Origin of the sequence: Rhizobium sp. BK529, from assembly GCF_014194105.1 — a bacterium.
Lineage (GTDB): Bacteria > Pseudomonadota > Alphaproteobacteria > Rhizobiales > Rhizobiaceae > Rhizobium.
Window position 1 is genome coordinate 56,773 of record NZ_JACIAU010000004.1, and the last position, 54,112, is coordinate 110,884.

Annotated in this window: 64 protein-coding genes, 1 tRNA gene and 1 pseudogene (2 of these 66 running past the window's edge); 27 read left to right on the plus strand and 39 right to left on the minus strand. The window is 58.8% G+C overall.

What is annotated here, in order from left to right; all coding sequences use genetic code 11:
* Both FHX08_RS23005 and FHX08_RS23010 read left to right on the plus strand, forming a co-directional pair.
* On the plus strand, positions 1-86 hold the final stretch of the coding sequence (locus tag FHX08_RS23005; RefSeq protein WP_184327654.1) for a YdcF family protein. 628 nt of this gene lie to the left of the window's left edge; only the last 86 of its 714 coding nucleotides appear in the window; its start codon lies off the left edge, out of view; its stop codon occupies positions 84-86.
* Positions 87-284: 198 nt separating this feature from the next.
* A complete protein-coding gene (locus tag FHX08_RS23010) occupies positions 285-1,082 on the plus strand; it encodes a lysophospholipid acyltransferase family protein (protein ID WP_132655572.1) in 798 nt (265 codons plus the stop codon).
* Here the strand turns inward: FHX08_RS23010 and FHX08_RS23015 are convergent.
* Complete coding sequence (locus FHX08_RS23015; RefSeq protein ID WP_132655574.1) at positions 1,079-1,612, minus strand: gamma-glutamylcyclotransferase; 534 nt, start codon at positions 1,610-1,612, stop codon at positions 1,079-1,081. The genes FHX08_RS23010 and FHX08_RS23015 overlap by 4 nt on opposite strands.
* A gap of 50 nt (positions 1,613-1,662) precedes the next feature.
* Between FHX08_RS23015 and FHX08_RS23020 the strand changes: the two genes are divergently transcribed.
* On the plus strand, positions 1,663-2,679 hold the full coding sequence (locus FHX08_RS23020) for a DUF2125 domain-containing protein (RefSeq protein ID WP_132655576.1): 1,017 nt from the start codon (positions 1,663-1,665) through the stop codon (positions 2,677-2,679).
* On the opposite strand, the gene FHX08_RS23025 is transcribed toward FHX08_RS23020, so the two are convergent.
* The 4 genes from FHX08_RS23025 to FHX08_RS23040 all read right to left on the minus strand — a co-directional run bounded on the left by FHX08_RS23025 (position 2,676) and on the right by FHX08_RS23040 (position 6,041).
* Complete coding sequence (locus FHX08_RS23025; protein WP_132655578.1) at positions 2,676-3,095, minus strand: GNAT family N-acetyltransferase; 420 nt, start codon at positions 3,093-3,095, stop codon at positions 2,676-2,678. The genes FHX08_RS23020 and FHX08_RS23025 overlap by 4 nt on opposite strands.
* Positions 3,096-3,097: 2 nt before the next feature.
* Complete coding sequence (locus FHX08_RS23030) at positions 3,098-4,024, minus strand: prephenate/arogenate dehydrogenase family protein (protein WP_132655580.1); 927 nt, start codon at positions 4,022-4,024, stop codon at positions 3,098-3,100.
* Positions 4,021-5,118 (minus strand): histidinol-phosphate transaminase, encoded by a 1,098-nt coding sequence (hisC, locus tag FHX08_RS23035; protein ID WP_184327655.1) that lies wholly within the window; start codon positions 5,116-5,118, stop codon positions 4,021-4,023. The genes FHX08_RS23030 and hisC overlap by 4 nt, the downstream gene beginning before the upstream one ends.
* 146 nt (positions 5,119-5,264) lie before the next feature.
* The gene (locus FHX08_RS23040; RefSeq protein ID WP_132655584.1) at positions 5,265-6,041 is read right to left on the minus strand and encodes a class I SAM-dependent methyltransferase; all 777 of its coding nucleotides are present in this window, start codon (positions 6,039-6,041) and stop codon (positions 5,265-5,267) included.
* Positions 6,042-6,094: 53 nt separating this feature from the next.
* On the opposite strand from FHX08_RS23040, the gene gloB reads away from it, so the two are divergent.
* Positions 6,095-6,865 (plus strand): hydroxyacylglutathione hydrolase, encoded by a 771-nt coding sequence (gene gloB, locus FHX08_RS23045; protein WP_132655586.1) that lies wholly within the window; start codon positions 6,095-6,097, stop codon positions 6,863-6,865.
* 18 nt (positions 6,866-6,883) lie between these two features.
* On the plus strand, positions 6,884-7,306 hold the full coding sequence (locus FHX08_RS23050; protein ID WP_132656279.1) for a cupin domain-containing protein: 423 nt from the start codon (positions 6,884-6,886) through the stop codon (positions 7,304-7,306).
* Here FHX08_RS23050 and FHX08_RS23055 read toward each other — a convergent pair.
* Positions 7,303-8,194: pseudogene (locus FHX08_RS23055) on the minus strand (DMT family transporter). The gene FHX08_RS23050 and the pseudogene FHX08_RS23055 sit on opposite strands and share 4 nt — an antisense overlap.
* A 32-nt stretch (positions 8,195-8,226) precedes the next feature.
* Positions 8,227-9,009: a DUF3108 domain-containing protein gene (locus tag FHX08_RS23060; RefSeq protein ID WP_132655588.1), complete on the minus strand. Its 783-nt coding sequence runs from the start codon at positions 9,007-9,009 to the stop codon at positions 8,227-8,229.
* A 242-nt stretch (positions 9,010-9,251) separates the two neighbouring features.
* On the opposite strand from FHX08_RS23060, the gene rpmB reads away from it, so the two are divergent.
* Positions 9,252-9,554, plus strand: a complete 303-nt coding sequence (gene rpmB, locus FHX08_RS23065; protein WP_112545549.1) for a 50S ribosomal protein L28 — start codon at positions 9,252-9,254, stop codon at positions 9,552-9,554.
* A 125-nt stretch (positions 9,555-9,679) separates the two neighbouring features.
* Complete coding sequence (locus FHX08_RS23070) at positions 9,680-10,315, plus strand: VUT family protein (protein WP_132655590.1); 636 nt, start codon at positions 9,680-9,682, stop codon at positions 10,313-10,315.
* 182 nt (positions 10,316-10,497) lie between these two features.
* Here the strand turns inward: FHX08_RS23070 and FHX08_RS23075 are convergent, their stop codons facing one another.
* From FHX08_RS23075 to FHX08_RS23095, 5 genes are all read right to left on the minus strand, one after another.
* A complete protein-coding gene (locus FHX08_RS23075; RefSeq protein ID WP_184327741.1) occupies positions 10,498-11,061 on the minus strand; it encodes an AAA family ATPase in 564 nt (187 codons plus the stop codon).
* Between the two features lie 75 nt (positions 11,062-11,136).
* Positions 11,137-12,135 (minus strand): esterase-like activity of phytase family protein, encoded by a 999-nt coding sequence (locus FHX08_RS23080; protein ID WP_132655594.1) that lies wholly within the window; start codon positions 12,133-12,135, stop codon positions 11,137-11,139.
* A gap of 24 nt (positions 12,136-12,159) precedes the next feature.
* Complete coding sequence (gene cobT, locus FHX08_RS23085; RefSeq protein WP_132655596.1) at positions 12,160-14,061, minus strand: cobaltochelatase subunit CobT; 1,902 nt, start codon at positions 14,059-14,061, stop codon at positions 12,160-12,162.
* A 12-nt stretch (positions 14,062-14,073) separates the two neighbouring features.
* Positions 14,074-15,066: a cobaltochelatase subunit CobS gene (gene cobS, locus FHX08_RS23090; RefSeq protein ID WP_112571788.1), complete on the minus strand. Its 993-nt coding sequence runs from the start codon at positions 15,064-15,066 to the stop codon at positions 14,074-14,076.
* Between the two features lie 312 nt (positions 15,067-15,378).
* Entirely contained in the window at positions 15,379-15,999 is a 621-nt protein-coding gene (locus FHX08_RS23095) for a J domain-containing protein (protein ID WP_132655598.1), read from the minus strand.
* Between the two features lie 105 nt (positions 16,000-16,104).
* Here FHX08_RS23095 and FHX08_RS23100 point away from each other — a divergent pair, with 105 nt between their 5' ends.
* A complete protein-coding gene (locus FHX08_RS23100; protein ID WP_132656281.1) occupies positions 16,105-16,386 on the plus strand; it encodes a BolA family transcriptional regulator in 282 nt (93 codons plus the stop codon).
* Positions 16,387-16,389: 3 nt separating this feature from the next.
* On the opposite strand, the gene FHX08_RS23105 is transcribed toward FHX08_RS23100, so the two are convergent.
* From FHX08_RS23105 to FHX08_RS23120, 4 genes are all read right to left on the minus strand, one after another.
* Complete coding sequence (locus FHX08_RS23105; RefSeq protein WP_132655600.1) at positions 16,390-16,869, minus strand: DUF2938 domain-containing protein; 480 nt, start codon at positions 16,867-16,869, stop codon at positions 16,390-16,392.
* Between the two features lie 61 nt (positions 16,870-16,930).
* The gene (locus FHX08_RS23110; RefSeq protein WP_184327656.1) at positions 16,931-18,241 is read right to left on the minus strand and encodes an HlyC/CorC family transporter; all 1,311 of its coding nucleotides are present in this window, start codon (positions 18,239-18,241) and stop codon (positions 16,931-16,933) included.
* A complete protein-coding gene (aroB, locus tag FHX08_RS23115) occupies positions 18,241-19,371 on the minus strand; it encodes a 3-dehydroquinate synthase (protein WP_132655604.1) in 1,131 nt (376 codons plus the stop codon). Before aroB ends, FHX08_RS23110 begins: the two co-directional genes overlap by 1 nt.
* Complete coding sequence (locus FHX08_RS23120; RefSeq protein WP_132655606.1) at positions 19,368-19,958, minus strand: shikimate kinase; 591 nt, start codon at positions 19,956-19,958, stop codon at positions 19,368-19,370. The genes aroB and FHX08_RS23120 overlap by 4 nt, the downstream gene beginning before the upstream one ends.
* Before the next feature lie 148 nt (positions 19,959-20,106).
* Between FHX08_RS23120 and FHX08_RS23125 the strand changes: the two genes are divergently transcribed.
* The 5 genes from FHX08_RS23125 (at position 20,107) to FHX08_RS23145 (ending at position 23,906) form a co-directional block, all read left to right on the plus strand.
* Positions 20,107-20,283: a hypothetical protein gene (locus FHX08_RS23125; RefSeq protein ID WP_165911935.1), complete on the plus strand. Its 177-nt coding sequence runs from the start codon at positions 20,107-20,109 to the stop codon at positions 20,281-20,283.
* A 4-nt stretch (positions 20,284-20,287) separates the two neighbouring features.
* Positions 20,288-21,241 (plus strand): site-specific tyrosine recombinase XerD, encoded by a 954-nt coding sequence (gene xerD, locus FHX08_RS23130; RefSeq protein WP_132655608.1) that lies wholly within the window; start codon positions 20,288-20,290, stop codon positions 21,239-21,241.
* 61 nt (positions 21,242-21,302) lie between these two features.
* Complete coding sequence (locus tag FHX08_RS23135) at positions 21,303-22,256, plus strand: acetyl-CoA carboxylase carboxyltransferase subunit alpha (protein ID WP_132655610.1); 954 nt, start codon at positions 21,303-21,305, stop codon at positions 22,254-22,256.
* Positions 22,257-22,449: 193 nt separating this feature from the next.
* Positions 22,450-23,676 carry a murein L,D-transpeptidase family protein gene (locus FHX08_RS23140; protein WP_132655612.1) on the plus strand — a complete coding sequence of 409 codons (1,227 nt, stop codon included), beginning with the start codon at positions 22,450-22,452 and terminating at the stop codon, positions 23,674-23,676.
* A 5-nt stretch (positions 23,677-23,681) separates the two neighbouring features.
* The gene (locus FHX08_RS23145) at positions 23,682-23,906 is read left to right on the plus strand and encodes a sulfurtransferase TusA family protein (RefSeq protein WP_132655614.1); all 225 of its coding nucleotides are present in this window, start codon (positions 23,682-23,684) and stop codon (positions 23,904-23,906) included.
* Positions 23,907-23,918: 12 nt separating this feature from the next.
* On the opposite strand, the gene FHX08_RS23150 is transcribed toward FHX08_RS23145, so the two are convergent.
* Together FHX08_RS23150 and FHX08_RS23155 are read right to left on the minus strand one after the other, a co-directional pair.
* The gene (locus tag FHX08_RS23150; protein WP_132655616.1) at positions 23,919-25,070 is read right to left on the minus strand and encodes a GTP-binding protein; all 1,152 of its coding nucleotides are present in this window, start codon (positions 25,068-25,070) and stop codon (positions 23,919-23,921) included.
* 9 nt (positions 25,071-25,079) lie between these two features.
* Entirely contained in the window at positions 25,080-26,213 is a 1,134-nt protein-coding gene (locus FHX08_RS23155) for a D-alanyl-D-alanine carboxypeptidase family protein (protein ID WP_132655618.1), read from the minus strand.
* A 156-nt stretch (positions 26,214-26,369) separates the two neighbouring features.
* Here FHX08_RS23155 and FHX08_RS23160 point away from each other — a divergent pair, with 156 nt between their 5' ends.
* Together FHX08_RS23160 and FHX08_RS23165 are read left to right on the plus strand one after the other, a co-directional pair.
* A complete protein-coding gene (locus FHX08_RS23160; protein ID WP_132655620.1) occupies positions 26,370-27,533 on the plus strand; it encodes a M20 aminoacylase family protein in 1,164 nt (387 codons plus the stop codon).
* A 72-nt stretch (positions 27,534-27,605) separates the two neighbouring features.
* Positions 27,606-27,682 (plus strand) — tRNA-Arg (locus tag FHX08_RS23165).
* A gap of 333 nt (positions 27,683-28,015) precedes the next feature.
* Here FHX08_RS23165 and FHX08_RS23170 read toward each other — a convergent pair.
* Complete coding sequence (locus tag FHX08_RS23170; RefSeq protein ID WP_184327657.1) at positions 28,016-28,870, minus strand: DUF6551 family protein; 855 nt, start codon at positions 28,868-28,870, stop codon at positions 28,016-28,018.
* Between the two features lie 470 nt (positions 28,871-29,340).
* Between FHX08_RS23170 and FHX08_RS23175 the strand changes: the two genes are divergently transcribed.
* The 3 genes from FHX08_RS23175 to FHX08_RS23185 are packed head-to-tail and all read left to right on the plus strand — an operon-like array spanning position 29,341 to position 31,333.
* Positions 29,341-30,138, plus strand: a complete 798-nt coding sequence (locus tag FHX08_RS23175) for a TIGR04255 family protein (protein ID WP_184327658.1) — start codon at positions 29,341-29,343, stop codon at positions 30,136-30,138.
* Positions 30,135-30,764: a hypothetical protein gene (locus FHX08_RS23180; protein WP_184327659.1), complete on the plus strand. Its 630-nt coding sequence runs from the start codon at positions 30,135-30,137 to the stop codon at positions 30,762-30,764. Before FHX08_RS23175 ends, FHX08_RS23180 begins: the two co-directional genes overlap by 4 nt.
* Positions 30,761-31,333: a hypothetical protein gene (locus FHX08_RS23185; protein WP_184327660.1), complete on the plus strand. Its 573-nt coding sequence runs from the start codon at positions 30,761-30,763 to the stop codon at positions 31,331-31,333. The genes FHX08_RS23180 and FHX08_RS23185 overlap by 4 nt, the downstream gene beginning before the upstream one ends.
* Here the strand turns inward: FHX08_RS23185 and ligD are convergent.
* A complete protein-coding gene (ligD, locus tag FHX08_RS23190; protein WP_184327661.1) occupies positions 31,330-32,370 on the minus strand; it encodes a non-homologous end-joining DNA ligase in 1,041 nt (346 codons plus the stop codon). The genes FHX08_RS23185 and ligD overlap by 4 nt on opposite strands.
* Positions 32,371-32,570: 200 nt before the next feature.
* Here ligD and FHX08_RS23195 point away from each other — a divergent pair, with 200 nt between their 5' ends.
* From FHX08_RS23195 to FHX08_RS23205, 3 genes are all read left to right on the plus strand, one after another.
* Positions 32,571-32,813: a hypothetical protein gene (locus tag FHX08_RS23195; RefSeq protein WP_184327662.1), complete on the plus strand. Its 243-nt coding sequence runs from the start codon at positions 32,571-32,573 to the stop codon at positions 32,811-32,813.
* Positions 32,814-32,987: 174 nt separating this feature from the next.
* Positions 32,988-33,284 (plus strand): hypothetical protein, encoded by a 297-nt coding sequence (locus tag FHX08_RS23200; protein ID WP_184327663.1) that lies wholly within the window; start codon positions 32,988-32,990, stop codon positions 33,282-33,284.
* A 210-nt stretch (positions 33,285-33,494) separates the two neighbouring features.
* Positions 33,495-33,869: a thermonuclease family protein gene (locus tag FHX08_RS23205; RefSeq protein ID WP_184327664.1), complete on the plus strand. Its 375-nt coding sequence runs from the start codon at positions 33,495-33,497 to the stop codon at positions 33,867-33,869.
* Here FHX08_RS23205 and FHX08_RS23210 read toward each other — a convergent pair.
* On the minus strand, positions 33,866-34,189 hold the full coding sequence (locus FHX08_RS23210; RefSeq protein ID WP_184327665.1) for a DUF1515 family protein: 324 nt from the start codon (positions 34,187-34,189) through the stop codon (positions 33,866-33,868). The two genes, FHX08_RS23205 and FHX08_RS23210, sit on opposite strands and share 4 nt — an antisense overlap.
* A gap of 128 nt (positions 34,190-34,317) precedes the next feature.
* Here FHX08_RS23210 and FHX08_RS23215 point away from each other — a divergent pair, with 128 nt between their 5' ends.
* The 5 genes from FHX08_RS23215 to FHX08_RS23235 all read left to right on the plus strand — a co-directional run bounded on the left by FHX08_RS23215 (position 34,318) and on the right by FHX08_RS23235 (position 37,215).
* Complete coding sequence (locus FHX08_RS23215) at positions 34,318-34,581, plus strand: DUF982 domain-containing protein (RefSeq protein WP_184327666.1); 264 nt, start codon at positions 34,318-34,320, stop codon at positions 34,579-34,581.
* A gap of 77 nt (positions 34,582-34,658) precedes the next feature.
* Positions 34,659-34,985 carry a DUF982 domain-containing protein gene (locus FHX08_RS23220; RefSeq protein WP_184327667.1) on the plus strand — a complete coding sequence of 109 codons (327 nt, stop codon included), beginning with the start codon at positions 34,659-34,661 and terminating at the stop codon, positions 34,983-34,985.
* Positions 34,986-35,117: 132 nt separating this feature from the next.
* On the plus strand, positions 35,118-35,264 hold the full coding sequence (locus tag FHX08_RS23225) for a hypothetical protein (RefSeq protein ID WP_184327668.1): 147 nt from the start codon (positions 35,118-35,120) through the stop codon (positions 35,262-35,264).
* Between the two features lie 1,250 nt (positions 35,265-36,514).
* Positions 36,515-36,790, plus strand: coding sequence for a hypothetical protein (locus FHX08_RS23230; protein WP_184327669.1), 276 nt, complete (start codon positions 36,515-36,517; stop codon positions 36,788-36,790).
* 224 nt (positions 36,791-37,014) lie between these two features.
* Entirely contained in the window at positions 37,015-37,215 is a 201-nt protein-coding gene (locus FHX08_RS23235) for a hypothetical protein (protein ID WP_184327670.1), read from the plus strand.
* A gap of 31 nt (positions 37,216-37,246) precedes the next feature.
* On the opposite strand, the gene FHX08_RS23240 is transcribed toward FHX08_RS23235, so the two are convergent.
* From FHX08_RS23240 to FHX08_RS23260, 5 genes are all read right to left on the minus strand, one after another.
* Positions 37,247-38,863 carry a hypothetical protein gene (locus FHX08_RS23240; RefSeq protein WP_184327671.1) on the minus strand — a complete coding sequence of 539 codons (1,617 nt, stop codon included), beginning with the start codon at positions 38,861-38,863 and terminating at the stop codon, positions 37,247-37,249.
* A gap of 131 nt (positions 38,864-38,994) precedes the next feature.
* Complete coding sequence (locus tag FHX08_RS23245; protein ID WP_184327672.1) at positions 38,995-39,267, minus strand: hypothetical protein; 273 nt, start codon at positions 39,265-39,267, stop codon at positions 38,995-38,997.
* Positions 39,248-40,138 carry a glycoside hydrolase family 108 protein gene (locus FHX08_RS23250; RefSeq protein WP_184327673.1) on the minus strand — a complete coding sequence of 297 codons (891 nt, stop codon included), beginning with the start codon at positions 40,136-40,138 and terminating at the stop codon, positions 39,248-39,250. The genes FHX08_RS23245 and FHX08_RS23250 overlap by 20 nt, the downstream gene beginning before the upstream one ends.
* A 28-nt stretch (positions 40,139-40,166) precedes the next feature.
* Positions 40,167-40,529, minus strand: a complete 363-nt coding sequence (locus tag FHX08_RS23255) for a hypothetical protein (RefSeq protein WP_184327674.1) — start codon at positions 40,527-40,529, stop codon at positions 40,167-40,169.
* A gap of 4 nt (positions 40,530-40,533) precedes the next feature.
* Positions 40,534-41,754 carry a hypothetical protein gene (locus FHX08_RS23260; RefSeq protein WP_184327675.1) on the minus strand — a complete coding sequence of 407 codons (1,221 nt, stop codon included), beginning with the start codon at positions 41,752-41,754 and terminating at the stop codon, positions 40,534-40,536.
* A 96-nt stretch (positions 41,755-41,850) separates the two neighbouring features.
* On the opposite strand from FHX08_RS23260, the gene FHX08_RS23265 reads away from it, so the two are divergent.
* Positions 41,851-42,087 carry a hypothetical protein gene (locus FHX08_RS23265; RefSeq protein WP_184327676.1) on the plus strand — a complete coding sequence of 79 codons (237 nt, stop codon included), beginning with the start codon at positions 41,851-41,853 and terminating at the stop codon, positions 42,085-42,087.
* On the opposite strand, the gene FHX08_RS23270 is transcribed toward FHX08_RS23265, so the two are convergent.
* The 13 genes from FHX08_RS23270 to FHX08_RS23330 form a co-directional block, all read right to left on the minus strand.
* Positions 42,028-44,001 (minus strand): hypothetical protein, encoded by a 1,974-nt coding sequence (locus tag FHX08_RS23270; RefSeq protein ID WP_184327677.1) that lies wholly within the window; start codon positions 43,999-44,001, stop codon positions 42,028-42,030. The two genes, FHX08_RS23265 and FHX08_RS23270, sit on opposite strands and share 60 nt — an antisense overlap.
* Positions 44,001-46,025: a hypothetical protein gene (locus FHX08_RS23275; RefSeq protein ID WP_184327678.1), complete on the minus strand. Its 2,025-nt coding sequence runs from the start codon at positions 46,023-46,025 to the stop codon at positions 44,001-44,003. Before FHX08_RS23275 ends, FHX08_RS23270 begins: the two co-directional genes overlap by 1 nt.
* A complete protein-coding gene (locus tag FHX08_RS23280) occupies positions 46,025-47,059 on the minus strand; it encodes a tail fiber domain-containing protein (RefSeq protein ID WP_184327679.1) in 1,035 nt (344 codons plus the stop codon). The genes FHX08_RS23275 and FHX08_RS23280 overlap by 1 nt, the downstream gene beginning before the upstream one ends.
* On the minus strand, positions 47,059-47,514 hold the full coding sequence (locus tag FHX08_RS23285) for an N-acetyltransferase (protein ID WP_184327680.1): 456 nt from the start codon (positions 47,512-47,514) through the stop codon (positions 47,059-47,061). The genes FHX08_RS23280 and FHX08_RS23285 overlap by 1 nt, the downstream gene beginning before the upstream one ends.
* The gene (locus FHX08_RS23290; protein ID WP_184327681.1) at positions 47,511-49,103 is read right to left on the minus strand and encodes a hypothetical protein; all 1,593 of its coding nucleotides are present in this window, start codon (positions 49,101-49,103) and stop codon (positions 47,511-47,513) included. Before FHX08_RS23290 ends, FHX08_RS23285 begins: the two co-directional genes overlap by 4 nt.
* Positions 49,103-49,804: a hypothetical protein gene (locus FHX08_RS23295; RefSeq protein WP_184327682.1), complete on the minus strand. Its 702-nt coding sequence runs from the start codon at positions 49,802-49,804 to the stop codon at positions 49,103-49,105. The genes FHX08_RS23290 and FHX08_RS23295 overlap by 1 nt, the downstream gene beginning before the upstream one ends.
* Positions 49,804-50,580, minus strand: coding sequence for a hypothetical protein (locus tag FHX08_RS23300; protein WP_184327683.1), 777 nt, complete (start codon positions 50,578-50,580; stop codon positions 49,804-49,806). The genes FHX08_RS23295 and FHX08_RS23300 overlap by 1 nt, the downstream gene beginning before the upstream one ends.
* Before the next feature lie 85 nt (positions 50,581-50,665).
* Entirely contained in the window at positions 50,666-51,157 is a 492-nt protein-coding gene (locus FHX08_RS23305; protein ID WP_184327684.1) for a hypothetical protein, read from the minus strand.
* A 12-nt stretch (positions 51,158-51,169) separates the two neighbouring features.
* Entirely contained in the window at positions 51,170-52,135 is a 966-nt protein-coding gene (locus tag FHX08_RS23310) for a phage major capsid protein (protein WP_184327685.1), read from the minus strand.
* Between the two features lie 6 nt (positions 52,136-52,141).
* Positions 52,142-53,227: a hypothetical protein gene (locus FHX08_RS23315; RefSeq protein WP_184327686.1), complete on the minus strand. Its 1,086-nt coding sequence runs from the start codon at positions 53,225-53,227 to the stop codon at positions 52,142-52,144.
* Positions 53,228-53,256: 29 nt separating this feature from the next.
* Positions 53,257-53,553, minus strand: a complete 297-nt coding sequence (locus tag FHX08_RS23320; RefSeq protein WP_184327687.1) for a hypothetical protein — start codon at positions 53,551-53,553, stop codon at positions 53,257-53,259.
* The gene (locus FHX08_RS23325; RefSeq protein ID WP_184327688.1) at positions 53,553-53,810 is read right to left on the minus strand and encodes a hypothetical protein; all 258 of its coding nucleotides are present in this window, start codon (positions 53,808-53,810) and stop codon (positions 53,553-53,555) included. The genes FHX08_RS23320 and FHX08_RS23325 overlap by 1 nt, the downstream gene beginning before the upstream one ends.
* Positions 53,810-54,112: the 3' end of a hypothetical protein gene (locus FHX08_RS23330; protein WP_184327689.1), read on the minus strand. Its footprint extends 1,857 nt past the window's final position; 303 of the gene's 2,160 nt are visible here — the last part of the coding sequence; its start codon lies off the right edge, out of view; the stop codon is at positions 53,810-53,812. Before FHX08_RS23330 ends, FHX08_RS23325 begins: the two co-directional genes overlap by 1 nt.

Sequence of the window (54,112 nt, forward strand, 5' to 3'; positions counted from 1 at the left end):
CCAAGGTGCTGCTGGCAAGTGCGCGCAACATCGTTGGCCTGCGCCATACCGGCCTGCGTTCCGCCAGCCTGGCCAGCCAGAGCTGAGGCTTTTGGGCACTACAGCATCGGCCTGAAAATCAGAATCGATTTTCAGAAAGCCTGATGCGTAGATTCAAAGAGTTTAGAGCGTCCTTTGTGCGTCCGAATGGACGCACAAAGGACGCTCTAGCGGCAATCAGGCGCTTTTTATGACGGACAATATCGTGTAGGTCGGTCGACGTGACCGTGCCTCGGGAAAGTTTCATGATCGCCCTGCGTTCCGTTCTGTTCAATACGATCTTCTACGCCAACCTGATCGTCAGGATGATCGTGCTCTCCCCCATCTACTTCATCATTCCGCGCAAACTCGCCTACAGCGTTCCCAAGAACTGGGCGCGCTCGAACCACTGGCTGATGCGGGTGATCGTCGGAACGACCTTTGAGATCGAGGGGCTCGAGAACCTGCCGCATGGCAGCTACATCATTTCACCGAAGCATCAGTCCTTCTGGGATACTTATGCGCTGCTGCCCAACCTCGACGATCCGGTCTACATCCTGAAGCGCGAGCTCATGTGGATCCCGCTCTTCGGCTGGTACGCCAAGAAGCAGCGCATGATCCCCGTCGACCGCGGCGCCCGCGGCAAGGTGATGGTCGAAGTGCTGAAGCGCACCAAGGAAGAGCTTGCCACCGGCCGTCAGCTCATCATCTATCCCGAGGGCACACGGCGCCCGCCAGGAGCCGAACCGGTCTACAAATACGGCATCGCCCGCATGTATCGCGACCTGCAGCTCCCGGTCGTACCCGTCGTCATGCATCCCGGCCTGTTCTGGCCGCGCCGCAGCGCCATGCGCTATCCCGGTCATTTCAAAGTGCAGATCCTGCCGCCGATCATGCCTGGCATGGATCCCGACGCCTTCTTCGCCCACCTGATCGACGTGACGGAACGCGCCAGCGATCAACTGCTGATCGATACGGTGGAGCGCAATCCGCATGTGCCGTTGCCACCGACCGCTATGGAGAGGCTGGCTGAACTGCGGAAGGTGAAGGCTGCCACTGCCTAAGCTGCCGCGCGCAGCCGCGTCACTTCCTCGACCACCTGTTCCAGCCACTGGTCGCGAATGCCCATTTCCTTGAGATGCGCGAGTGTATTAAAAACATACGCATCGTTCGGACCGGACTGGCCAACCGAGACGTTGACGACCCGCGCCGCGGCAAACGCATCCAACGCGCCGGCATATTGTTCATGGGCACGGTCGACGACATAGGCGACGGCCCGCGCGCTGCGGCCATCGGCAAGCTGCAGCGACAGGTGCCGTTCGAGATAGACATTGGTAACGAGTTCGCGGGCGCGCAGATACTCAATCACCTCATCCCATTTTTCCGATGCCACTCGAAATGCCACGCCGCGGCAGGCCCCGCCCCTGTCCAGGCCAAGAACCAGACCGGGATTTTCACGGCTGCCGCGGTGGACGAAAGAACGGACACAGAGCGAGCGCCTGTAGCCGTAAACCAGGGCCTGCGATCGCTCGACGAATTCGAAGCCCGGATTCCACATCAACGAGCCGTAGCCAAATACCCAAAATTCGTCCATATCGCACGCCAGATCAAAATCAGATTTCGCTCTCACCATTGGAGAACATCATGGCAGCGTCAAGCCAATCCGGCAGCGGCCAATACAGCAGCGGTAGGAAATTCTGGTTGCTGGGCGGCGCGATCCTCCTGGTGATTGCTCTTTATGCAGGCGGCTGGTTCTATGCCGCCTCCGCATTGAAACAGACGGTGCTGACAGCGATCGCGCCGCGCGCAGATGCAGCCGTCAGCGGCGAATGCTCCGATATCGAATTCCGCGGCTTCCCCTTCCGCATCGGCTTGTTCTGCTCGAAGGTGGATGTGGATGACAATGTCAACGGTATCTCCGCGACCTTCGGCGCGCTCCGCTCCGCCGCTCAGGTCTACGCCCCAGGCCATATCGTCTGGGAACTCGACGCACCGGCCGAGATCCGCACGGCGCAAGGTCTGACGGTCAATGCCCAATGGGACAATATGCAATCGAGCCTCGTCACCAAGGCGCATGGGATCGATCGCACCTCGACCGTCATTGATGGGCTGAAGGCCGTGGCTATTTCCTCATTTACCGGGCAGACGGTCAATTTCGATGCTGAACGCACCGAAATTCAGCTTCGGCAGAACGGGGCGGACCTCGACGGCGTTATCTCCGTCGAAAACTCCAACGCCGTGGTCAAGAATTGGCCGCAAGTCTTCCCAAAATTCTCCGCCAGCGCCGACCTCACGCTGACTGGCAAGGCGGGGATGATCGACGGCACCGACAAGCAGGGCATCCACGGCTCGCAGGGTGAGCTTCGCCGCATTGTCGCCGATATTGGCGATGGCAAGGTGATGACCGTTTCCGGCCCCTTCGCCTTCGACGAAAACGGCTTCCTCTCGGGCAAATTCAAGCTGGAGATCGAGCAGCTCGGCCCCTGGGGCAAAAGCCTCAAGGAGACTTTCCCCAATATGGCTTCGACCGTCGACACCGCAACCAAGATGTTGAAAGCCCTTGCGGGCGGCGGCGACAAGGTTTCGGTTGATCTCGTCGTCGATCACGGCAATGCGACGGTTAGCGGCTTCATTCCGCTCGGCAAGATTCCGCCAATCTAAACGAGCTTTTTAAGGAAGAAGACTTCCGGCACCGTCTGGATGCCCGGCAGCTCGATAGAACCGGTTTCGGAAAAGCCATTGCGGCGATGCCAGTCCTGCGGCCGGCTTTCGTCGCATTCACTCGACGTCATCAGGAGACGTGCGCCGCGCTCGCGCATCTCCTTTTCCCAAGCAAGAAACAGCGCCGTCCCGACTCCGGATCGGCGATGGCCATCCAGCACACAGATCATTTCCATATACGGAATCCTGCCCCAGAAGCGGGAAAAGCGCAGGAAGCCGATGATCTCGCCCCACTCACGGGCAACAAGATATTCGCCGAGATCGATGCAGCGAGAAACCCATTCCTCGCCGACATGATTGTCTTCGCGAAGCAGCCATTCCATGTCCGTCCGGCCTGGCTTCGCGATCTCCACCATGACTATTTCTTTTCCAGCGGATGCGGGCGGCCGAAATCCGGTGCATCCACGTCCTGCCCTGCCTGAACGATCGAACGACGAATGGCGCGGGTGCGGGTAAAGAGTTCGAAGATCTTGTCGCCTTCACCCCAACGGATTGCCCGCTGCAGATAGGCAAGGTCTTCCGAGAAGCGCGCCAGCATTTCCAGGATAGCATCGCGGTTATGCAGGCAGACGTCGCGCCACATCGTTGGATCGGACGCCGCAAGGCGCGTGAAGTCGCGGAAACCAGAGGCCGAATATTTGATGACTTCCGATTCCGTCACTGTCTCCAGATCGTCTGCCGTGCCGACAATATTGTAAGCGATGAGATGCGGCAGATGAGAGACGATCGCCAGCACCCGGTCGTGATGCTGCGCATCCATTTCATCGACCTTGGAGCCGAGCGCTTCCCAGAAGCTGCGAAGCGTCTTCAGCGCCACCGGATCGGTGCCTTCGATCGGCGTTAGAATGCACCAGCGTCCCTGAAACAGCCCGGGGAAACCGGCATCCGGCCCCGATTTCTCCGTACCTGCGAGCGGATGGCCGGCAATGAAGTGCACGTTGTCAGGCATGTGCGGCTGCATCTGCGCGATAACGGAAGCCTTGGTGGAGCCGACGTCAGTGACGATCGCACCGGGTTTCAAGGTTCCGGAAATCTCTTTCGCCACGCTTTCGGAGGCGCCGACCGGCACCGACACGATAACGAGATCGGCATCCTTTACCGCCTCGGCCGAGGAGGTCGTATAACGATCGCCAAGTTCCAGCTCTTCGGCGCGCTTCAGCGTCTCGGCGCTGCGCGTGGCGACCACGACTTCTTTAGCAAGATTCAATCGCTTGATGTCGTGAGCCAACGAGGAGCCGATCAGGCCGATACCGATCAGGGTGATGCGGTTGAACTGCACTGTCATGCCTTGTGTCCCATGAACTCGGTGAGCGCCTCGATAACGCCGCGATTAGCCTCTTCCGGGCCGATGCTCATGCGCAATGAATTCGGAAAGCCATAGCCGCGAACCGCACGCAGGATGTAGCCGCGGCTCGTCAGGAACTCATCTGCATCCGTCGCCCGCCTGCCGTCGGCCTCGGGAAAATGGATGAGAACGAAGTTGGCGACGGACGGCGTGACCTTCAGGCCGATCGCCTCGAATGCGCTCGTCAGCTTCTCGATCCACAGGTGATTATAGGAAACGGCCTCCTGAACAAAGGACTGGTCTCGGATCGCCGCGGCACCTGCCGCGATTGCCGGCGCATTCATGTTGAAAGGTCCGCGCACACGGTTCAGCGCGTCGATAATCTCGGCCGGCGCATACATCCAGCCGACACGCAGTGCCGCAAGGCCATAGACCTTTGAAAAGGTGCGGGTCATGACGACGTTGGCATTCGAGGAAACCACTTCTATGCCCGCTTCGTAATCGTTGCGGCGAACATATTCCGCGTAGGCCGCATCGAGCACGAGGATGACATGCTTCGGCAGGCCAGCCTGCAGGCGGCGGATTTCGCTGACCGGAATATAAGTACCAGTGGGATTGCCCGGATTGGCAATGAAGACGATCTTCGTCTTGTCTGTCACCGCAGCAAGGATCGCATCGACATCGACCGTATGGTCCTTTTCCTTGGCCACGACGGGTGTGGCGCCGGCACCCATGATCTGAATCTTATAGACGAGGAAGCCGTGCTCAGTGATGATGCCTTCGTCGCCGGCACCAAGATAAACGTGGCAGAGCAGTCCGAGCAACTCGTCGGAGCCGTTGCCGCACAGGATGTTTGCCGGGTTGAGGCCGTGCACTGAGGCGATCGCCTCGCGCAGTTCAAGCGCCTGTCCATCAGGATAACGCTCGAGATTGCCTGCGGCCGCCTTGAAGGCCTCGATCGCCTTGGGGCTTGGGCCGAGGGGCGTCTCGTTAGAGGAGAGCTTGTAGACGCGAGCGACACCCGGCGCATGTTCCTTGCCCGGTACATAGGCTGCGATATCCAGAATACCGGGACGCGGAACGGGCTTGCTCATCTCAACGCTCATGGATCAACCTCGGAAATCGCCGAAAAGCCGGCGAAAGACTTGAGTGGCATTAAAGCCGAATGGCGTTTTTGTCGAGGGCTGCAGCGCCTAGAGCATTTTCTGGTCAGGTTACAGCATTCTAACCAGGAAATGCTCTAGAGACTGCGTGTTGTCGGCACCCCGTGCGGTGCAAGCACAGGCACGAAGACGCGGCGGGAGGCGCGGGCGGCTACCGGCAGGCCCTGGTAGAGCCGCTTCTGTGCCTCGACGATGATGACGCCGGAAAAAGCCGGCCACAGGGTTCGGCCAATCCGCTCGAAGCCGCTGCGCAAGCGCAGCACAGCTCGCAGCTTCGATGGCGGGAAGAACAACGCTTCGGCTGTGGCGCCCGGCGTAAAGTTGGTCTCACGCAAGAGATGGGTGAGCTGGCCGCGAGAATACGGTCGGCCGGAGCCAAAGGGCGTATGCTCCATGCGCGCCCAGACACCGCGCCGGTTCGGCACGACGATAACGAGCCGTCCGCCCGGAGCCAGCACCCGCCAGAGTTCCTTCAGCGTCTCGCGCGGACTTTCGGCAAATTCCAGGGAATGCACCATCAGCACGCGGTCGATCGAGGAATCCGGCAGCGGCAATTCTTCGTCGAAGATGAGTGCCGTGGAAGAGAGCGAGCCAACAGGCCAGTTCACAGCCCCCTGCCCCGCCGGCATGAAGGCGAAAGTGCGTTCCGTATCGGCCTGGAAACGGTCGAGAAACGGCACGGCATAACCGATGCCGACAAGTCGCTCCTGGGGCAGCCGGACCCAGAGCGACGATAGCGCCATGGCGATCGAATGCTCGGCCATGCGCCCAAGCTCGGAATGATAGAATTGACGAAGATCGACGATATCGGCGTGCATTATCTCAAATGTTATCAATGACCGGTTGGACTTCAAGGCCGGAACCTCTACATTCCCGGTCAGTTCGAGGATAAGGGATTATTTGAGCAATGAAACCTTTGGAGTTAGAAGTTTTTCTCTGCCGCAGCGACAATTTCGGCGTTCTGGTCCATGATCCGGAGACAGGTCAGACTGCCTCGATCGACGCCCCCGATGCGGCCGCCGTCGAAGCTGCTGCCGTACGTCGCGGCTGGAACATCACCCATATCTTCACGACCCACCACCACATCGACCACGTGGAAGGCAATCTCGCCTTGAAGGAACAATACGGCCTCGAGATCATCGGCCCAGTCAACGAGGCGGTTGTCATCCCCGGCCTCGACAAGACGATGGGGGACGGCGACAGCTTCCTCTTCGGCGACCATACGGTCAACGTCATCGAAACGCCCGGCCATACGGCAGGCCATATCTGCTACCATTTCGTCGACGACAAATTACTCTTTGCTGCCGACACGCTCTTCGCACTCGGCTGCGGGCGCCTGTTCGAACGTCCGGCCGCAGACATGTGGCATTCGCTGCAGAAGCTTGCCGTCCTGCCGGACGAAACCGCGGTCTATTTCGGCCACGAATATACGCTCTCCAATGCCCGCTTCGCGGTCACCATCGATCCTGACAACCAGCGTCTCAAAGACCGCACGGCGGAAATCGAGGCGCTGTGCGCCGAAGGCAAATTCACCATTCCGACCACGCTGGCGCTCGAAAAGGAAACCAATCCCTTCCTGCGCGCGGCCGATCCCGCCATCCGCCGCAACCTGCTGATGGAAGGCAAGACGAACGAAGAGGTTTTCGCCGAGATCCGCAAGCGCAAGGACAATTTCTAAAGCATGGCCGCCAGCAACCTGTCTCCCGAGGAGATCATCCGCGAACTTGGCATGCAGCCGCATCCGGAGGGCGGCTGGTATATCCAGACCTTCCGCGACGAGAATGGCGGCGAGCGCGGCCATTCGACGGCGATCTATTACTTGCTAACCAAGGGGCAGCGCTCGCACTGGCACCGTGTCCACGACGCGGCGGAAGTCTGGCACTACTATGCCGGCGCGCCGCTCGCACTGCACTGCTCCGAAGACGGCAGCCATAGCGAAACGCTGACACTTGGCACGAACATTGCCGGCGGCGAGCGACCGCAGGCGATCATTCCAGCCAACTGGTGGCAATCGGCCGAAACGCTGGGTGACTACACCCTGGTCGGCTGCACAGTGGCGCCAGGCTTCGAATTCTCGAAATTCGAAATGGCGCCGCCGGGTTGGGAACCGGGCGCTTAAATCTGCTCCGCCACCGGCTGCATTTGCGGCTTGCGGCGGAACATTTCCTGCGCGGCCAGCACCGCGCCGCCGGTAATCAGCAGGCAGGCAAGCGCAATGCGCCAGCTCGGCTCGGCAATTCCGAAGACAGTCAGGATCAGCGTTGATAGCAGCGGCGCGGCATAGCTTGCTGAGCCGAGAATCTGGATATCGCCGTTCTTGACCCCATAATCCCAGGCATAGAAGGCCGCACCGACCGGCAACAGACCGAGGCCAACCACCGCAATCCATTCGAAACCTGTTTCCGGCCAGACCGTCGTCTCAAGCCCCAGATGGCAAAACAGCGAAAGCACTGACGTTGCGAGGCAAAAGCCGGTGACGACGTCGGTCGACACGGCATCGAAACGCCGCGTCAGCAGCGAATAGCCGGACCATGTGAAGGCGCAGAGAAAGGCCGCGCCATAACCGATCGCATAGGCGCCATCGAAATCGATGCCGTTGCGCCCAACGATCAGGAGGTGCCGCAAAGCCCAGCCAAAGCGCCGACGACGTGATACCAGCGCAGCCTCTCGCCCGGCAGCAGTGCCGAACCGACGACGATCAGCAGTGGCCAGAGATAGGCGATAAGCCCCGCTTCAACCGCTGGCGCGTTTCTGAGTGCCGTGAAATAGAGGAAATGATAGCCAAACAGGCCCGCAATGCCTGTGATCCAGACCTTCGCCGGCTGCTTCAGCAGCGCGATCCGTGATGGGTTTAAGACGAGCACGAGAATGCCGGGAACGCTGCCGATGGCAAAGCAGATGGCCGAAGTTGGAACGGCGGCACCTTGCCCGACGCGGCAGTAAAAAGCGCCAGAAACGACCACATGAGAATGGCCGTAAAACCGATCAACGTTGCTCGAAGCCTCACCCGTCCCCCTCGCGGAGACTGCAAAGGCTCCGTCAGCTATTCACGCTGCTATATTTCACAGCTGTGATCGTCACAGTTCCGTATTCCGTGGGAATGCGGACATAGACTGGTGCATATACATTTGCCGCCTCAGCTTTGGCAAACCAGATTTCCATACGATTGCTCTTGCTGAGGTAGACGAGATCCTTGCGGCCTTTCTTATAGCCGGAGCGCGGAATGAAGCGCACGCCGCAGACAGTCGCCTTGCCCTTGAAGCCATCGGTCGAGAAATCTTCGTCGCCCTTCGGCGAAAGCACGAGATCCATCCGCGTCTCGCCATCAAAGATCGGCAGCTTCTGCGAGCAGACATCGGTATCGCCGGTGAAGATGAGGCCCGAGATCGGATCAAGCACGGAGCGCATATCGCTCTGTGTTACCGGGATCCATTCCTTCGGCCGGCGTGGCTCAGGTGTCGTGGTGGCCGAAACGATATTGCCGTTGCGGTAACTGACTTCGTACGTCCGCGCCTTCTTGCCGGTCTTGTAATAGAGAACGTATTTCGCCGCTTGCAGTCGGTCGTTGCGCACAACACCAGTGACGCTGGTCTTGGCCAGGATGTCGGTCACGAGATCGGCAAGACCGGCCGACTTGATATCACCGTTGATATTGTAGCTGTGATCGTCTTCGATCTTTGTCAGGAAGGCCGCCCGCGCAATCGTCAAGCCAGCCAGAGCCACTTTGTATTCCGTACGGTGCTGAATTTCGTTTGCACCAGCCGGCAAGGCCAGGAGCGCCGCAAATGTCGAGACTAGTATCCGTCTACCAAAATGAGCCATAGTGAGAGCCTTGTCTTGCCGGGGCCGCTTGCGCCCTTGCACTGCGGTCTATACTCCTGCCGCATCACGAAGAAAACAGCAGCTTTTTGACAGAATTGCGGGAAAGGCCAAGGTTTGGCTTGACGGGCGCGGCCTGTCTGACTATAGAACCGCAACTTTCCAATCATGGCCTGATGGATTGCGCAGCTGGTTGTTGCCGGATTGTCATCCAATGGCCCGAGAAAAACAAGAATAGGTGTTCCATGTCCCGCATGTGCGAATTGACCGGCAAGGCAGTCCTGACTGGTAACAATGTCAGCCATGCCAACAACAAGACCAAGCGCCGGTTCCTCCCGAACCTGTGCCAGGTTACGCTGATCTCCGACGCGCTCGGTCAGCGTTACCGTCTTCGCGTTTCGGCTGCTGCTCTTCGTTCCGTCGAGCACCGTGGCGGCCTCGATGCCTTCCTGCTGAAGGCTAGCGAAAACGAACTTTCGATGCGCGCTCGTCTGCTGCGCCGTCAGATTGTCAAGAAGACCGCTGAAGCCGCTGCTGTAGCAGCCTAAGCTTCGACGACGTCTTTCGAAAGCTTCAAAAGGCTTGCACGGATAACATCCGGACAGGCCTTTTGCTTTGCCAGCCTTTAGGCCTAAATTTTACTCCAACTGGTGGCATCACCCAGGATAAAAAAATGCTGAAGACCCGCTATACGTTGGCCTATGTCGCCCTGATGACGCTCGTCGTCGTCGCCTCCAATTTCCTCGTCCAGTTTCCGCTGAACGCTACGATTGCCGGCATCAATCTCGCCGACATTCTGACCTGGGGCGCCTTCTCTTATCCGATCGCCTTCTTGATCACAGATCTGACGAACCGCCAGTTCGGCCCGCAGGCTGCCCGCAAGGTGGTTTTTGCCGGTTTTGTCGTCGGTGTGGCGCTGTCCTTCTTCTCCTCGGTGCCGCGCATCGCGATCGCTTCCGGCTCTGCCTATCTCGGCGGCCAGCTTCTCGATATCGCCGTCTTCAATCGCCTCCGCCGCCAGACGTGGTGGCGCGCGCCGCTCATCGGCTCGCTGATCGGCTCGGCACTGGATACGGTAATGTTCTTCTCGCTGTCATTCGCAGCCTTATTCGTCTTCCTCGGCCCGAATGAGCCCTTCGCACTGGAAATCGCACCGATCCTTGGAGTTCTCTCGACAGAAGCTCCGCGCTGGATCTCCTGGGCACTTGGCGACTTCGTGGTGAAGATGCTGGTCGGCCTTATTATGCTGCTGCCCTATGGCGCGCTCATGAACGTTCTGCGCCCCATGCAGCCGGTTGCGGCACGGTAAAGTCGCCCAGCGACCCTTGAACGGACCGAAATCGCCAAGTCCCCGGATCTTACGCCGTTGGCGGGCATCATTTTTGGCCGAGCGATCCAGGAAAACGCTCTGGCCATGAATGCTGGTGAACTGACTGCAGACCTTTCTGCAGTCAGTTCATGCAGGTTTATCGGCGATCGCAACCGGAGGAATCACAACCTGCGCGCCCGCCCTGCAATGACGGCCGGGTGGCGAAGCACTTCCGCAACAAGTTCTCCAACAGGCCGCGAGGAATCGAGCCGCAGGATCGGTTTCGCCACTACCTTCAGCCACTCCTTATGCGCAATAAGGCTGCGGCGCTCCGGTCCCGCCGTATCGTAGCTCTCCGCCCATTCCATAAATTCGCGGCTTTTGACCTCCATGTCGCCGCCGGGTCCGATCCGTTCGCCGTAGCGCTCCTCCTCACGCCTGCGGATACGTTCCATACGTGCGATGGGATCGATTGTCAGGAAGACGACCAGATCGTAAAGCGGCTCGAATTCCGTGCCCCAGCTCAGCGCCGAGCCTGACAGCACCCAGTCGGCGTCAGGCTGCGCCTCTTGCCGGAGCATCGCGACGCGAGCCCCGGCCTCGCGCTTCGTCGTGAAGGGTGGATCGGTCGGCATCCAGAAGAAATGGTCGGTGTCGAAATGACGGATACCGAGCGTTTCGGCCACCGCCAGGCCAAGCGTGGACGTGCCGGAGCCCGAGGCTCCTGTGATATGGATGTGCATGATACGCTCTCTGAAAGGGTGACATCCGCGAAGGGACGGACGGATAGCGCAGAGTTATGACAGTCGTTCGACGGCCGCTCAATCGACCAGCCGGAATTCCAGCATCAGATTGCGCTGAAGGATGGAGTGATTGTCGTCGGACACCAGAATGATATGCGTCGTACCATCCGCAGCCTGGAAGGCATCGAGTCCTTCCATATTGTCGATATTGTAATTGAAGTTACCCTCGACCAGCAGGTCGCCGCTTACGACGGCACCGGGCTTGATGTCCCGACCCTTGATACGACGAATGCGCATGCCGATGCCTTCGGACATATTGAAGCGCCGCTCCAGCAGCAGAAGGTCGCCGCCGGGCACGAAAGCACCATCGGTCACATCGAAACTGCCATCCCTTGCTACGGCGAATTGACCTTTCAACGGCCCGGCAAGAATGGCCGCAAGGCGGTTGCCGTCTTCATTGAGGCTGCGTTCAGTCACTATCACGGGGGCGCCTTTGAGCGGGCTGGATCGGGGCGCGACGACCATGGTTTCGATACCGCGATTGGCCCTCATCTCATCTTGGGGAATAAGTATGTCGATTGTCGCAACCGAGGGCGAAACGAGAAAGCCAGGGTCCGGATAGACGTCGACACGATGGTCCTGCTCGAAGGAAACAAGAATCCGGTCGCCATCCAGGGCGAGGCCTTCGGCGTCCATCTGCCCCTTGCCCTCATGGAGCCGGCCGACGCGATCCCGCATAGGCGTGATCTCGACTCCCGAAAGGCCCAACAATCTGCCCTTGGCATCGCGCTCGATGCTGCCGGTCAGCCAGTGCCCGGTATCGAGCACACCGATAAAACTCTTGCCGTCAGGGCGCATGCGAATGGAAGAGAGCGAGCCGAAGAGCGAATTGCTCGACACCATCTCCAGGCCGCCGACAAACTCCAGCGGGCCGAACCTGGTCTCATTGCGACCAATATGGAAATCCGAAATCTGGCGGCTGATGATCTTCGCAGCCTCGCCTGCAGAAGCGTTCGACATTCCCGTCGCGAGGCTAAGCACAACCAAAGCCGCGCGAGACAGGTTTTCGAATGCCATACGGATCGTTTCTCCGAGGTTGTATCAGCCGGCGCGGCGCAGACGGCTACCGCGCGGCTGAGCGGCATGGTCTTCGAACAGTTCGGCTAGCTGTTCGGTCATCGCACCCGCAAGTTCGTCAGCATCGACGATCGTCACGGCACGGCGATAGTAACGCGTCACGTCATGCCCGATACCGATTGCCAGAAGCTCAACCGGGGACCGTGTCTCGATCTGTTCGATCACAGCACGCAGATGCCGCTCCAGATAATTGCCCGGATTGACCGACAGCGTGGAATCGTCGACCGGCGCACCATCCGAGATCATCATCAGGATGCGGCGCTGTTCGCGCCGTGCCAGCAGACGGTTATGCGCCCAGATCAGCGCCTCGCCGTCGATATTTTCCTTGAGCAGGCCTTCGCGCATCATCAGGCCGAGATTGGTGCGTGCCCGACGCCACGGCGCATCGGCCGACTTGTAGATGATGTGGCGCAGGTCGTTGAGGCGACCGGGCGTCTGCGGTTTGCCGTTCGCAAGCCAGTTCTCACGCGCCTGACCACCCTTCCAGGCCTTGGTCGTGAAGCCGAGGATCTCGACCTTGACGCCGCAACGCTCTAGCGTGCGCGCCAGAATATCCGCGCAGGTGGCGGCAACCGTGATCGGGCGGCCACGCATGGAGCCGGAATTGTCGATCAGCAGCGTCACGACCGTATCGCGGAACTGCGTATCGCGTTCCATCTTGAAAGAGAGCGGCTGTGTCGGATCGATGATGATGCGCTGCAGACGCGCCGTATCGAGGTAGCCTTCCTCGAGATCGAAATCCCAGGAGCGGTTCTGTTGCGCCATCAGTTTGCGCTGCAGACGATTGGCAAGACGGCCGACCGCACCCTGAAGATGCGCCAGCTGCTTGTCGAGGAAGGCGCGTAGGCGCTCCAGCTCGGCGGCATCGCACAGCTCTTCGGCCGTGATGATCTCGTCGAATTCCTCCGTATAGACGTGGTAATCGACTTTTTCATTGAAATCGGCAAAGGGTGTATTAGGACGGCGGGTTTCGCCCGGCGTCTCGGAATCGTCATCACCCTCTTCCATCATGTCGTCGTCGGAGATTTCGGCGCCTTCCGTCTCGCCGTCCTCCAGCTGCTCGTCGGCAACTTCGCTGTCCTCGACAGGGGCGGCATCACTGCCGGCATCCTCGTCGACCTCGTCCTCGTTCTGCTCGTCGCCTGTCGGCTGATCGTCCTCATTGGACTGATCGTCAGCATCCGGATCGCTGTCATCGTCGCCATATTCTTCAGCCATTTCCATGGCCGAGAGCATATTGCGGATGACTTTCGAGAAGGCCTGCTGGTCGTTGATGACGCCGGAGAGATTGTCGAGCTCGCTGCCCGCCTTTTCCTCGATGAAGGAACGCCAGAGATCGAGAACCTTTCCAGCCGAAGCCGGTGGCCTCTGGCCGGTGAGCTTCTCGCGCACCATCATGGCGACAGCTTCGCCGATCGGCGCGTCTTCCTGCCGTTCGATACCGGTGAAATTCGCCTTGGCGTATTTCTCCTCGGTCATCGAGCGCAGGTTGGCGGCCATGCCTTCCATGCGGAGCGAACCGATCGATTCTACGCGCGCCTGCTCGACGGCATCGAAGATCGCGCGGGCATCGGAGCCCTGCGGCGCCATGCTGGAATGGACCCTCTCGTCGTGACAGGCGATACGCAGAGCCATGGAATCGCCAAGACCACGCGTCACCGCGAGCTCATGCGCCGTCGGCCGCTTGGAAAGCTCCGGCAGGCGGATACGCTCGCCCGTCATGCCGGGACGCTCATTGGCGAAGGCCACTTCGACCTGGTCATCGCCCGCGATGGCGCGCACGCAGCCAGTTATGGCCCGCCGCAACGGCTCGACATCGACAGGCGCGCCGGGCTTTGCTTTCGAATTGTCACCACGAGATGCCATGATCGACTGGCCTTAAGCCCCCAGAACGATGTTGGCAGCACTTTCCTTCAGTTCCACGCCAAAGGCGCGCTGATAGTGCTCGGCCACCAGCGGACGCTCCAGCTCGTCACACTTGTTCAGGAAGGTGACACGGAAGGCGAAGGCGATATCGCCGAAGATTTCGGCATTCTCGGCCCAGGTGATGACGGTACGCGGGCTCATGACGGTCGAGAGATCGCCGTTCATGAACGAAGCGCGCGTCAGATCGGCAACACGAACCATCTTGGAAACCGTCTCGCGGCCTTCCTTATCCTTGCCGAAGCTCTTCACCTTGGCGGCAATGATATTCACTTCGTGATCATGCGGCAGATAGTTCAGCGTCGAGACGATCGACCACCGGTCCATCTGCGCCTGGTTGATCTGCTGCGTGCCGTGATAGAGGCCGGTCGTGTCGCCGAGACCGATTGTATTGGCGGTCGCAAACAGACGGAAAGCCGGGTGAGGACGGATAACGCGGCTCTGGTCGAGCAGTGTCAGACGGCCCGACGATTCGAGCACGCGCTGAATGACGAACATGACATCCGGGCGGCCGGCATCATATTCGTCGAAGACGAGCGCGACATTATGCTGGTAGGCCCAGGGCAGGATGCCATCCTTGAATTCGGTGACCTGCAGCCCGTCCTTCACGACGATCGCATCCTTACCGACGAGATCGATACGGCTGACATGGCTGTCGAGGTTGATACGCACGCAAGGCCAGTTGAGGCGGGCGGCGACCTGCTCGATATGCGAAGACTTACCCGTACCGTGGTAGCCGGAAATCATCACGCGTCGGTTGTGGGCAAAGCCCGCAAGGATCGCGAGCGTCGTCTCGCGGTCAAAGAGATAGTCGGGATCGAGATCCGGAACATAGGCATCGCCCTTGCTATAAGCGGGAACGCGAATGTCGGAATCGATGCCGAAAACCTCCCGGACCGAAACGGTGGTGTCGGGCAGTTCGGAAATATCAAGGTCAATCTTGCTCATCATGTCTCCAAGGCGGGTGACGGCCACCCGGCCACACTATCTCAGCCATTAAGCAACCATGGTGCCGCAGTCTCTTCTTCCGCGTTCGTCCAGGGTCGGAACGTCGGCGATACTTCTCCGGGACTGAAACGAAACCTCGGCGGGATAATGACCGCTGACGAGCATTCTTGAAAGAGTCCCGGACAAGAAACGCCACGTCCGGAAGGTTGGCCGGGGCGGTGTCAGGAAAACACGAAAAACCATGCCGCGGTTGCCTGCGGCCTCAGCCGATTTGGACCATACCCGATTGAAGCTCAAGAGCAAGGACGGGAACTAACAAAAACCGTTCTGCTTCAATAATTGGTACGCCTGGATGACGGCGCGGAACCGCTCTTCCGAGCCGCGGTCGCCGCCATTCGCATCAGGATGATGTTTCTTGACCAATTCCTTGTACTTGCTCTTGATCTCTGCGGAAGTGGCGTTCGCGGCAAGTCCCATCGTATCGAAAGCCTTGGCTTCCAGCGATTTCAGCTTGCGGGCCTGCGGAAAGCGTGGGCCGCTGCCTTTGCCGCCATTCTCCTTCACGAAGCCGAAGGGATCGCGCACGCGCGTATAAGCACCCGAGCGGACTTCCGAATGCAACGGGCTGTTCTTGGCATCCTTGTTGACGCCGACCGTCCAGGTAGGGCGATGACCGGTGATCGCCTCCTTTTGATAACGCGCGATCTCGCCGTCCGATAGGCCGGAGAAATAGTTGTATCCCTTGTTGTAGTCCTTGACGTGTTCGAAACAGAACAAAAAGAACTGGCCTTCCGCATTGCGTCCCACGGGAGCGCGATGCGTGCCTTTTTTGTCGCAGCCGTCCCACTGGCAGGTTGGAGGTGCCTGCTCGGCCTCCTGCTCCCGCTTGCGGCGTGTTCGGATGCGATCGAAATATTTGGAATCAAGTCTCATGACGGCGCTAATTATGGGGCTGCTGATTGATGACAACAAGAATTGACAAACGGGAATGTTGCTGGCTTGGTGGGAACCTTTTTCTTGAACTCGAAAGACCCGGCGATGACACTCCAGACCAGCATCGAAGAGAAGCTCAAGGCGGCATTTGCGCCCGAGCGTCTCGCCGTCATTAACGAAAGCCATCTGCATGCCGGCCACCAGCCAGGCATGACGGGCATGGGCGAGACGCATATGCGCATTCGCATCGTCTCGGAAAAGTTCGCCGGCATGTCTCGCCTGCAACGGCATCGGGCGATCACCGACCTGCTGAAGCCCGAACTGGACGCCGGGCTTCACGCACTGGCCGTAGAGCCGGCAGCACCGGGCGAACCGACGCGTTGGTAGACCTTACCGAATGATCAGGGCCGTTGCGTAGAGCCCGAAGCCGAAAACGGTGTGAGCAAGCAGGTTCAGCACGCGGGCCTTCGTGGGGTTAGACGTCTTCGAGGCCGCCCAGCCGAGGCCGAGGCCCGGCTGCATCAGAAACCACCCGGCGCCGACGGTAACGATCCCGAGAATCCAGGCCGGCAGAAAGGTCGGCGCGGCAAACCAGGCAGGACCTACGAAAATTGCCAGCAGGATGCCGTAGAGAATTCCGACTGCGTAGTGACCGATCCAGCCGAGCGCCAATTCATTGGCATAGGGTTTGGCGTCGCCGATATTGTCGTGAAAGACCTTGCCCTTACCGAGATGCCAGAACCAGCGACCGGCCGGCGCCCAGTTCGGCCATGGCGTCACGCCGATCATTGCGAGCACGATCGCCCAGATATCCATGAGGATAGTTGCCCCGATGCCGATGGCGACGGAGCGCCAGAGAATGTCGAACATGTCAGATCCTGTGGAGTGAACCGGCATCGGGATTCCGAGCCGCCGGCAATGGAAATCCTGATCAGGCGGGTTTCGTCTCGTCTTCTTCGGCGGGACGGATGCGCAGTTTCGTGATGCGGTTCTTCTCCCGCTTCATGACGACGAAGCGCTTGCCGTAGAAGGTGAAGGCCTGCCGCTCTTCGGGAATGGTCATTGATTCATGGATGACGAGACCGGCAATTGTCGTCGCTTCCTCGTCCGGCAGGTTCCAGTCCAGCGCACGATTGAGATCGCGGATCGGCACCCCACCATCGACAACGATGGAACCGTCCGCCTCCTGTCGTACTCCCTGCATGTCGATATCATGCTCGTCCGAGATATCGCCGACGATTTCTTCCAGAATATCCTCAAGCGTCACAATGCCCTGAACCTCGCCATACTCGTCGACGACGACGGCAAAATGCTGCTTGCGGCGCAGGAAAGCATTGAGCTGGTCTTCGAGATTGGTGCTATCAGGCACGAACCAGGGCTTCTGGGCGATCTTTACGATATCGAGCTGCTGCGGCTCCATATTCGGCTCGGCAAGCGCTCGCAGCAGATCCTTGGCGTGCACGACGCCGATGATATTGTCGATCGTGCCGCGCCACAGCGGCATGCGCGTATAGGGGCTTTCCAGAATCGCCCGAACGACGGATTCCGGCGGATCGTCCGCATTGATCGCCCGCATCGCGGTACGGTGGACCATAATGTCGGAAAGCTCGAGTTCGCCGAGGTCAAGCACGCCACCAAGGCGGTCGCGGTCGGCCTTCACGACAGAGCCTTCGCGGTGAAGCAGATTGACGGCGCCGCGCAGCTCTTCGTGCGCCGACAGCATCGAGACTTCGCGTGACAGGTTGATGCCGAAGAGGCCTAGAATCCGTCGAACGATCGCGTTGACGAAAGACGATATCGGGCCGACGACGGCGACGAAAAGCCGGGTCGGAATTGCGACATTGAGCGCAAAACGCTCCGGTGTCGAAATCGCCCAGCTCTTCGGAAGGACTTCCGCAAAAATGACCAGGATGATGGTCATCGCAAGCGTCGCAAGCGCCACGCCGGAATTGCCGAAGATCCCAAGGAACACGCTCGTCGCCAGTGATGAGGAGAGAATATTGGCGAGGTTGTTGCCGATCAGCAGCGCCCCGATCAGCCGGTCACGACGCTCGATGAGTGTTCTGACAAGGCCGGCGCGCTCATCGCCATTGGCCTCCAGCGTGTGAATCCGGCTTCGCGAAACAGCGGTCAACGCCGTCTCGGATCCCGAAAAGAAGGCAGACATCAACACCAGGGCCACGATCGAAACGATCTCCGGCCAGTAGACCGACAAAAACGCCAGGGTGCCCTCGACTGACATCAGGGATGTTTTTCCTTAAGAAAGCTGATCACTTCGGAAGCCGGTACGTCATCGGCGACGAAGGACTGACCGATACCACGCGTCAAAATGAAGGTGAGCCTGCCGCCCTTAACCTTCTTATCCTGGGCAATCGCATCCATCAGCACTTCGGCGGGCGGGAGGGTGCCGGGAATTTCCGACATGCGGGTTGGCAGACCGACCGCCTTCAGATGCGCTTCGACGCGGCGCGCGTCATCGGGGCTCGCAAGGTTTACGCGTGCTGAAAATTCATGCGCGAGCACCATGCCGATAGAAACGCCCTCGCCGTGAACAAGCCGGCTGCTGTCATAGCCGGTGGCAGCCTCCAGCGCATGCCCAAAGGTGTGGCCGAGATTGAGCAGCGCCCGCTGGCCGTTTTCGCGCTCGTCAGCAACGACGACATCCGCCTTCGCCTGGCAGCTCACCGCAATGGCCTCGATACGGGCCGAGCCCCCGGCAAAGACCGCCTGCCAGTTACTCTCCAGCCAAGCAAAGAAATCCGGCTTGTCAATCAGACCATATTTGGCAACCTCGGCATAACCGGCGCGGAATTCACGCTCGCTTAGCGAATTCAACGCATCCGTATCGGCAAGCACGAGATCCGGCTGATGGAAAACACCGACAAGGTTCTTGCCGTGACGGCTGTTGATGCCGGTCTTGCCGCCGACAGACGAATCCACCTGGGCGAGCAGCGAGGTCGGCACCTGCACGAAACGCACGCCACGCCGCACGATGCCGGCTGCGAAGCCCGAAAGGTCACCGATAACGCCGCCGCCAAGAGCAATGACATAGTCATTGCGTTCGACGCGGGCTTCCAGAACCTTGTCGCAGACATTGATCAGATGTTCGAAGCTCTTAGTCTTCTCGCCGGCCGGTAGCACGACCGCTGCCGAGGCGATGCCGGCGGCATCGAGACTTGCCTTCAAAGCGTCGAGATAACGCGGCGCGACATTCTCGTCGGTGATGACAGCTGCCTTGCGGCCGTTCAGGCGCGAGCCGATTTCGCCGCCGGCGCTGGCGATCAGCCCTTGCCCGATCAGAATGTCATAGGCACGCTGGCCAAGCGGTACATGTACCTTGCGGATGGCGGAAGCTGATGTGATCGCATTCATGATACTGCACTTTCCTTCTGGGCCGCGACGACGGCCTGCAGCACTTCATCGGCCATGATTTCCTTGCGCACATCGCGCGAAAGGACCGTGAGATCGGCCTCGGCATAAACGGGGTAGCGGGCATTCATCAGGTTTTCGAGCGTCTGCTTCGGGTTCTCGGTCTTCAACAGCGGACGCGTGTCGCGCTTGTTGACCCGATCCCAGAGCACGTCGAGATCGGCCTTCAGCCAGATCGAAAGACCGCCCTTCTTGATATGCCTGCGGGTGCGGTCATTGATGAAGGCGCCGCCGCCGGTGGAGACGACCCGCGGACCGCCCTTCAGGAGCCGCTTCATCACCCGCGCTTCGAGTGCCCGGAATTCTTCTTCCCCATAGGCCGCGAAAAGCTCCGTGATCGTCATGCGGGAAACGCGCTCGATCTCAACATCGCTATCGACGAAAGGAATGCCGAGCTGATGAGCGACGAGGCGGCCGACCGAGGATTTTCCCGCCCCCATAAGACCAACCAGAATGAGATTGCGTGAACCGAGCGCGGCGCGAGCTCTGTCTCTCAGGCTGTCTGCAACGGAAACTGGGGGTTCACTCATCGGTCCATTCACACTTTGTTTGCAAACGGTATCGACAAATGCGGGTGTAGCGTCAAGTCGCGGGCAAGGGAATCGTGGCACCAATGCCGCTTCTTGCACTTGCAAACATGCTTCTTATAACAGAAGCAGAGTTCTAAGGAGTAGTCGGATGCCGACCCTGATCCGTTTCCTGTCCGTCCTGGCGGTCATCGCCGGACTGATCTATGGAGCGATGTGGGCCCTTGTTAGCTTCGTCGAGCCGCAGGAACGCGACGTGACTATCCGCATTCCTTCCGAGCGGGTAAACCCGCCTTCGACCGGCACGATCAACACCACGAAGAAGTGACGCAATGACGGATCTCGGCCGTGTCCATGTAGAGTCATTTCTCGAAATGATGAGCGCCGAGCGCGGCGCCGCAGTCAACACATTGCAATCCTACGAGCGCGATCTGGGCGATCTGCGTTCATTTCTGCATGGCCGGAGCGTCCGTCTGACCGAGGCGGCATCGGCTGATCTCGGCGCCTATCTTGTCTCGCTCTCCGTGCAGGGCTTCAAGCCCTCCTCGCAAGCGCGCCGGCTTGCCGCCATGCGCCAGTTCTACAAATTCCTCTATGCCGAAGGGCTGCGCACCGACGATCCGACCGGCGTTCTCGATGCGCCCAAGAAGGGCCGCGCTCTTCCGAAGACAATGGGCGTCGAGGAAGTAACGAAGCTGCTCACTCAGGCGGAAACAGAAGCCGCAGACCCTGCGCCCGGCCAGCTTCATCGCCTGCGCATGCTGGCACTGCTGGAATTGCTCTATGCCACCGGCATGCGCGTGAGCGAGCTCGTCTCGCTTCCGGCCCGCGTGCTCGATCAGGAGGGCCGCTTCCTCATGATCCGTGGCAAAGGCAACAAGGAACGCTTGGTACCGCTCTCGCAATCGGCAATCGCCGCATTGAAATCCTATGGCCGCATGCTGGCCACGGAAAACGCGGCGTCAAAAGAGCCCGAAGACAGCCCGTGGCTCTTTCCGGCCGCCTCGAAAGAAGGTTACCTGCCCCGTCAGGTCTTTGCCCGCGATCTCAAGAATCTCGCAATCCGCGCCGGCCTGACGCCTTCAATGATTTCGCCGCATGTGATGCGGCATGCCTTCGCCAGCCACCTTCTGGCCAATGGCGCGGACCTGCGCGTGGTGCAGGAACTCCTCGGCCATTCAGACATTTCGACCACACAAATCTATACACATGTTCTGGAAGAACGGCTCCAGCAGCTCGTCCACACGCACCACCCCCTTGCAAAACAGGCGAAAAAGCACGAATAGGACCGGCGACAAGGGCTGAACCAGGAAACTGTCCCGCGCACAAGGAACGGAAACGCACCTCATGCACAATTATCTCGACTTCGAAAAGCCGATCTCGGACCTCGAAGGTAAGATCATCGAGCTTAAGAAGCTGGCGACGGAAGATGAAAGCATCGACACCTCCGACGAGATTGGCAGGCTCGAAGTCCGCGTCCGCGAGGCGATCGTCGAGATCTATTCGAAGCTCAACGCCTGGCAGAAGACGCAGGTCGCGCGGCATCCGCAGCGTCCGCATTTCGTCGATTACGCCAAGACGCTCTTCCAGGAATTCACGCCGCTCGCCGGCGACCGCAAGTTTTCCGAGGATGCCGCCATCCAGGCCGGTCTTGCCCGCTTCCGCGGCCAGCCGGTTGCCGTTATCGGCCAGGAAAAGGGCAACGACACCAAGAGCCGCCTGAAGCACAATTTCGGCAGCGCCCGTCCGGAAGGTTACCGCAAGGCGATCCGTATCCTCGAAATGGCGGATCGGTTCCAGCTTCCGGTCATCACCCTCGTCGATACCGCAGGTGCCTATCCGGGCGTCGGCGCCGAGGAGCGCGGTCAGGCCGAAGCCATCGCCCGATCGACGGAGATGTGCCTTGGCGTCAAGGTGCCGCTGATCTCGATCGTCATCGGCGAAGGTGGCTCGGGCGGCGCGATCGCGATTGCCACCGGCAACCGCGTCTACATGCTCGAACATTCGATCTATAGCGTCATCTCGCCGGAAGGTGCCGCATCGATCCTATGGCGCGATTCCACCCGCGCCAAGGAAGCCGCGACTAACATGAAAATCACCGCCGAAGACCTGAAAGGGCTCGGCGTCATCGACGGCATCATCCCCGAACCGCTCGGCGGTGCGCATCGCGATCCCGACAGCGTCATCGCCGCAACCGGGGACGTCATCGCCAATGCGCTTGCCGAAATGGCCTCGCGCTCTGGCGAGCAGCTGCGCAACGATCGTCGCCAGAAATTCCTGGCCATGGGCCGAAATCTGTAAAATCCACAGGTCGGCTCGGCAGATTGAGGCCAAATCTTGGCCACAATATTGTTATCTGTAACATTGCGCTTGCAGGACACGTCCGCGCAAGTCATAGGCTGGTAAGGATTTATCAAGTATAAGCCGCCTATGATTCCGCGCTATGCCCGGTTTCCGTAAGCGGGTTGGGTCGCATTGTTGATGGGCTGATTGAATGCGCATACGTCATTTTGCCTATGTTTCACTCATGGCGCTGGCTCTGACCGGCTGCAACGACGCATTGGAATCCGCCCAAGGCATCGACCTCTCCACCGTCAAGAACAAGGTAGAGCAGCCGCTTCCCGCTCATATCCTTGCCGATATGTCGGCCAAGGGCATGGATCGCAACTCGCCGATCATGATCCGCATTTTCAAGGAAGAAGGTGCGCTGGAGATCTGGAAGGCAAAGACGGACAACCGCTTCGACAAGATCGCCGACTACAAGATCTGTGCCTGGTCCGGCAAGCTCGGCCCGAAGGTGAAGACTGGCGATCGTCAGGCTCCAGAAGGTTTTTACAACCTCACCCGCGCCAACCTGAATCCAAATTCGAAATATTATCTGGCGATCAACACCGGCTTTCCGAACCGCTATGATGCCGTCAACGGCCGCACTGGCAGCGACCTGATGATTCACGGCGCCTGCTCGTCGTCAGGCTGCTATTCAATGACCGACCAGCAGGTCTTGGAAATCTATGCCTTCGCCCGCGATGCGCTCAAGGGTGGTCAGGAAACGGTGCAGCTTCAGGCCTTCCCCTTCCGCATGACGGCCGAGAATATGGTCAAGCACCGCCTCGACCCGAACTATGATTTCTGGAAGATGCTGAAGGTTGGCTACGACAACTTCGAAGTCACCAAACGCCCGCCCGAAGTGAATGTCTGTGAAAAGAAGTATGTCTTCAATCAGCAGGTAAGCGATGGCGGCAGCTTCAATCCTGCCGGCAAGTGCCCGGCCATGTCGACTCCGCCAGCGCTGACGGCAGCCCTTGCCGCCTATGGCAAGACCTATGATGCCGATTACCAGAGAGCGTTGAAGAAGTACGATGGCCTTGCCTGGTACGACCCGACGGAAGCCGAACGCAAGGCCGTCGTCGCCAAGCTTCGCAAGGGTCGCGAACTCGCCTATGCCCCGACCGGCACCTCGCTCGAAGCGGGCCGCATGGTCAAGGTCGCCGAACTCGAAGACTTGATGGCCAAGCAGTCCGCCCAGAGCGTTGCTGCCAAGACCGCAAACGGCGCAACACCTGCGACGCAGGCTCAAGTGACTGCCGTTGCCGCAGCGTTGCCGGCAAATATTCCGGTGCCGATGCAAAACCCCCTGGCCTATGCGGCACCGGAGCTCGCACCGCAAGAAACTGCTGACGCCACCAAGAAGCCATTCTGGAAGTTCTGGGCGAGGAACTGATCGGCTTGGACGCCGTTCTCTACGATCTGCGCGGGCTGAAGTGCCCGCTCCCCGTCATCAGAACACGCAAAAAGCTGACGGCCATGCCGAGCGGCGCACTGATCCTCGTCGATACCAGCGATCCACTCGCCATCATCGATATCCCGCATTTCTGCAATGAAGACGGCCACGAACTGGTCAGCACGGAAAAGACCGAGCGCGGCCATCGCTTTCTGATCCGGAAAGGGTAGAGCTCTTTCCGGTTAGATTGTCATGCCTGGAATGGCGAGCGGATTGTCGCTGAGGACAGCACGATCCGGCGTATCGATCCGCGGCTTGCCGAGGAAGGCATCGAAGAGATCTTTCACGAAAGCCTCCGGCAGATCCTTGGTGATCAGCACCATGCGCGTGCGCCGGTCCTCAGGATCCGGCCAGGCCGCAAGCCGCACCGGCGGGTGAAAGATACTTTGGACGCCGTGCAGCACCAGGGGCCGCTCCGGCCGGTCTGATGTGGCGATGATCGCCTTCATGCGCAGAAGCTTTTCGCCATGCGCCGAGCGCAGGAGATCGATGAACATTTCAAGCGCCATCGGATCGATCGCCGTCTCCTCGATGATCGAGAAGGAGCGGATCGACGCATCGTGACGGTTGACGTCGTGCGGATCCTGATGATCGTGACCATGATGATGGTGGTGATGCCCATGGTCATGGTGATGATCGTGATGATGTGCCTCATGCTCATCCTCATCACGCAGCCACCGGCGGACATCAGCGATCTTTGTGCCGGGATCATAGAGTCCGTTGACCAGGACACGCGCAGAGCCAGCCTCTTCGCCGTCGGCATCCATGAGAGCTGCACGCGGATTGAGGCCACGCAGACGTGTGGTCAGCGCCTCCGTATCCGTATCGCTTGCTATGCTCTGCTTTGAAACGATCAAACGATCAGCAACCGCTGCCTGCTTGCGCGCTTCCTCATGATTGCCGAGGGTCTGCAGGCCATTCACCGCATCGACGACAGTCACGACACCATCGAGCTCGAAATTCTGCGCAATGATCGGATTGCCCATGATTGCCTGCATGACGGGCGCCGGATCGGCAAGGCCTGTGGTTTCGATGACCACGCGGCGAACTGGCTTCACGCGTCCGGTCTGCACCGCATCCATGAGATTCGCCAGTGTGTCGACCAGTTCTCCGCGCACGGTGCAGCAGAGGCAGCCATCGGAAAGCTCGATGATGGAATCGCCGGAGCTTTCGACGAGCAGATGATCGATGCCGACATCGCCGAATTCATTGATGATGACGGCCGCATCCTTCATGTCGGGATCTTTGAGGATGCGGTTCAGAAGCGTCGATTTACCGGCGCCGAGAAAGCCGGTCAGGATGGTGACCGGAATCTTGTCGCTAAACGTGCTCATGATTGTTCCTTAGAAGGATGTCGGTCGCGGAAGCGGCACCGGCACATTGGCGAGTGCTTCCACCGCGTCGCCCTTAGCCGACTTGTCATTCTGGGCGACCGGCTGCGGATCCTGGCCCGGAATGAGGCCGGCGAATACGAATTGCGGCTCGTGATCCATCTCGTGGATGTAGGGCGACTGCACTTTCATGCGTCCGACCTCGTCGCGCGTCTCACTGCGCACCTTGGCGCCCTTGGCGCTGCAGATATCGGCAGTGATATCGCTCACCTGATCCTGACCAGGTCCATAGGGCCTGAGTGAGCCCAGCGTATCATTTGCCGTAAATTGTGTCGTAAAACCTTTCTGCAGAAGGTTCGCCGTGGCATCGGCGCGCGCCGCCAGGCTGTCGGTGCCGAGAACGACGGAAACCAACGTGCGGCCGTTACGCGTTGCAGAACCGATCTGGTTGAAACCGGAAGCGCAGATGAAGCCGGTCTTCATACCGTCGGCACCGGCAAAGCGGCCGATCAGCATATTGATATTGGGCACGTTTTGCTTGCCGGTCGTAAAGCCCTCGAGCGAGAAGTAGCCCGCATATTGCGGGAAGTCGCGGCGCAGCGCGACAGTCAGGATCGCAAGGTCGCGGGCGGTCGTGTACTGACCCTTGCCCGGCAGGCCGTTCGGGTTCACGAAATGTGAATCAGTCATACCAAGCTTCGCCGCCTCGGCGTTCATGCGCACGACGAAACCTTCCTGAGTGCCGCCAACCGCTTCTGCAACCGCAACGGCGATATCGTTGGCCGACTTCACCATCAGTATTTTCAATGCGCTGTCGAGCGTGAATTTCTGACCTGGCTTGAAACCCATTTTGGCTGGCGGCTCTGAGGCTGCGCGCTTGCTCATGACGATGGGCGTATCGAGGCTGATCTGGCCGGAGCGAATTGCATCGAAAACCGTATAGACCGTCATCAGCTTGGTCAGCGAAGCCGGGTACCATTTGCGGAAGGCTTCTTCATGCTCCAGTACGCGGCCGGTCTGCACGTCGACGAGAATATGCGGATTGGCGTGAGCAAGTGTAACGGACGAGACAAAAACCGCTGTTGCTGTCGCTATAAAAGAAAAGGGCCGCAAAGCGGCGAACAAACGATCGTGGCGCGTCGACAAGTGCTCGTCCTTCAGGGAATTATCTCGAAACCTTCCCCTATTTACCCTATATGGCTATGACATGGCAAAGGTCATTGACTAAGTTATTTCCAAGGCATCACGCCCTTGTGATGCTTCCAGACAGGCCCCACGCATTTCATTTACAGGAAGCCAAGAATGCCGATTCTGAATAGAGCCGCCGAACTTCAGGATGAAGTTGCAGAGTGGCGGCGTCACATCCATGCCCGGCCAGAACTTCTCTTCGCAGTCGAAAACACGGCCGCCTTCGTCGCTGAAAAGCTTAAGGAATTCGGTGTCGACGAAATCGTCACCGGCATCGGCCGCACCGGCGTTGTGGGCCTCATCAAAGGCAAGGGCGAAGGCAGCCGCACGGTGGGTTTGCGCGCCGATATGGACGCTCTGCCGCTAACCGAAATCACCGGCAAGCCCTGGGCATCGAAAATATCAGGAAAAATGCACGCCTGCGGCCATGATGGCCACACAGCCATGTTGCTTGGCGCTGCGAAGTATCTCGCCGAGACACGCAACTTCAACGGCAATGTCGCTGTGATCTTCCAGCCGGCAGAAGAAGGCGGCGGCGGCGGCAACCTGATGGTCAAGGACGGCATGATGGAGCGGTTCGGCATAGAAGAGGTCTATGGCATGCACAATCTGCCGGGCCTGCCCGTCGGCCAGTTCGCCACCCGTAAGGGGCCTATCATGGCGGCAACCGACGAATTCACCGTCACCATCAAGGGCCGCGGCGGCCATGCGGCACAGCCGCACCGTACGATCGACCCGATCGCGATCGGCGCCCAGATCGTCACGAACCTGCAAATGATCGCCTCTCGCAACGTCGACCCGCTGCGCTCGGTTGTCGTCTCCGTCACGAAGTTCAATGCTGGCTTCGCCCACAACGTCATTCCCAATGACGCCACCTTCGCCGGCACGATCCGCACCCTGGACGAGGAAGTGCGCGCCCAGGCCGAAGCACGCCTCCGCGAAGTCGTGGCAGGCATCTGCGCTGCCCACGCAGCGGAAGCCGATATCAACTTCCACCGCAATTATCCCGTCACCTTCAACCACGCGGATGAAACGGAACACGCCGTCGCCATCGCCAGCGATATTGCCGGCGAAGCCAATGTCAATCCGGAGGTCGATCCGATGATGGGCGGAGAGGATTTCTCCTACATGCTGAACGCCCGCCCCGGCGCCTTCATCTTTATCGGCAATGGCGACACCGCGGGCCTGCACAATCCCGCTTACGACTTCAATGACGAGGCCATCGCCCACGGCATTTCGTATTGGGTGCGGCTCGCTGAACAGCGCCTTGGCGCCTGAAACGAAACGACATCGCGAGCGTCGAAAAGGCTTGGCTTCACGCCAAGCCTTTTGTATGCATGGCATCCAAGTGGTCCCGTAGCTCAGCAGGATAGAGCATCAGATTCCTAATCTGAGGGTCACGCGTTCGAATCGCGTCGGGATCACCACAAAATTCAAAGAGTTAGGTGAACCTCGAGCGAGCCGTATGTCGCAAGCATGTTGCATACACTACCTTTGATTTCCAAGCGTTTCAAACGAGTAGCGGCGAATCCATGCAACATGGAATGCGACATGCAACTTGATCTGCTGGCGGCGATCTGTTCCCAGCACGTTTGCGGACAAAACTATGTCAGGTATTCCTTTCTTGATGTTCGGAATGTTTACGTGGGCGATAATTGACGGGAAGGAACGTAACGGCCGTCCTGGTCATCCGATTTGGCTTCGATGGATATTTTCTTATCCCTTTATTGCGATGGGGATTCTCGGTCTCTTCGGATAAACTAGGCGGCATGCCTAGCGACATGTCGCCGCTTCTTGCACTTTCTGAACCAAACCGTCGCAAGCGCCTTCCACAGCGGCCACCGCCTGGACATTGCTAGCTGGTCGGCTTCTTCTTCGGCCGCGGTAAGGAGATCGACAATCGCTGCTGTTAGATCCTGCGGCCAGAACATCTCGCAATGATCCGGACTGGTCATAAGATACTCGACTGCCTTGATGTGCTCGGACTTTATCGGCCCTCTTTCGGCATTTGCGAGAATTTCGAGAATTTCTTTCGATAACTTGTCGCCCCGGCGCGCAATCAATTGCTTGATGACGCCGACTGCAATGGTTTCGCGAGAGGCAGCCGGATCGTATTGACCTGGGCGCCTCAGTATCTTGATGCCTGCCTTGTCGCACACACTTTGCAGTGTTTTGGCGTCCTCGTCCCCTGCAGCTAATGCAGCGTAATGGAGCTGCAGCGGCGTAACCCCGACACGTTCAGAATTCTGCCCGATAAACGCTTTTGCCTGCGCGATCGTATCATCGGCCTCGACAATCATAATCGGGATCTGACCGATGAACGGACTGCTGGCCGCCGCTATGGCCGTATGCTGTCCATCCAGAACCTTCAGCACCGTGACGCCGTCAACGTCTGCATAAGCGCAAATGGGCGGCTTGAATTTTGCCCAATCGAACCGCTCAATGATTCTGCGGATTTGACGTATCCCGCGCTCGCCGATATCCCGCTGATAAGCCGGGTCGACGAATAGCGTTGTGGGATCGACGTGCTCGCAGATCGGCATGCCCGTAGCCGGCCTCTGCGGGACTAAACCGGCGGTGCTAACTGGTGCAATTCGGCGAATATTTTCCTGCATGGTGGTTCCCTTTGTTGCTGGGGCCAACGTGAGGAACAGACAGGCTCATGGGAAACAAGCTCGCCGCCGACCGTTTATCGCGTCTTAAACTCCACAGGCAGGAGTAGCGATTCGGAGCAATCTGTGGATAAGCTGCTTGCTTCCAGATGTGAACGTTGATCGTTATCACCGCAGTCGTCGCGGAATTGGTTCCAGGCTGCCGGCAAGAACGTCAACGCCTGGCTGATCCGTACCGGCAATGCGGTCGATTGGGTCCGCTATAGCCACGGAGCATTCGCTGCCGAGCAAGCCACGGCACGGTCTGAAAAGACCGGGATTTGGCGGGGTAATTTTGCGTTACCTTGTAAAGCACGCGCTGTGCGCGCACACGGGCATCCTTCATGCTGACCATAAATCGAAAGCTTCGCTCCCGGTTACTTGACTAGAAAAACGAATAGCTATCTAACGGCTGAGTTAACTTGAGAAATTCCATGGCTGAAATCCGCCCGATTTTTCCCGCCCACGCGGTTGAGCGATGCGCGATCACTCTGTCGTTCTTACCGGAGCTGCCTACCAAGCCGTTTGAAAAATTGATTAAGTCGGCGGAGACGCTATCTGCGTCGCACGGACTGGTACCGACTCCTAGGCCGCCCGCATTCAACATTGACGCCGCGACTGGACAGCTCACCACAGTCCAAGTCGGCGGTCCATCCATATTGGCGTCACCGGACGGACAAACCCAGCTAGTCATCGTTCCTAATGCTATCACTTGGCAGACCACCCAATACGTGCGATGGGCCACCTTTAAGTCGCAGATGGACGGCCTTATTCAACCTCTCCTTAACGAATATATGAACATCGTCGAGTTAGGGACGGCCAAAGTCGAATATTGGGATCGTTTCATCTGGACGGGCGACTGGAACGATTTAGACGTTTCGCAGCTTTTGAAAGACGGTAACGATTTTGTTCCCACGAGGGTGAAGTCGGCACTGAAGGAGTGGCACGCACATTCGGGATGGTTCGATTTCGAGGACAGCTTTAGACGGCTGACTAACGTCAATATTGATGTGGTTGGACTTATTCGCGAGGGTGTTCACCGTCCCACGATTGGAATTTACACTATGATGCAAGACCAAGCCGCGGAGAATAAGTTAAGCGAATTTGGGTCAACCCCTGCGGAAGCCCGCCTCGATGACCTACATGATCGTTTGAAAGATCTTTTGTCACAAATCATCATACCCGAAGTTTGCCAGACGATTGGGCTACAAAAGAAAGGGAGGCGTCAATGATGTTGCTTGCAGACTCGACCGTGTCGCCGAGCTACATAATAGATATTTTAAATGAGAGCCCCGGCTTTGATGTAGTGGCTGAAGAACAGCCGCCGACGCATCGTAGCGGAACGCAGTCTCTGAGTGGATATGGATACGTAGCGTTTTTCCCGCAGGGCCAGCTTTTGCCCGGAACCGTCGCTGATCGTTTCCTGCCCCCGCCAACAGGCCGTATTGAACGGCTTACAGACAGGTCCGGAGAAATCAAGTCGGCAGCTACCCAAGCGTTCGATCCTTGGCTCCAAGACGTCTTCGCGGCGATAGCCAGCTACCGAGACACAGACTTTTGGCAGCAGCACTTTACCTCTCCGCCTACCGACGCTGCTTTGAATGTCGCTGAAATACTCTCTGCAGCGTTCACCAAGGCGCCAATGACGTTGCGTCCTCAATTTGTCGTCGATGGCGAAGGCCAGCCTAGCTTCACGATGTATAATGACGAAATATATCTTCATCTGACAATTGAAGCTGGCGGGCTGATCTCGTGGTATCGAGAGGCAGGCGAAAATGAAGATTTTGGTGACGACGTTGATATCAAAGCTTATGGTGCTCACGCACTCGTAGACCGAGTTATTGCGCGCCACGTATGACTTCGGAGGCCTGCCGCTTAGCTTTTGCGCAAAACGATGACCGGGTAAAAGCGGTGAATTCGTGCATCCCGGAACCATGTGGCTGCGAAGCATACACTGCATCGGATATGTCGCCGGGAACCGTTGCTTCAGAAGAGACTCTTCATTTTCTTGTCTACACGCCCGAAGGCAGGATGGAAAACGGTTATCTTAATCCTGCTCTCGTGATGCAGTCGCAAACTAATGGTTTGAGCGTGCTGAGAGGAGCCGCCTCCGACAGTGAATTTGAGGTAACCGCGGAGGAGCTGCTACCGCGGTGGCAGACCCGTGGGCGTTCGCTCGATGGGGTGATGATCTTTCCCGCCTCGGCCGTACGTTATAAGGACGAGGTACGGTTCTGTGGTGTCTATGATACAGCAATGGAGCGGAAACCCCATCACGCGGATATCATGATGGTGGGATTTGAAGGGCTGTCTAATTCCCAGGCGAAGAAGCGTTTGAAAAGCCTGGTGGATGCTATCGGGACGAACTTTGAGGACATGGATACTTTTCGCGATGGGCGCCTTGGACACCTTGGAACCGTCGCTTAGCTCACGTGGAAGATTGCCGCGTTATCCTGCACTTCTCGCAATCCTTTGTAGCTCGCGTGCCGCAGCTTTCCGTCGTGCGTCCAGCCTCGATATGCTATTTCAGCAACGAGCTTCGGCCGGACAAAGACCGCATTTCGCTTCCGTCCTGTATCGACCGCGGGTTTGTCGATGATCAGTTCGTCCATTTGATCCCGCACGTCGCTCGCGGAACGTGCATTGAATCCCGTTCCCACCCCGCCGACATATACGAGCTCGTTTCCTCGACGCGCCGCGAGCAGAAGCCGACCGATGCCACCGAGTGCTACGCTGGACTTTTCGTAGCCGACAATTAAGAAGCCGTCGCTCTGGATGCATTTGATCTTTAGCCAGTCGCCGCTCTTGTCCGAGTGATAGTGACTGTCTCGACGTTTGGCGATGATTCCTTCGAGACCATGCTCGCAGGCGACCTGCAGGAGCTGATCGCCATCCGCCTCTATCTCCTCCGATAGCCGAATTGCGCTTTCCCGGCCTGGCGCGATCAGTCCTTCAAGGAGGTGCCGGCGCGTCGAAAGCTCTGTGTTCGTCAGATCGTGACCGTCGAAATAAAGGAGGTCGAAGGCCATCAATACGGACGCGCCGGAATTCAGCTTCCCACCCCGGCCGCCGAGCGATTGCTGCAGCATGCCGAAGTCCGATCGGCCCCGCTCGTCGAGGATTACAGCTTCACCATCGAGGATCGCGGTCGCCGCGCCGAGTTGCGCAGCCTCGGCCGCGATGGCCGGGAAACGGTGCGTCCAGTCGTGGCCGCCGCGCGTCAGGATGCGAACACCCTTCGGCTTGATGTGCACGGCGATGCGGTAGCCATCCCATTTGATCTCGAAAACCCACTGGTCGCCCTTTGGTGGTTTCTGCTTCAGGACTGCCAGGCACGGCTCGATGCGTGCTGGCATTGGATCTAGCGGGAGATTTGGCTGCGACGGATCTCGCGGCTTACGCGCTCTTGAGCGCAACGGCTTGTCGTCCTGGAGGAGCGGTTTTGACTTCGGCGGCTTTGTCATAGGGCCATTGCATCAGCAAATGCTAAAAATTCCAATAGCTGTCAAAAAGAGCGGGAACAAACCTGTACAAAGTAGGTTCTGGGGTTGGGATCGCGCGATCGGATTCGTCCGTTACTCTCCGCCCTTCATGCTAAACGCGCGGTCCCACCCACCTTCAAGCCTCAGCTTGACACACCGTCGCGCAACTCCATTATCATCGGATGAGCAAGATCCCGCCGCCGACCGTTCCCGAGAAAGACCCGGATCGCTTTCTGCGCTGCCAGGACGCCTTGCACATCGAGTTTCAGGATCTCGTTGAGCGCGCCGTTCAGGCAGGATGGAAGCCTGAAGAGGTGCTGGTCTCGCTAATCGAGCTGGCCGATAATCAGGCGCTGATGATGGAAGCCAATGCAGAAGTCGAGGCGGCGCTGAATATCCTGAAGCGAAGGGGCTTTCGTTTTTAGCCATCGGCGGCGCGCTTGACTCTCCCCCATGATGAGAACATAGTGAGAACACCATGCAAGGTGAGCAGGTCGCGCGGCTACCTCCTTGTTGAACACCGATGAGCGCCGCGCGGCCCTGTCTCAACTGTCACACCACAATCCCAAAGACGATCATGAGACGAAGCGACCGGATCAATGGCCGCCGATACCTCCAGTGAGAAGGAATATACGCCGCGATATAAATGGCGGGAGACGTGGCGCGGAGAAGGTCATCAGGATTTTGAAGGCTATGACGGAGAATATGTCGTCGGCCGCATCCAGGTAGACGAGACGACGTCTAGCCGGACAGGGATGTGGCGCTGGAACGGCGGCTTTGCGTCCTGGATACGCCGCAGGCTAATGCCGCAGGAGGGATGGATGCCTACCCCGCGCGAGGCGGCAAGAATGGCCGAAGAGCATTATGACAAACTGAAAGAAATGCATGGGAGATGATGCAGGAGTGAACAACGAGGGGCACTCATCGGCGCCAGGCGCAAACGTGATTGTCGAGCATTATTGCGACCACGAGGAGCCGGACGGCACGCGCTGTCCGGACTGGGGCTGCTACGGCTTTGAGGAGAGCAAAGTAATCACGCTCTGGTATTGCAGGAAACACCAGCCTTTGAATTATCGCGGCTTGCCGCCGCACGGATCTAGCCGGCAATGATCGATGTGATGCTGATCTGCGCCAGTCTGACCGCGGTCGATGGTGATACTATCCGTTGCGACGGTCAGCTCATGCGACTGCTGGGAGGAGGAGTGCCGTTCGTTTGGGGCATAGACACTCCGGAGATCGGATCGCGCGCGAAGTGCATCAAGGAACGGAAGCTGGCGCTGATCGCCAAGGGAAGGCTGAGAGAGCTATTGAACGAACGAGGCTTGCAGATCGAGATCAAGGGCTACGACAACACCCCGAAGCATAGGCCTCTCATCAACATCTATCGCACGAATGGGGAAGAGATCGGGGCCAAGCTGCTCGACGAGGGTTTCGCTCGGGAGTGGCGACCGCACCATAAGAATGACTGGTGCAACGACTAGCGTCCGAGGATTACAGCCCCCAGCCGGCGGATAGCGTCAGCGAAGGTGACCCCCATCGCCATCCCGCCGAAGCCGATCACCCCGAGCGCGCCCAGCCCGATCAGCTTCCAGCGCCGCACATCGTCAATCGTCGGCTTCATTTCCGTCACATCTTTCTGAACGGAGACAACGCCGTTTTCCAGCGTCCCTACCCGCTCGACCAGTTCATCCATGCGCCGGTGCACGGATGCACGGCTGACATCAGACTTCTCTTCCGATCGTCTTATGCTATCCAGGATCATATCGACCTTGGTCGCGAGCACTGCAATTTCACGGTTCATCGAAACATCATCCGCTGGTGCCAAGTCCTTGCCCTTTCAATGCGATGCCTCTCGCGTGCTGCACAGGTCCCGCGCGGCACGCATTTTGCAGGGTTACCGACGTGTTAGTTCATCGGGAACCAAGTGTTATGGAATGGGACACTTCGGCCGAATTTTCGCCTGTTGCCCTGATCTTCGAGGATAGGAATCGGCGCGTGATCGTTCGCACCGCCAAAGATGCTGCCAAAGTTCTTATGAGGGATTTCCCCGTGGACGATGGAGAAGAATTTCTTGCAGCAATAAGAGCTTGTGTCGACGTAATGGCCGGGAAGCTTGAGCCGGAAAAATTCAGACAGGCGATAATCCGTGCCGCGGACGAAGCAGGCATTTCCGCCATTGCCGTTCTTCATTGATATCATTTCTGCTTAAGAAGTATGGATTTTGGCACCGGCTAGTACAGTTATGTCTTTTGCCGAGCGAGGTTCGGACTATGAGCAAACGTCGATGGGAAGCGCCAGTGCTGGTTATCTGCAAACGCAGCGGCCGGATGCACATGGTCACGACAACAGAGGAAGCGTTGAACATTCTGTTGAATGCCTGGCCAGTTTCGACGGGCAAGGCTTTTCTCCGCGCATTGCAAGTTTGCGCCGATGTAGATGCAGGGCTCCGAACGCCGCACGAGGCCCGCGAATGTTTTATTGCAGCCGCACAGGAAGCAGATATCCCCATCGAAACAGCCGGCCCCCCCGTGATGCAATCTGCCTCGCGCAAAGGCGGAGCATATTCCGCGCCGGGGCTTCGCGAGAAGGGCACCTAAGAATGCTCAGAGGTGAGATTTGACGGGAACCTTTGGGCAGCGCTGAAGGCGTGCTTCTGCCCTCCCCTCACATCTGCGACTAGATCGAATGCCGAGCGTCGTGATGTTCTCCTGTCAGATAGGAGACACGCTATGAATGGGTTCCATATTGCATTTCAGATCGACGGCACGCATTGGCTGGTAATTTTCATCCACCCGAACGGCATCGTTCACGCGGTGATGGAAAGCGATGATCTCATAGACGTGATCCAGGATCAGGCCAACAGCGCGCCGCAATGACGCTCGGGACCCTGTCACGCTCTTTTCACGCGACATGACGACGCCACGTGCGTACCTTGGCTTATGCGTGTGGGGACCGAGCAGCAAGGGCTCGCTTTGTATCGATTACGCGAGCCCTTACCGGTCATTGCGCATTAGCTCGCTCCGACGTCCTACCCGATGCAATCTCGCGTTTCTTGATCGGGCTCCCGCTGGTGATTAAATTACACCTATGTCCGAACAAGAGTTCTGCCGACGATTTACCGAACGGGTGCGGCATTGGTGCCGAGCGGGTCGGAGTCCGTTTGGAAAAGAGGCTGACGTCTACGCGGCGGCGGTCGCTCCATTCTATTGGCGCGAGCTGAAAGAGTTGGGCTGGAGCCCAGAGAAGTGCGCCGATTGTGATGCCGATTATTGGGAAGCGGGAAGCCCCTTGTAGCTCCTGCCCCCTATAGCTCTCGGCCAAAAAGTACCCCTTGGATAGACTCGTTCAGTAGGAGCGAGTACACTCAATCCATCATCAGTTGTTCTGAACCGTTGGCGCTGATGGCTGAGTGTTTATACGTGCACCCGCTGACCGAACAGGAAAGGGTGCATTGTGCTCGCACAATCCCATTCAACGACTATTTCCACTCTGCGCAGACTTGCGCACCGCTACGTCAAATCAGAAGCAGATGCCGCTCGGCTTGCAGAGCGTGCGCTTCGATTGATCTCAGATAATCCTTCGCTTCTCGATGGACCCGATACCGACAAGGCACTCTTTCGTCTCGTGCACGGGATCGCAAAGGAACGTTTTCGGAGCCGATCATTCACGATCAATTCAGAAGGTGAGATCGGCTGATCAATCTGACGGCTGTGTCTTTCAGAACGTCAATAGTAGTCGGCGGCACCTTCCCGACAATGGCAGCATTTTCCAAAAGTGCCGCAACCTTGTCGGCGGCCGCAGCGTCGCCCGGAATGGGATAAACCCGCGCGGGATCGCGCAGTTGATCTGTCAGCTCTTTTATGTGGTCGGACATGCGCGCCTGAACCGTCGTGTCTCACGAATGTTCCCATCACACCCCTTCGAGGAAGCTGGTGACCAGCGCTCGAAGCGAACGGCGGTCATCGGGACTCGGCTTTGCCAATGCGTTTTCAATGAGCCAACCGTGATCTGGTGCCCGCCAATGGTCTGACGTCTCTTCGGACTGAAGTCCGAAGGGAGTTTTTTGATGGAACGCAAAGACCAGGCAATCATTTAACCGCGGTCCAATAACTCGAGGTAAAGCCCCATGAAGAAAATCATTCTTGCTGTAGCCTTGGCTTTTTCGTCCCTGATTGCAGTCCCCGCCGCTTCCTATGCGGATAGCATTACCATCCGTACTGATGACGGTCCGGGCCTGCATCGCGGCTGGGAACGTGGCGAGCACCGTGGCTGGTATAACGATAACCGTCGGTTGAAAGCACGAATGGTCCATGAAGATGTCCGGCGCCACTGCGTCACCAAACGGGTAACGACATATCGGTATGGTGAGCGAGTTACGCGGACGACCAATGTTTGCCGCTAACTGAACCCAATTTCTCGCCATGGAGCCGGAGAGTGGTTCACTCTCCGGCTCCTGCCGTTTCGGCGGTTCCCTATGCGCTTTAGATCTGCGCCACATCGGCATCACGATCTGGTCTATCGCGATATCTTCATGATGGTTAGGGCTTTGCTTATCGACTCTGACCCTCCGTAAGCGTACAGTTTTTTGTTGGTGAACAAGTCAGTTGTACCCGAACAGGAGGTCGTATGTTTCGCGATATGCCCGAACCGGTGATATCAAGATTGAGGCAGATGGCGAAATGTTACACATCCGACGAAGCCGATGCGGCTCGATTTGCCGAGAGGGCGTTGCGGGTCTTAATGGAAAACCCCTCGCTGCTCGACGGCGCTGATATTGACGATGCTCTGTTTCATGTCGTTCACGAGATTGCCCGCCCGATTCATTAGACACCGTCACACCTTGATGGGGCGGCGGGGATCAGGGGACCAACTTTACCTTTTCAGACTGCGGCAGGCGCGGGACTAACCAGTTGTCAACATACGCGGGATGCGGGTGGATACCCTCTGGGCTGATAGCCCAATATATCTTGGCGTTGGCTTGGAAGACCGTCGTCGAGTTAGCTGTGAACCCGCAAGTGTACGTGTTGTCGCCATTATCGGTCACAGTCTGCACAAGACGAGCGCCGTAGGTGGCGGGTTGATACTCTACGAGGAGTGCATCCCCCGGCTTCGGCACATAGCCGCTGATTACGCCGCTGCTCAGAACCGATCCGCCATCCCCGGGCGTATAGGACACCATCGTGCCGATCTGCCCTATGCCGGAAGCGTTCATGAACTTGTCGGTGTTAGCAGGATCGATCCATGCGGCATCGATGTCGATAAATCCGTCATGCCCGAACGCGTTGTTCGTGCGGATGTCACTGTTGATGGAACCGCGGCCGCCGGCATTCGTCCAGATCGCAGCTACGGTAAAGCCGGACGCGTCGAAACCAAGATTGCCGGTGACCAGCGAATTCTGCGGCGGGATCGTGCACTGGATTACCTTCATGCCAGCCCCTAGGCGGGTCTTGATGCGCGAGATCAAGCCGGTCATTCGGGCTTTCCAGGTCGAGATGGTCACGTTGCTGTCGTTGGTGCCCATCTGGTTCAGAACGACGGTGAAGGGGTATTTGCCGTTGTTGAACGCCTTGATGTCGTCGAGGATATCCCAGCGGAGAAAGGCGCTTGTCGCCAGCTCACGGGCAGACTGCGCTGACGGACAGCCGATGATCATATGCGGGATGCGGCCGATACCACCGGGATTGTCGAGCCACTTGCTCTCCCAGCCGAGATTTCCGCGTGAATCTGCCGAACCGGAAATCTCCTGCCGCCCATAGCCGATGCTATCGCCGGGGCTCAAAACAACTGGTCGGCCGTTCCAATCGCCTTTTGCCAAGAGAATATCGGGTCCGTAGCAAATGAGCTGGCTATTTGTCTGGTTGCCAGGTGCGACGCAGTAGAAAGCATCGACAGCCGTCGTCGTAGGTGCATCGGCGGCGATAAGAGCCGCCAAGGCTGACGCGTCGGCAGCAGCCCAATATTTCTCCCCGCGGTGCTTCTGGATACGTGAGGGGCCGACGAACTTCTGACCAACCGAGGCAACGTGCCAGCGCGTGATGATCTGAAAATCTTCTTCAGGGTTGAGATCCCCGGTGAAGGTCGGCCATGAACACCAGGCGCCCTTGCTTCCCGATACGATAGTCGCTATCGGGTTCCCTGAAAAGTCGGCGGGATAAGTGACGCCGCGAACGATCAGATCTGCGCCATCTATCACCACATCGTTTCCCGGGACAATCGTCTCCTGTGGACCCAACCCCTCATTCATGGCGAAGCCGGAGAAGTGGGCCATCAGGGTACGGCACTTGTACGATGCGCTGCCGTACTTCAGTTTGCTTGCGAAATAGGTCAGGTTGATGCTCGTCGTGTCGACGGCGTATCCAGACACCATACGAGTGCGGGAGGCGAAAAACATGAAACGATCGGGATCGCCAGAGCTGCCTCCACCGCCCTGTTGACGGGGGAAGGTAAGCCCTTGGCCAATTGCAATAGCGGTCATAGGCTCACTTCCTGCAAGCCGCATCATGGCGGCACTGTTCGTTATTGGACGCGATGGCGGGGCCGGCGCTTGGATCTTGCGATGCGAGCAACGCTGCCTGCGGATCGGAAAACCGGGTAATCTGGTATCCGCTACCGTTCAGGGCAGTTGTCTTCTGGCAACCTGCTGTCACGCATGATGACAAGGCAACGGTCGCGAGCAGGGAGATTCCTGAAGTTCGCATTGTTCTTCTCCATGTTGCTGATGCGACCGACGGCCTCGACTGCGGCTTCGGCGCGGGCTTCTTCCTTGCCGAGAGACTTGCCGTGCCATGTGCCGCCCGTGAAGCCCAGGTAGCCGCCGATCGCGAAGGCAACGACGGCAGCCCCGGCGATCGGAACCCAGTCAGGCAGCAGCTTGAACATTGGTCTTCACCTGAAGGTCAAGGGCGTCGGCGCGTTCGGCCTGCCGGCGCTTCTGATACCAGCGGATGCCATAGGACGCGGCGCCGACAGCGATGCCGCCGACGATCAGACCGACGATCAGATTGTCGATAAGATGACTGGTCCCCTGGAATGGAGCGAGCTTGTCCTGGGCGGCGGCAAGAGCGCCGCCGAGCGTGAACGATCCGCCACCGCCGCCCGTCGCGGCGTCCGCAAGCGCGGTGCTGGGGGCAGGCTTTGCGCTGGACAGGAAGGCCTTCGCTTCGCCGCCAGGGGCATAAGAGATTTCAGGTCCGACAGAGCCGGTTGCCCATGCCTGGCCGACAGCCTTCACGTCTGCGATGCGCTTGAGCCAACCCTTACCAAAGGTCTTGAAGGTGCTCAGAGATCGAAGGAAGGCTTCGCGGCGCTCTATGATCTTGGTAATAAGGACGTCATTGTCGTTGACGCCGCCGGCCGCCAGGATCGTCCCCTGCCCTATGATGCCGTCGATCGCGCCCTGATAGAGCCCCATAGCCTGCAGCGCACGCTGGAGCCATTTGACGGACTGCGAGACGCCGGAATTCACATTGCCGTCGAAGACGACATAGGAAACGCCAGGCGCAAGCTTGTCGAGCTTGGCAATATCCCAATAGCGCTTCCGATAGATCGCCTGCAGCTCGATATCGGTGATGGTCCGGACGTCACGGGACGGCTTGCCGCTCGCAGCCAAGAATTCGGTGAAAACGCGCTGCGTGACGCCTTTCATCGTGGCTCCACCGGGATCATCAGGGTGGTTGGAATAGAGTCCTTCGTGGACGAGAACCTTGGGCAGAGAGCGCGCGAATTCGCTTGCCGTGTCAGGGACTGGCATTGGTAGTCTCCAAATTGTGAGAGAGCGATTAGAGTGCCGCGGCGGCCTCGAAGAACTGATCGATCTGGGACTCGCTGAACCCCATGGCCGCAAATCCGGCCTTCATCATGGGGCTGTCCTTCACGAACGTCCCGGAATACTCGTAGGCGATCTGCACGTCTCGCGACTGTTGGGCGACCCACGCGTCAACAGCATCGAGCAAGCCGGCGGACAGAAGCTGCAGTTTGAACTGCCGCGACGATACCGAAGCAATCGGCAATGATGGCGGGTTTAGGAAAGCCTGGACCTCCGCATCCGCCTCGTCCCTTTCCTCAACATCCAGATCCACTTGGGGAGCCCAGAAGAGTTCGCAAATAGAGCCATTGGCTCGCCTGATATATACAGTTGTCATTGGTTTATCCCCAAAGCCGCTTGCAGGAATAATCGTGCCAGCCACAGACGGACGCGTTGATTGCGCATGCGGTGCTCGTTACGCTGATGGATCGGAACAATTGGCCGGCTGTGTTGCTTCTGGCTTTGCCCGCAGCAGAGCTTTGATCAGGGTAATCGTTGCCTGATCGAGCCCTGACGCTCACTGAGGCGGGAGTGGCAATCAAAGCGTTGTTCGCGACTGCATCGCTGATCGCTCCCACACAATCTTGCCCTGGCGCCGCAACGACTGCCTGAAGGATAACCTTGATGTCCACGCTCACGCCAATCGGTATTAGGCTTGGACTGGCGAGGCCGGAAACGGTCGCGTTCGCTTGAAACCAGGCATAGGTGTCGGTGTTGATCTCATTGCCGACCTGCCAGAAAGGTACAATCTGGCTTGAGGCATTCGTTAACAGGGAGCCGATACGTGCGCCTGAATTCAGTTCCCAGCCGGAAGGTATGGTTGGCGTCAGACTAAGAGACGTCAGATAGTCACTGACGCCTGTCGAAATGTTGCGGATCGCGAACAGGAAATAGGTCTTGCTGGCGCCGATCGATCCAGTATCGAGCATCCCACCATTGTTCCCGGCGGAGAACGCTGACATCGTCTTAGTGTAGGCCGGCAAGACGTGTTTCTTGCCACCGAAGACGCCGGAACCTGCCGTGAATGAAATCGATGTGTTGCTTATCCAGGCCGGGATGCAATCCAAGAAGAAGTCGAACGGAGCTTCGGCAATTTTCTCGGTAAAGAATGCGGTACCTGAGCAATAGATTTCAGCGCTGTATCCAGACGGAACCAGCAAGGTCGCGGCGCCATTAATCTGTTCGGCAGCGCTTGGATCGATCGTAACGGCCCCGCCATCGGCCAAAACCGTCACATGCCAATTCGATCCAAGGCTGCCAGCTGCCGGCAGTGTAGCCGTCGCCGCAGCGGTGAACCGGATGAAGGCATTGTTGTCGGTCGCCAACACGGCGTAGTCTGCCGATTTCTCGGAATAGACCAACTTCTTATCGAGCTCGAGGTTTGTCCGCGCAGCTTCGACCGTTGCGGCTCCGGTACCACCCGCAGTGATCGGTCGAGGAGTATTCGCGTCGACAACAAGATCATCCACCACCGAATTGAACATCGCGCTTTTGATGGTGGTGTTCGGCTGTGCCGTCGTGTTCGGCGGCTTGGTATACTGGCCTTGTCCGTTCCTGGGCATTGGGTGTTCCTTCAATGGGAAAAGGCTCCCCAAGAGGAGCCCTTTCAAACCGGTCAGATTTCGCTTATCTTCGCCGCCTACCAACAAGGTCGGCTAATGGCGCTCCGCATCGTTCAAATCACCTGCATCGTGATCACCGCAGCGATCCTCTACGGGCTGAACGCGGCAACCGATGGACTCGGCCGCCTGCTAGGCTATGACTTCAATTCCGGCTTTCTCGTCGGCGCCGGCTTTATGGTCTTGCTGTACCTGGCTATCTGCTGGATCGACCCGTCATCGAGACCCCGCGGCACCGGTCGCAAGCAACAGGGCTTTGACGACAGGGCTCGTTAAGGCAGCCGCCCTGCTCGGTCCCGTAACCGCCATCAGAGCTTTCACAACGCTGTCGCTGTTTTTGCCTACGAGCGCCTTTGCAAGGCTTTCCCTCGCCGCGCCTTCCGTATCCGGCAGAAGCGCCCTCGCGACGCTCTCTGCCTTATCCAGTGCGAAAGAGCGCGCGGCACCGCGGACACCGCCGGCCTTGAACGATTCCTTCAATCCGAAACCACCGCCACCGGCCCCGCCGAGCTCGTTCTGAGCAGCAATGCGCGCGGCGCTTTCAGAATTGCGGGTAACGACATTGTTCGTGTCCGCAAAAATCCGCTCGTTTTCGAGGATCTTGAAAACCTTGTCGGCTTTCTCAGGCCCGAACAGCGTGGCAAGCCGGTCGCGGTTCCAGTCGCCCTCACCCTTGATGAGGCGGTTCATTGCCTGAATGTCGTTGGAGTTCGTCCCAACGATCCGCTCGATTTCGGCTCTGGCACCCTGCGAGAGACGCAAGGGCACTGCGGACGGGCCAATTTGCATCCCTTGAGGCAAAGCGCCTTCCTGGACCTCCTGTGCCAGTTCCTGAGGACGCGGCGCTGTCCTGCCGCTGTCCAGCACCTGCTGACCTCGCGTGACGGCTTCGCGCTGGCGCGCTAGCTCCGCGAAAGCAGCGTCGGCCTCCTTGATCTGCGGAACAGCACGCGTCAGACCGTCATCGATCATCTGGCGGGCATCGGTGAGCGCCGCGATAACCTTCGGATCGGCTTCAGTCTTCAACATGCCATCGATCGCCTGGCGCGTGTTGAACATCGTCACCGGGTTCGTATCGAGGACATTGGAGCCGTGGACATCGAGCATTCCGCGAACACGCTGAAGGGCGCGCTGCGGATCGCCTCGGAGGACGTTGATCTGGCGCTCGAGGTCGCTCGCGATCGGGCCAACATCATACGGGCGAGCCTGCTCAAATGCCTGCCGATAAGCAGGGCTCAAGGCAAGCTGGTTTCCTGCAGCCTCTGCGTCGATAGCAGAAGGGATACGAGCCGGACCGAAGTTCTCGTCAATCGTGGCATTGATGCGGGAATTTGCGCCCGACGCCCGTTCACCGAGCGCTGTGCGAACAATCTCCTGCCCCCTGCCCGGCGTAGCCGCTATCGCTCCGGCCTGCTTCTGCAGGTTCGGCCCGATATCCGCGAGCATTGCCTCCGGCCCCATCTCAGCAAGGCGAGACTGGACACCCGCGGCATCGAGACCGTCATCGGTCACGGCGCGGGCCAGATACTTGAGAGCCTGAGGCTTCATTCCGGCCATGCGGGAAACGCGAAGATTGCGGCCGGCATCAATCAGAGATTTGACGCCCTTCCCAACGACGGCTCCTACTGTAGGACCGGCGGCGCCAGCGACAAGACCCCATTTCGCCCCACTTTTGATAGCTTCCGGATCACCACCAGAGCGAATAGCAGCGTCGGTACCCCCGATACCTGCACCAGTCAAAGCCGAGACACCTGAACGCGCTAACAGGCTGCCACCGCCCGCGCCAAAAGCGGCCGGAGCCGCCATGATGGCCGGAACAGTACCGGCGACGCCGCCAGTGATCTGCGCAGCGGTGTCGAGCTTCGGATTGGCGGCCTTCTCAGCTTCGGTGCCTTCCTGGATGCGCTTCAGGGCGCTGTCGTAGGTTTCATCCGTCAGGCCGGCGATGGTTGCGGCGGCAGCGCGATCGACACCGCCACGGATGATCGGGCCGACAATCGGAATACCTTCGATGACGCCACCGGTGACGGTTCTTGCCATGGAAAGCCCGTCATCAGCCGGAGGACCGGCAGGCTGCGCCGGGAGCGATTTCGCAATCTCTTCGACGGTGGCGTTCTGCTGGTCCGGAGAGAGCTTCAGAAATCCATCATCGACGGAGACGCGGTGGCCGTTGATGTTCAGCGTCGGCATTATTGTTCGATGCTCCACTTGGTGCCGGTCGACGTGGTGCCGTTAGGCGCCGCAGGCTTCCACGGCTCATATGTCCCGAAATCCGGAATGACATCGGCCGGGTTGAACTTGTTGCGCTCGACGATGCCCTGATACTGCCCCGTGTCCTGTTTGAAGGCGCTGTCGTAGCCCTTCACTCGGCCATAGGCTTCCGTCATAATGGCTTGGCGGGTTTCAGGAGTAAGGGCCGCGCCGCCGTTCAGTGAGGCCAGGGCACCCTGCAGCCAATCGGGCCATGATGCGGTGCTCTTGACCATCGTCATTTCGCCCTCACGAACAACTGAGGTCGGGTCCATGATCTTGCCAAGGCCGTAGACAAGGTTGAGGTCGGACGCCTTCGAGCTGCGGCCGGCCGTCTCAGCCATCGATCGATAGATCGGCAGTGCCTGCGACAGGTTCTTGTAGCTCGGGAGCTGCTGGATTTCCTTTCGAAGGCTGGAAACATCGCTGAAATCGACCGCCTGCCCCGGCGCCGGCTGATAGATGACCTTACCGGAAGTTGGATCGATGACCGTTTCCTTGGCGCCGACCTTCATAGGGTCGCGCGGAGATTCGTAAACAACCTTGCCATCTGGGCCAATCAGGCGCCCATTAACTTCGGTTGGCTTGTTGCGCTCAAAGTCGAATTTCTGGCGCTCAAGATCGATCCGCTCCTGATCGGCCGGCGAAATCTTCGGGTTCTTCAGGTTGTCGAGCTCAATCTTTGTCTTGGCAAGGCCGGCCTGATAAGCCGGATCATTCTGCTTCAGCCACGCGTCATAGGCTGCCTGCTGGCGCGCCTGATCGCTCTGCATCATCGATCGCACCACGGCAGCCTGACCAGGCGTGATGTACGGGTCGGAGAGGATCTCAAGATAGCGGGGATCGACAGCACCCGGCACCGGAGGCGCTGGCGTCTTGCCTGAAAGAGCCTGAGCAACGCTGACACCCTTCTGATCGGGAACACCGGCAACAGTCGGCGCCGGAGCCACGTCCGTCCTCGGCAGCGGGGGTAACGGCTGACCATTGTCGGCAGGCTGGGCTGCCAGCGCTGCGGCCACCGGGGAAGGCTGCGCGGTCATCTGGCTGTTACCAGGAGCCAATGCGGCTACGACTGCCGGAGACGGCTGGCGATAAGCGGTCGTCACCTTTGGATCGACATAACCGGAAGCGGGCGCGGTCGCTGCAATCGCAGCAGAAGCATCAGGCGCGGGCATTCCCGCAGCGGGATCGAGGCTCGCCACCTGGGTACCACCGCCCTGCCCCTGAAACTCAGGCAGAAAGCTCGTCGCGAGGCTCAGGCGGCGGGCTGCTTCACCGCCGGGTTTGTCATAGCCCCTGAACGCCCAAGCGCGGTTCATGAGGCTCTGTGCCTCCTCCACGCTCTTTGCGTTATTGAGGCTGGCGATCAGGTTCGGATCTTCCTGAAGAAAGAACTTGGCCTGTCCTGCCGGCGAGAGATCACCGGTCGCAGCCAACGCTTCATAGCGTGGACCACGCCAAGACATGATGCCGCCTGCTCTGCCGGGTTTGCCGCTTTCGCTCGGATCGTCCCACGTCCGGTTTACATTACCCGGAGAGAAGTCGCTTTCGGCCTTGCCTGTCGCAGCAATGGCAGCAAGCGCATAAGGGTTCTTCACGCCTTCCTTCACGGTGTTGATGAAGTCGCTGTAAACCTGGTTGCCGGTCATATCGACCTTGCCGGGATCAGCGGCGCTGACTTCGGCAGCTGCGTCGGGAGACGGAATAGGGCTACCAGCGTCAGCGCCGCCCCAATAGCTCTTGATCTTAGCATCGAGCGCTGCGCTGCCGGCCTCTTGTTTCTTCTGTAACGCGTTCAGCCCCAGCCGGCCGGAGAGCGCCTGTGCAACCGACGAAATGCCCTCACCGATGCTCTGAGGCACCCGGCTATTAGCATCGGCAAGCAAGGCCTCGGCCACGGCGCGTTTGCGTGCGAGGGATTCGGCAGTCTCGCCTGTATTCCCGCCAAACAGAAATCCAGCCATTATGCTGCCATCCTTTCACCAATCTCGAAAAGCTTGCCGTAGTTGACCTGCTTCAGGCCGTCAGGGCGGGTCGTGACAGCATCAGGCCGCTTTTTCTCTGCTTCCTGCGCCATAACGCCGACATGCTTTTGTCCATCGTCGAACTTGCCGCGGTACCGGTATTCATAGACCTTGTGGCCCATCAGCCGGCCAACAGGCTTGATGTCTTTCTTGGCACGCCTGTCGGAGAGCGCCGGGTTGCCGAGGAGTGCTGCACCGGCACCGAACAGGCCGCCGAAGATGTTGTTGCGCTGGGCCACCTGCGAGTTGTAGGCGCCCATCTGGTTCTGGTAATTCGACTGGACCAACCCCGCATAGTCGACGGTGGGCAAGCTCGGCTGATTAGGAGTTGCACCGAACTGCGGAACGCCAACCTGAGTGCCACCGAGAAGGCCGATAATTTCGTTGATGGGCTGGTTTCGTTCGGTAAGGGCTTCCTGCACCGCCTGTTGATGCCCGTTCAATATCAGCGATGTCAGCGCGTCGTTGTCGGACTGCTGGGCCGTGGAAAGTTCTTTCCCATAGGCATCGGAGCCGGCTTTGATGCCCTGGTTCGCAAGGCGCGTGCGCAAAGCTTCATCGCGATCAGCAAGCATCGGATCGAGGCGTTTTCGACCGAGTTCGATAAGACGCGCCTCGGTGGCATCATTCGATAGGTCGACAGGCTTCGAAAGATAGTCTTTCAAGAACGACGACTGATTATTGGCGATATCGGCAAGGTTCAGGCTGGCCGCGTCGTTCTTGTTCTTGATGGCTTGCTGAGCCGCGGATAATGACGTCGTCTGCGTGTAGCGCGGGATCTGATACGTCGCGCCGGTCGTCGGGTCGGTGATGGTCGTATAGCCATTGGTCGAATAGGTGACCGAGCCGTCTGGACCATACTGATTGACGTTCTGCAGCTGCGCATTTGCCAGCGCGGTCGAAACGTTGGTGCCGGTCTGGGCGGCGGCCGTTTCTTTCGGGTCTGGAGCCTTTGGCGCCTTCGGCTTGCCCATCAATGCACCTCGTTCTTTCGATTGAACTTGTTGCTGGCCCACGCATCGTCAGTCAGCACAAACACGTTTTCGGCCTGATCCCGGCCACGAAGGCGCGGAATGCGATATCGCTCGAAGCCGTAGCGAAACAGGATGCTATGCAGCGCTTCGTCATGATCGGACACGCGCAAAACGACTGCCTGGCATTTCCAATCCCGGAATGGGATTTGGAACAGCACCCGAAGCGTTTCCTTCGTCAGCCAGCGCTTCGACGTGGAGGCCGCCGATATCTCGACGACGCCTGCTTCCGGCTCGAAATTATGGTAGATCGCTCCACCGATGAGCGTTTCGCCGTTGATCACCGCAAGACCTTGGCAGTTCCCGAAATCCCGTCCCTGCCCCGGCCAGATCTGGTTGGCCACCCATTTCGACAGCAGCCCGATTTCATCGCGCTTCGCGACAGCCCAGGTAATCACACCATCACCGCCCCGAGTTCATAAATCGCGTCGAGCTGGATGAGCTCGGTAACTGGCTTGATGCCCGTGCCGCACGTGATCTGTATCTGTGGCGAAACAGCGTAACCGGAATTACCGATCGAGACCCAGCGCGTTGAAACCTCACTGACAGATCCCGTATCCCAGACAGCAACATCCCAAAGTCCGACATCCCAAAGGCTGGTGTTCAGATCGGAGGCAGACTGAGGGGCGGCTGGCAGGTCAATCCGGTAATCCATGGACGCCGAAATCTTCGGCAGAAACGGGATGTTCGAATTGAATGTCGCTCTTGCCGAATGGACGATTTTGAAGGCGCCCGGACGTCGCATCTGATCGGGCAACGCGACATAGGTGCACGTGTAGGGCAAGCCGTCATCACTGCCGCCGTCTTCCATACGGTGGATGGTGCCTTTGCTGGTGCCGAAATAGCCGTCGCCTCCGAAGAGGGTCATGCACTGCGCATCCCAGCCGGTGAAGAAGCCCCATGCGCCTGTCTGCAGGTTTGCAGCAAAGCACAGCGTTGGAATGCCGTCATCAGCGCCAGGCAGCGACACAACCATCATATTGTTGGTCGGCCACTTCAGGATCTCCCACGGCCGTGAAGCGCGCTGCGGAACTTGCTTCTTCCACTCGGATTCGATCGTTCGAGTAACAGCGGAGAGTGACAGCGCGGCCGCATCCTTGTTGACCGCTTCGGAGATCGGAACAATTCCATCCTGGGTTCCGACGAGGAAATCACCACCGGCCGACATGGTTGCGTTTGGGCCTACCGGAGGAGTGATCTTATAGACGCCAACCTTGTTCCAGCTTGCGTCTCCAGGAAATAATCCCTGAAACACGGCGACTTCGCCCTCAGTCGAGATGAACAGGATTTTGTCATCAAGGCCATCGCCGGAATCCAACGACCACTTGCCGCCGGCGAGAACCGAACCGCCATCCTGAAACACACCGGCGAGCGAGAAAACCGACGCCGCCCCGCCGATGCTATCCACCGGCAGATACCAGACGTTCATGGTGTTCTTCTCGACGAAGAATAGACGGCTGGCAAAAGACCAGACGAAAGACAGCGCCGCAGTTGCTACGCCACTGAACGCCGGCGTCGAAAGCGTGTTGATCGCCTTCCATGTCAGGCCGTCATAGAGTTGCGCATCGTCGGCGCCATTGACCGCATACAGGTAATTCCCGCCAGCGGTTCCAAATTGAGCGACGGAGTAATAGCCCTCAGACTGCCCAGTGACGACCGGCACCGGCGGGACGTCCGGATCAGCAACCGAGGTGATATTGAAGATGTTCTCTTCATCCGACGCGAAGAACTCTTCGGCACTGCCGCTCTTGAAGGCCCACATGCGACGCACCGGCTCTGTGCCGATCGTAGCGACCTTCTGACTGCCGCCGCGCGTTCTGGCGCCTGTGGTGGTCGGGAAGAAATTTTCGAGCACCCGCGCGCCGCCTGGCTTCGAATTGCCCAGCGGCTCGTTCAGCACCACGCCGCGGATAGGTGCCGGAAACGTGTACGAGGCCGATACCGCTTGGCGGCGCGGCTTGCTGCCCGGTTTTCTCGCGTAGACCATCAGGGCGTGACCTTAAACGGGAATGCCCGCTGAACATTGCTGAAGGTGCGGCGAGGATTGCCGCTGACAACAGGCTTTGATCCCTTGTCGTTGTTCATGGCGGTATAGACGGCGTGATCGAAGGCATCCTCATCGGCATCCGATGCGACGCCCTTCTGGTCCCGGTACCGGAAAATGATGCCAAGCTCGAGCGCACGCTCCGAAAGCCGGAACGTATCCGTGTCGGAATCGAATTCGACTTTGTTCGGCCCACTTGCGGGCTTCACGATAAGGTCGCTGATGTAGATGAACTTCAGCGTGTCGGCAGTTTCCAGCACCGGCAGGATATGCAGCTGATCGCCGTAGATGATCCATTGGCCCGATACGGCCACGTAGGGAAGCGTCAGAAGCTCAAGCCACTCATCGGTATCGGTGATGTGCTCCATGCCCCAGAGCCACCGGCTAGACCAGAGTGTCGCCTTGGTTTTCATCCGCGCATAATCGCTCGGAAGGTCGAAGGCATCGGAGACGCCATCGCCGTTGAAGGTCTTGATGACCTGAAGAGCCTGCCAGTCGAATTCAACGTCGCGGATATCCTTTGCCACATCACCGGCGAGGCGAACGAGCTCCAGCATCTCGCGATCCGTCGAAGACATGACGGCATCAGGCTTCGGCAGCCCGACAGCGAGACAAACGTTTTGAACGACTGACAGGATCGTCATCAGGCGGCTTCCTGCAGAAGGGCGCGGAGCGTTTCAGCGCCGGCCTTGTGGTGGTACTTCACGCCCTTGGCATCGAGCTGGGCACGAAGCGCCGCAATGTCATTTTCACGAACGGCGTCGGCCGGGCTCGTGCGCTCTTCGAGAAGAGCCATAGCGGCGGCCAGCCTTTCGTTCTGCTCTTCCAGCTGTGCCCTCAGGCTGGCGACCTCGTTGTCACGCTCGACTTCGCGCTCGGCGGCTTCGGCGTTGCGCATGTTGTCGATGAAGGCCTTTGCCGAGTTGCGCAGATCCCGCATGTTCGGGAGGCGAATGCGTTCCAGCTGCGTTTCTGCCAGATCGCGGACATTCTCGACCGTGAGAATATTATACTTGCGCAGTTCCGCCGCCATCGCCGCCGAGACACCCGGCCAATGTGCAAGCGGCGTACCGTTGACGGGCAGTTCGTGGCCCTTGCGCCATGCCTCATAAGCCGGCTCGATCGCCGACCAGCGCGCCAGCATGAAGCGGGTTTTTTCAGCGTTCTCGCCTTCGATGATCTCCTGCGTCGGCCGCAGGTGGCGAATGCGTTCGGTGGTGTTGGCGCCCATCGGAGAATGAGCGGGGGCATAAGTCACCCAGTCGACTTCGACGGCCTCAAGGACGCGCTTGCCCTTTTCGTCGAGTTTGAAGCCGCGGGCGTCGACGTCATCATGAAGTTCGTCTCCCTTGACGGGAACGCGCTCAAACGTCTGGTGAAAACCAAGGATGATAACAAGCGGGCTTTTTTCGTCGGCCATTGTCGTTTCTCTTTTTCTGGAAGGTGAAAAGGAAGAGGCGACCCGTAAGCCGCCCCCAGTAGCCGTCTGTAGCGATCTGCAGAGATCAGTATGGGCAGTTCAGCATGACAATCTTCGCCGAAGCGTCGATCGCCACCGCGCCTCCCGCGTCGGTCACCGCGCCCATAACCTTCAACGAACCGTCCGTGGTCGTGGAGAGCGTCAGGGCGTTGCCATCGGCACCGGAGACGAGAGCGAGGTTCATGGTCGCCACGCCGCCAATCTGGATCCAGCAGTAGTCGCCAGAGTTCGGAGCGGACTGAAGCACGCCGGCGAGAGCGGCGTTCGTATCGGAGACGTCGGACGTGACGTCATTGGTGACGCCCGTCGAGACACCGCCTGGGGCATAGAAGCCGACAGAGTTGCCGGCCACCGCAGCGATTGCGCCCGCGCCGCCAAGATATCGCACGAAGCGATAGCGCTTGTTGTCGTGGGAGACGTAGATGTCACCGATGCCCGGAACCTTGCCGCTGTTGATGCCGGTGAGGTCGGCTGCGGTATAGGTCTGGTCGAGCTGTGCGCCTACAAAAGCAGTCATGGTCAGATCTCCTTATGCTGCGTCGAGCAGGACACCCTGCAGCGAACGGTTGGAGCAGACGAGATTGCCCATCCAGTAGTACGGGATGACCGTAGCGTCCTGGTTGACCGGCTTCTTCTCGTCATCCTGGGTCCACTGCGCCTCTTTGTGCTGAGCGACGTAGAGGTAATCGGTGTTGAGGAAGTAGCCCTTCTCGGCCGTCGTGGTGAAGTTGGCATTGTCGTCGTAGATGACGGTTGCCGACTTGTATTTCAGGTTGGCGAAACCGGCCTTCGCCATATCCTCGTCCATGTACCGCTGGAGCTGCTGCTCGCCGGATTCGTAGACCGAGTAGAAGTCATGGCTGAGAACCACGAGATCCGGCTTGTCGGCGCCGCGGGTGAGCGGGAGCCAGATACCGTTGAACTCGCTCTTGAGCGTGTCCTTCGTGTAGGCATTGGAGCCGGCGATTTCGCGGAACTTGTTGCGCCAGAATGCCCAGGTGGCAGACGGAATGCCGCCGACCGTACCTTGCCCGTTCGTCTGGATGATCTGGGCCAGGCCGCCGATCTGGTTGGCAAGAGAGCCATCCGAATAGACGTCGACCGAGAAGTTGTTCGCCGCCGTCTTGAGCGCGTTGGCCTTCTTGGTCTTCACCAGGTTGACCATCTTGCTCTTGCCGGAGTTCATCAGCAGTTCGCGGCCGGAAGCAACGACGTGGATCGCGATCTGCGCCCAGTCATACTTGGCCGAGGTGATGACGTCGGAACCGTTGACATTCAGCGTGTCGAAACCGGCGAAACGCTGATAGGTGCCGTTCTCGGCATATTCGAGCGGGATCTGAATTTCAGTACCGCCGTCGAGATCAATGAAGCGGCCCTTCTTCTTGAGGACGTTCAAGAGGGCATTATGCTTGGAAACGTTGTCGGTGACGTCCTTCGCGCTGTTGCGAAGGGTGGTGGACACCATTTCCGTAAAGATTGCAGATGGACCTGCCATCGGTGCTTATCCTTTGTGCTTATCGTAGACGGCGCCCAGCTCTTCCTCTTCGGTAAGCTCACGGGTTCGGCCGGTCGATGTTGAACGGAGATTGGCTTGGTTTGCCCTCTTCGCGGCCGCGACGCGTTCAGGGTCACCCGCTGCGGCGGTTTTAAGCGCGGCAGCTTTTGCCCTCAGGTCGGGGTCGGCGTTAACGGCCATGTCGTAAGCCCGCTGCAGAACGGCTTCCTGGGAAGCGGAACTGCCGAGCTTCTGTTTTGCAAAATGAATGAAGGTGACGAGATCAGGTTCGGGGATCTGGTCATACAGCGGCATGTCTTTCGACAGGCGGCTGATCAGGTCGTTCGTGCTCCCGAGCTCGCGCTCTTCAGTCAATTTCCTGGTGATGTGCTTGTCGATCTGCGACGGGTCGCCCATCGAGCGGATCGTACTTTCCAACTGGCTGATCTTTGCCAGGAGCACGGCGGAACTGTTTTCGTCTGCCGGACTGCCACCGGTACCGCCGAACATCTTCGCCAGTTCCGGGCGCAGTTCGTAGTTGTCGGCAATGGTCAGCAGCGTTTCCATCGGATTTTCGTCCATGCCACGCTGAAGGCTGAACAGATACTCGATGGCTTCATGGGGCTTGTAGTTGCCCCGCTCCCCGCCGAAATATTCCTTGTAGTTCGAAATCACGTCGCTCAGCGGCTTATAGGCCGAGATCAGCTGTCCCTGCTGGGAAAGCGTCTTGTGAAGCTCTTCCTGATGCGCCCGCAGATCGCCCTTCAGTTCGGCCGGCACCTTTGCCCAAAGGTCTTCCTTGCCTCGCCAGCTTGACGGGAGAGGAACGTCCGCCGGCGGCGTCGAAGTATCACCGGCGACCTTTCCCTCTCCCCCACCACCTTCCAGTGGTTCCTCGCCGGTATCGGCGTCGGCGTCGACAGCGTTGCTGGATACAAACTTACCGCCCTGGCCGCGCGCCGCGCCGTTGTCTCGCCCCATGCGGTCGAAGATGGCGCCGAGCGCGTCATCCTCGTTGGCATTGGTGTTGATCGTACCGGGATCGATCGCCGCGGAATCGTTCAGCGGCGCATTGAGTTCTTCGACGCTCATTGCGTTGGTCCTTGCTCAGTTTCGGGTGATTACAGGTACTCTTCGGAGACCTTCAGGCCGCGCTTCGCCGCGAAGGCCTTGTTCCGGATCTTGCCCTTGGTCGGGGATATCGACGGCTCGTATTCGACGCAGCCATGGCGCTTGAGATCATCACGGCGCTGGTTGCGCGAACCGATCACGCGGCCATCGATCGGGCTGCGATATTCCGGGATGTCGGACATGATGTAAGGGACTGCGACGGGCTTCGCGCGGTCCTCAGCGCTAAGCATGGGCAGGCCGGTCACCTTATCGACCATCTCTCCATTGCGACGAACGAACACCGGCATCAGAGCATGCCCTCAATGCCGGTTGCGGTCGTGCCGACCTGATAAACCTTGGCAGCATAGACGGGGCGCGTCTCGCCTGCAGCGAAGTTCAGCGTGCGGGATGTGCCTAACAGGGTATCAATTTTGATCGTTCCCGCAGCATTGGCGCGCAGAGCCCTGTAAGGTTGTGTTGGGGTATGATCTCCGCCCGAAACATCGATCGCAATCACGTCTTCTGCCGGCGACGTGCTGTCGCGGCCAAAATCACGCCAACTCATTAGGCCATCTCCTGGGATTGGGGCTGGATAATCGCGCCGGCCTTGGATGCCAGATCGATCTTCTTCATCTGAACGTCGAGCTGTTTGGCCTCGACCTCAAGACGCTTCAGTTCCTCTTCGAGAACCTTGATCGCGAGCTCGCGCTGCGCCTTCTGGCTATCGACGCCAGCCTTCGCGGTCTCGCGCTCCATCCGGGTCTGGAATTCGGCTGCGCGCCGCTCCTCGTCCTGCTGGGCTTGCTTGACCTTGATTGCAGTCTCTGCCTGCTCCGGTGACGGTTCCTGCGCTCCTGGCTGCCCCTG

Bases quoted from the DNA above. Each gene is read 5' to 3' on its own strand.
- FHX08_RS23010 (WP_132655572.1), top strand. From the start codon at position 285: ATGATCGCCCTGCGTTCCGTTCTGTTCAATACGATCTTCTACGCCAAC.
- FHX08_RS23015 (WP_132655574.1), bottom strand. From the start codon at position 1,612: ATGGACGAATTTTGGGTATTTGGCTACGGCTCGTTGATGTGGAATCCG.
- FHX08_RS23020 (WP_132655576.1), top strand. From the start codon at position 1,663: ATGGCAGCGTCAAGCCAATCCGGCAGCGGCCAATACAGCAGCGGTAGG.
- FHX08_RS23025 (WP_132655578.1), bottom strand. From the start codon at position 3,095: ATGGTGGAGATCGCGAAGCCAGGCCGGACGGACATGGAATGGCTGCTT.
- FHX08_RS23030 (WP_132655580.1), bottom strand. From the start codon at position 4,024: ATGACAGTGCAGTTCAACCGCATCACCCTGATCGGTATCGGCCTGATC.
- hisC (WP_184327655.1), bottom strand. From the start codon at position 5,118: ATGAGCAAGCCCGTTCCGCGTCCCGGTATTCTGGATATCGCAGCCTAT.
- gloB (WP_132655586.1), top strand. From the start codon at position 6,095: ATGAAACCTTTGGAGTTAGAAGTTTTTCTCTGCCGCAGCGACAATTTC.
- FHX08_RS23060 (WP_132655588.1), bottom strand. From the start codon at position 9,009: ATGGCTCATTTTGGTAGACGGATACTAGTCTCGACATTTGCGGCGCTC.
- rpmB (WP_112545549.1), top strand. From the start codon at position 9,252: ATGTCCCGCATGTGCGAATTGACCGGCAAGGCAGTCCTGACTGGTAAC.
- FHX08_RS23070 (WP_132655590.1), top strand. From the start codon at position 9,680: ATGCTGAAGACCCGCTATACGTTGGCCTATGTCGCCCTGATGACGCTC.
- FHX08_RS23080 (WP_132655594.1), bottom strand. From the start codon at position 12,135: ATGGCATTCGAAAACCTGTCTCGCGCGGCTTTGGTTGTGCTTAGCCTC.
- cobT (WP_132655596.1), bottom strand. From the start codon at position 14,061: ATGGCATCTCGTGGTGACAATTCGAAAGCAAAGCCCGGCGCGCCTGTC.
- cobS (WP_112571788.1), bottom strand. From the start codon at position 15,066: ATGAGCAAGATTGACCTTGATATTTCCGAACTGCCCGACACCACCGTT.
- FHX08_RS23095 (WP_132655598.1), bottom strand. From the start codon at position 15,999: ATGAGACTTGATTCCAAATATTTCGATCGCATCCGAACACGCCGCAAG.
- FHX08_RS23100 (WP_132656281.1), top strand. From the start codon at position 16,105: ATGACACTCCAGACCAGCATCGAAGAGAAGCTCAAGGCGGCATTTGCG.
- FHX08_RS23105 (WP_132655600.1), bottom strand. From the start codon at position 16,869: ATGTTCGACATTCTCTGGCGCTCCGTCGCCATCGGCATCGGGGCAACT.
- FHX08_RS23110 (WP_184327656.1), bottom strand. From the start codon at position 18,241: ATGTCAGTCGAGGGCACCCTGGCGTTTTTGTCGGTCTACTGGCCGGAG.
- aroB (WP_132655604.1), bottom strand. From the start codon at position 19,371: ATGAATGCGATCACATCAGCTTCCGCCATCCGCAAGGTACATGTACCG.
- FHX08_RS23120 (WP_132655606.1), bottom strand. From the start codon at position 19,958: ATGAGTGAACCCCCAGTTTCCGTTGCAGACAGCCTGAGAGACAGAGCT.
- FHX08_RS23125 (WP_165911935.1), top strand. From the start codon at position 20,107: ATGCCGACCCTGATCCGTTTCCTGTCCGTCCTGGCGGTCATCGCCGGA.
- xerD (WP_132655608.1), top strand. From the start codon at position 20,288: ATGACGGATCTCGGCCGTGTCCATGTAGAGTCATTTCTCGAAATGATG.
- FHX08_RS23135 (WP_132655610.1), top strand. From the start codon at position 21,303: ATGCACAATTATCTCGACTTCGAAAAGCCGATCTCGGACCTCGAAGGT.
- FHX08_RS23140 (WP_132655612.1), top strand. From the start codon at position 22,450: ATGCGCATACGTCATTTTGCCTATGTTTCACTCATGGCGCTGGCTCTG.
- FHX08_RS23150 (WP_132655616.1), bottom strand. From the start codon at position 25,070: ATGAGCACGTTTAGCGACAAGATTCCGGTCACCATCCTGACCGGCTTT.
- FHX08_RS23160 (WP_132655620.1), top strand. From the start codon at position 26,370: ATGCCGATTCTGAATAGAGCCGCCGAACTTCAGGATGAAGTTGCAGAG.
- FHX08_RS23170 (WP_184327657.1), bottom strand. From the start codon at position 28,870: ATGCAGGAAAATATTCGCCGAATTGCACCAGTTAGCACCGCCGGTTTA.
- FHX08_RS23175 (WP_184327658.1), top strand. From the start codon at position 29,341: ATGGCTGAAATCCGCCCGATTTTTCCCGCCCACGCGGTTGAGCGATGC.
- FHX08_RS23180 (WP_184327659.1), top strand. From the start codon at position 30,135: ATGATGTTGCTTGCAGACTCGACCGTGTCGCCGAGCTACATAATAGAT.
- FHX08_RS23185 (WP_184327660.1), top strand. From the start codon at position 30,761: ATGACTTCGGAGGCCTGCCGCTTAGCTTTTGCGCAAAACGATGACCGG.
- ligD (WP_184327661.1), bottom strand. From the start codon at position 32,370: ATGACAAAGCCGCCGAAGTCAAAACCGCTCCTCCAGGACGACAAGCCG.
- FHX08_RS23195 (WP_184327662.1), top strand. From the start codon at position 32,571: ATGAGCAAGATCCCGCCGCCGACCGTTCCCGAGAAAGACCCGGATCGC.
- FHX08_RS23200 (WP_184327663.1), top strand. From the start codon at position 32,988: ATGGCCGCCGATACCTCCAGTGAGAAGGAATATACGCCGCGATATAAA.
- FHX08_RS23205 (WP_184327664.1), top strand. From the start codon at position 33,495: ATGATCGATGTGATGCTGATCTGCGCCAGTCTGACCGCGGTCGATGGT.
- FHX08_RS23210 (WP_184327665.1), bottom strand. From the start codon at position 34,189: ATGAACCGTGAAATTGCAGTGCTCGCGACCAAGGTCGATATGATCCTG.
- FHX08_RS23215 (WP_184327666.1), top strand. From the start codon at position 34,318: ATGGAATGGGACACTTCGGCCGAATTTTCGCCTGTTGCCCTGATCTTC.
- FHX08_RS23220 (WP_184327667.1), top strand. From the start codon at position 34,659: ATGAGCAAACGTCGATGGGAAGCGCCAGTGCTGGTTATCTGCAAACGC.
- FHX08_RS23225 (WP_184327668.1), top strand. From the start codon at position 35,118: ATGAATGGGTTCCATATTGCATTTCAGATCGACGGCACGCATTGGCTG.
- FHX08_RS23230 (WP_184327669.1), top strand. From the start codon at position 36,515: ATGAAGAAAATCATTCTTGCTGTAGCCTTGGCTTTTTCGTCCCTGATT.
- FHX08_RS23235 (WP_184327670.1), top strand. From the start codon at position 37,015: ATGTTTCGCGATATGCCCGAACCGGTGATATCAAGATTGAGGCAGATG.
- FHX08_RS23240 (WP_184327671.1), bottom strand. From the start codon at position 38,863: ATGACCGCTATTGCAATTGGCCAAGGGCTTACCTTCCCCCGTCAACAG.
- FHX08_RS23245 (WP_184327672.1), bottom strand. From the start codon at position 39,267: ATGTTCAAGCTGCTGCCTGACTGGGTTCCGATCGCCGGGGCTGCCGTC.
- FHX08_RS23250 (WP_184327673.1), bottom strand. From the start codon at position 40,138: ATGCCAGTCCCTGACACGGCAAGCGAATTCGCGCGCTCTCTGCCCAAG.
- FHX08_RS23255 (WP_184327674.1), bottom strand. From the start codon at position 40,529: ATGACAACTGTATATATCAGGCGAGCCAATGGCTCTATTTGCGAACTC.
- FHX08_RS23260 (WP_184327675.1), bottom strand. From the start codon at position 41,754: ATGCCCAGGAACGGACAAGGCCAGTATACCAAGCCGCCGAACACGACG.
- FHX08_RS23265 (WP_184327676.1), top strand. From the start codon at position 41,851: ATGGCGCTCCGCATCGTTCAAATCACCTGCATCGTGATCACCGCAGCG.
- FHX08_RS23270 (WP_184327677.1), bottom strand. From the start codon at position 44,001: ATGCCGACGCTGAACATCAACGGCCACCGCGTCTCCGTCGATGATGGA.
- FHX08_RS23275 (WP_184327678.1), bottom strand. From the start codon at position 46,025: ATGGCTGGATTTCTGTTTGGCGGGAATACAGGCGAGACTGCCGAATCC.
- FHX08_RS23280 (WP_184327679.1), bottom strand. From the start codon at position 47,059: ATGGGCAAGCCGAAGGCGCCAAAGGCTCCAGACCCGAAAGAAACGGCC.
- FHX08_RS23290 (WP_184327681.1), bottom strand. From the start codon at position 49,103: ATGGTCTACGCGAGAAAACCGGGCAGCAAGCCGCGCCGCCAAGCGGTA.
- FHX08_RS23295 (WP_184327682.1), bottom strand. From the start codon at position 49,804: ATGACGATCCTGTCAGTCGTTCAAAACGTTTGTCTCGCTGTCGGGCTG.
- FHX08_RS23300 (WP_184327683.1), bottom strand. From the start codon at position 50,580: ATGGCCGACGAAAAAAGCCCGCTTGTTATCATCCTTGGTTTTCACCAG.
- FHX08_RS23305 (WP_184327684.1), bottom strand. From the start codon at position 51,157: ATGACTGCTTTTGTAGGCGCACAGCTCGACCAGACCTATACCGCAGCC.
- FHX08_RS23310 (WP_184327685.1), bottom strand. From the start codon at position 52,135: ATGGCAGGTCCATCTGCAATCTTTACGGAAATGGTGTCCACCACCCTT.
- FHX08_RS23315 (WP_184327686.1), bottom strand. From the start codon at position 53,227: ATGAGCGTCGAAGAACTCAATGCGCCGCTGAACGATTCCGCGGCGATC.
- FHX08_RS23320 (WP_184327687.1), bottom strand. From the start codon at position 53,553: ATGCCGGTGTTCGTTCGTCGCAATGGAGAGATGGTCGATAAGGTGACC.
- FHX08_RS23325 (WP_184327688.1), bottom strand. From the start codon at position 53,810: ATGAGTTGGCGTGATTTTGGCCGCGACAGCACGTCGCCGGCAGAAGAC.